This is a genomic window from Nitratireductor sp. GCM10026969 (assembly GCF_042660605.1).
GTDB lineage: Bacteria > Pseudomonadota > Alphaproteobacteria > Rhizobiales > Rhizobiaceae > Chelativorans.
This window is the reverse complement of the sequence record NZ_JBHSUM010000021.1, coordinates 1-45,374: the sequence shown is the minus strand read 5'-3', so window position 1 is coordinate 45,374 and position 45,374 is coordinate 1. Positions and strand designations below refer to the sequence as shown.

General features: G+C 62.8%; 42 protein-coding genes and 2 pseudogenes. 21 read left to right on the top strand and 23 right to left on the bottom strand.

Annotated elements, in window-relative coordinates; genetic code table 11:
• Together ACFP9U_RS07510 and ACFP9U_RS07505 are read right to left on the bottom strand one after the other, a co-directional pair.
• Positions 1-406: FAD-binding oxidoreductase (locus ACFP9U_RS07510; RefSeq protein ID WP_378620232.1), on the bottom strand; the 406-nt coding region annotated here is incomplete at its 3' end.
• A 19-nt stretch (positions 407-425) separates the two neighbouring features.
• Complete coding sequence (locus ACFP9U_RS07505) at positions 426-986, bottom strand: hypothetical protein (protein WP_378620230.1); 561 nt, start codon at positions 984-986, stop codon at positions 426-428.
• Positions 987-1,181: 195 nt separating this feature from the next.
• Between ACFP9U_RS07505 and ACFP9U_RS07500 the strand changes: the two genes are divergently transcribed.
• The gene (locus ACFP9U_RS07500; RefSeq protein ID WP_378620229.1) at positions 1,182-1,820 is read left to right on the top strand and encodes a TetR/AcrR family transcriptional regulator; all 639 of its coding nucleotides are present in this window, start codon (positions 1,182-1,184) and stop codon (positions 1,818-1,820) included.
• A 33-nt stretch (positions 1,821-1,853) separates the two neighbouring features.
• On the opposite strand, the gene ACFP9U_RS07495 is transcribed toward ACFP9U_RS07500, so the two are convergent.
• The 3 genes from ACFP9U_RS07495 to ACFP9U_RS07485 are packed head-to-tail and all read right to left on the bottom strand — an operon-like array spanning position 1,854 to position 3,329.
• Positions 1,854-2,327 carry a YybH family protein gene (locus tag ACFP9U_RS07495; protein ID WP_378620227.1) on the bottom strand — a complete coding sequence of 158 codons (474 nt, stop codon included), beginning with the start codon at positions 2,325-2,327 and terminating at the stop codon, positions 1,854-1,856.
• Positions 2,272-2,451 carry a hypothetical protein gene (locus ACFP9U_RS07490; RefSeq protein ID WP_378620226.1) on the bottom strand — a complete coding sequence of 60 codons (180 nt, stop codon included), beginning with the start codon at positions 2,449-2,451 and terminating at the stop codon, positions 2,272-2,274. Before ACFP9U_RS07490 ends, ACFP9U_RS07495 begins: the two co-directional genes overlap by 56 nt.
• Positions 2,452-2,498: 47 nt before the next feature.
• Entirely contained in the window at positions 2,499-3,329 is an 831-nt protein-coding gene (locus ACFP9U_RS07485; protein ID WP_378620224.1) for a class I SAM-dependent methyltransferase, read from the bottom strand.
• A 163-nt stretch (positions 3,330-3,492) separates the two neighbouring features.
• Here ACFP9U_RS07485 and ACFP9U_RS07480 point away from each other — a divergent pair, with 163 nt between their 5' ends.
• The 3 genes from ACFP9U_RS07480 to ACFP9U_RS07470 all read left to right on the top strand — a co-directional run bounded on the left by ACFP9U_RS07480 (position 3,493) and on the right by ACFP9U_RS07470 (position 8,399).
• Positions 3,493-4,203 (top strand): winged helix-turn-helix transcriptional regulator, encoded by a 711-nt coding sequence (locus tag ACFP9U_RS07480; RefSeq protein ID WP_378620223.1) that lies wholly within the window; start codon positions 3,493-3,495, stop codon positions 4,201-4,203.
• 1,096 nt (positions 4,204-5,299) lie between these two features.
• Positions 5,300-7,258 carry a S9 family peptidase gene (locus tag ACFP9U_RS07475; RefSeq protein WP_378620220.1) on the top strand — a complete coding sequence of 653 codons (1,959 nt, stop codon included), beginning with the start codon at positions 5,300-5,302 and terminating at the stop codon, positions 7,256-7,258.
• A gap of 148 nt (positions 7,259-7,406) precedes the next feature.
• A complete protein-coding gene (locus ACFP9U_RS07470; protein WP_378620219.1) occupies positions 7,407-8,399 on the top strand; it encodes a sugar-binding transcriptional regulator in 993 nt (330 codons plus the stop codon).
• Between the two features lie 6 nt (positions 8,400-8,405).
• Here the strand turns inward: ACFP9U_RS07470 and mtnA are convergent, their stop codons facing one another.
• Both mtnA and mtnK read right to left on the bottom strand, forming a co-directional pair.
• Positions 8,406-9,506 carry an S-methyl-5-thioribose-1-phosphate isomerase gene (gene mtnA / locus ACFP9U_RS07465; protein ID WP_378620217.1) on the bottom strand — a complete coding sequence of 367 codons (1,101 nt, stop codon included), beginning with the start codon at positions 9,504-9,506 and terminating at the stop codon, positions 8,406-8,408.
• Positions 9,503-10,789: an S-methyl-5-thioribose kinase gene (gene mtnK / locus ACFP9U_RS07460; RefSeq protein ID WP_378620216.1), complete on the bottom strand. Its 1,287-nt coding sequence runs from the start codon at positions 10,787-10,789 to the stop codon at positions 9,503-9,505. Before mtnK ends, mtnA begins: the two co-directional genes overlap by 4 nt.
• Positions 10,790-11,021: 232 nt before the next feature.
• On the opposite strand from mtnK, the gene ACFP9U_RS07455 reads away from it, so the two are divergent.
• From ACFP9U_RS07455 to ACFP9U_RS07430, 6 genes are all read left to right on the top strand, one after another.
• A complete protein-coding gene (locus ACFP9U_RS07455; protein WP_378620214.1) occupies positions 11,022-11,801 on the top strand; it encodes an ATP-binding cassette domain-containing protein in 780 nt (259 codons plus the stop codon).
• A gap of 39 nt (positions 11,802-11,840) precedes the next feature.
• Entirely contained in the window at positions 11,841-12,845 is a 1,005-nt protein-coding gene (locus tag ACFP9U_RS07450; protein ID WP_378620213.1) for an ABC transporter permease, read from the top strand.
• A gap of 53 nt (positions 12,846-12,898) precedes the next feature.
• A complete protein-coding gene (locus ACFP9U_RS07445; protein ID WP_378620211.1) occupies positions 12,899-14,062 on the top strand; it encodes a substrate-binding domain-containing protein in 1,164 nt (387 codons plus the stop codon).
• Positions 14,063-14,226: 164 nt separating this feature from the next.
• Entirely contained in the window at positions 14,227-14,994 is a 768-nt protein-coding gene (locus ACFP9U_RS07440) for an ATP-binding cassette domain-containing protein (RefSeq protein WP_322452922.1), read from the top strand.
• On the top strand, positions 14,991-15,989 hold the full coding sequence (locus tag ACFP9U_RS07435) for an ABC transporter permease (protein WP_378620209.1): 999 nt from the start codon (positions 14,991-14,993) through the stop codon (positions 15,987-15,989). Before ACFP9U_RS07440 ends, ACFP9U_RS07435 begins: the two co-directional genes overlap by 4 nt.
• A 42-nt stretch (positions 15,990-16,031) precedes the next feature.
• Positions 16,032-17,048 (top strand): sugar ABC transporter substrate-binding protein, encoded by a 1,017-nt coding sequence (locus ACFP9U_RS07430; protein WP_378620208.1) that lies wholly within the window; start codon positions 16,032-16,034, stop codon positions 17,046-17,048.
• 483 nt (positions 17,049-17,531) lie between these two features.
• Here ACFP9U_RS07430 and ACFP9U_RS07425 read toward each other — a convergent pair whose 3' ends face one another.
• From ACFP9U_RS07425 to ACFP9U_RS07415, 3 genes are all read right to left on the bottom strand, one after another.
• On the bottom strand, positions 17,532-18,524 hold the full coding sequence (locus tag ACFP9U_RS07425) for a GntR family transcriptional regulator (protein ID WP_378620206.1): 993 nt from the start codon (positions 18,522-18,524) through the stop codon (positions 17,532-17,534).
• Between the two features lie 101 nt (positions 18,525-18,625).
• Positions 18,626-20,617 (bottom strand): TRAP transporter permease, encoded by a 1,992-nt coding sequence (locus tag ACFP9U_RS07420; RefSeq protein ID WP_378620204.1) that lies wholly within the window; start codon positions 20,615-20,617, stop codon positions 18,626-18,628.
• Between the two features lie 82 nt (positions 20,618-20,699).
• The gene (locus tag ACFP9U_RS07415) at positions 20,700-21,656 is read right to left on the bottom strand and encodes a TAXI family TRAP transporter solute-binding subunit (protein ID WP_378620236.1); all 957 of its coding nucleotides are present in this window, start codon (positions 21,654-21,656) and stop codon (positions 20,700-20,702) included.
• A gap of 105 nt (positions 21,657-21,761) precedes the next feature.
• Between ACFP9U_RS07415 and ACFP9U_RS07410 the strand changes: the two genes are divergently transcribed.
• Both ACFP9U_RS07410 and ACFP9U_RS07405 read left to right on the top strand, forming a co-directional pair.
• Positions 21,762-22,517 carry an SDR family NAD(P)-dependent oxidoreductase gene (locus ACFP9U_RS07410; RefSeq protein WP_378620203.1) on the top strand — a complete coding sequence of 252 codons (756 nt, stop codon included), beginning with the start codon at positions 21,762-21,764 and terminating at the stop codon, positions 22,515-22,517.
• 119 nt (positions 22,518-22,636) lie between these two features.
• Positions 22,637-23,313: pseudogene (locus tag ACFP9U_RS07405) on the top strand (altronate dehydratase); the annotation flags it as partial.
• Positions 23,314-23,334: 21 nt separating this feature from the next.
• Here the strand turns inward: ACFP9U_RS07405 and ACFP9U_RS07400 are convergent.
• The 6 genes from ACFP9U_RS07400 to tkt all read right to left on the bottom strand — a co-directional run bounded on the left by ACFP9U_RS07400 (position 23,335) and on the right by tkt (position 31,175).
• Complete coding sequence (locus tag ACFP9U_RS07400; protein WP_378620201.1) at positions 23,335-24,417, bottom strand: ABC transporter ATP-binding protein; 1,083 nt, start codon at positions 24,415-24,417, stop codon at positions 23,335-23,337.
• 28 nt (positions 24,418-24,445) lie between these two features.
• Entirely contained in the window at positions 24,446-25,288 is an 843-nt protein-coding gene (locus tag ACFP9U_RS07395; RefSeq protein WP_378620199.1) for a carbohydrate ABC transporter permease, read from the bottom strand.
• The gene (locus ACFP9U_RS07390) at positions 25,278-26,168 is read right to left on the bottom strand and encodes a carbohydrate ABC transporter permease (RefSeq protein ID WP_378620234.1); all 891 of its coding nucleotides are present in this window, start codon (positions 26,166-26,168) and stop codon (positions 25,278-25,280) included. The genes ACFP9U_RS07395 and ACFP9U_RS07390 overlap by 11 nt, the downstream gene beginning before the upstream one ends.
• A gap of 71 nt (positions 26,169-26,239) precedes the next feature.
• Positions 26,240-27,511, bottom strand: a complete 1,272-nt coding sequence (locus tag ACFP9U_RS07385) for an ABC transporter substrate-binding protein (protein WP_378620198.1) — start codon at positions 27,509-27,511, stop codon at positions 26,240-26,242.
• A gap of 39 nt (positions 27,512-27,550) precedes the next feature.
• Positions 27,551-29,146, bottom strand: coding sequence for an FGGY-family carbohydrate kinase (locus tag ACFP9U_RS07380; RefSeq protein ID WP_378620196.1), 1,596 nt, complete (start codon positions 29,144-29,146; stop codon positions 27,551-27,553).
• Position 29,147: 1 nt separating this feature from the next.
• A complete protein-coding gene (tkt, locus tag ACFP9U_RS07375; protein WP_378620195.1) occupies positions 29,148-31,175 on the bottom strand; it encodes a transketolase in 2,028 nt (675 codons plus the stop codon).
• Between the two features lie 194 nt (positions 31,176-31,369).
• Here tkt and ACFP9U_RS07370 point away from each other — a divergent pair, with 194 nt between their 5' ends.
• Entirely contained in the window at positions 31,370-32,557 is a 1,188-nt protein-coding gene (locus tag ACFP9U_RS07370; protein ID WP_378620193.1) for an ROK family transcriptional regulator, read from the top strand.
• 281 nt (positions 32,558-32,838) lie between these two features.
• On the opposite strand, the gene ACFP9U_RS07365 is transcribed toward ACFP9U_RS07370, so the two are convergent.
• A complete protein-coding gene (locus ACFP9U_RS07365; RefSeq protein ID WP_378620192.1) occupies positions 32,839-32,979 on the bottom strand; it encodes a hypothetical protein in 141 nt (46 codons plus the stop codon).
• Between the two features lie 371 nt (positions 32,980-33,350).
• Here ACFP9U_RS07365 and ACFP9U_RS07360 point away from each other — a divergent pair, with 371 nt between their 5' ends.
• Positions 33,351-34,979 (top strand): sulfatase-like hydrolase/transferase, encoded by a 1,629-nt coding sequence (locus ACFP9U_RS07360; RefSeq protein ID WP_378620190.1) that lies wholly within the window; start codon positions 33,351-33,353, stop codon positions 34,977-34,979.
• A 17-nt stretch (positions 34,980-34,996) separates the two neighbouring features.
• Here ACFP9U_RS07360 and ACFP9U_RS07355 read toward each other — a convergent pair whose 3' ends face one another.
• The 4 genes from ACFP9U_RS07355 to ACFP9U_RS07340 form a co-directional block, all read right to left on the bottom strand.
• A complete protein-coding gene (locus tag ACFP9U_RS07355; protein WP_378620188.1) occupies positions 34,997-36,166 on the bottom strand; it encodes an MFS transporter in 1,170 nt (389 codons plus the stop codon).
• Positions 36,167-36,297: 131 nt separating this feature from the next.
• Positions 36,298-36,501 carry a hypothetical protein gene (locus ACFP9U_RS07350; RefSeq protein WP_322452346.1) on the bottom strand — a complete coding sequence of 68 codons (204 nt, stop codon included), beginning with the start codon at positions 36,499-36,501 and terminating at the stop codon, positions 36,298-36,300.
• Between the two features lie 298 nt (positions 36,502-36,799).
• Positions 36,800-37,153, bottom strand: a complete 354-nt coding sequence (locus tag ACFP9U_RS07345) for a hypothetical protein (RefSeq protein ID WP_378620186.1) — start codon at positions 37,151-37,153, stop codon at positions 36,800-36,802.
• 256 nt (positions 37,154-37,409) lie between these two features.
• Positions 37,410-38,591 (bottom strand): MFS transporter, encoded by a 1,182-nt coding sequence (locus ACFP9U_RS07340; RefSeq protein ID WP_378620185.1) that lies wholly within the window; start codon positions 38,589-38,591, stop codon positions 37,410-37,412.
• A gap of 117 nt (positions 38,592-38,708) precedes the next feature.
• Here ACFP9U_RS07340 and ACFP9U_RS07335 point away from each other — a divergent pair, with 117 nt between their 5' ends.
• Complete coding sequence (locus tag ACFP9U_RS07335) at positions 38,709-39,377, top strand: TetR/AcrR family transcriptional regulator (RefSeq protein ID WP_378620183.1); 669 nt, start codon at positions 38,709-38,711, stop codon at positions 39,375-39,377.
• Positions 39,378-39,534: 157 nt separating this feature from the next.
• Here ACFP9U_RS07335 and ACFP9U_RS07330 read toward each other — a convergent pair whose 3' ends face one another.
• Positions 39,535-39,777: a hypothetical protein gene (locus tag ACFP9U_RS07330; RefSeq protein WP_378620182.1), complete on the bottom strand. Its 243-nt coding sequence runs from the start codon at positions 39,775-39,777 to the stop codon at positions 39,535-39,537.
• A gap of 890 nt (positions 39,778-40,667) precedes the next feature.
• On the opposite strand from ACFP9U_RS07330, the gene ACFP9U_RS07325 reads away from it, so the two are divergent.
• The 6 genes and pseudogenes from ACFP9U_RS07325 (at position 40,668) to ACFP9U_RS07300 (ending at position 43,224) form a co-directional block, all read left to right on the top strand.
• A complete protein-coding gene (locus ACFP9U_RS07325; RefSeq protein ID WP_378620180.1) occupies positions 40,668-40,997 on the top strand; it encodes a hypothetical protein in 330 nt (109 codons plus the stop codon).
• Positions 40,997-41,272: a hypothetical protein gene (locus tag ACFP9U_RS07320; RefSeq protein WP_378620179.1), complete on the top strand. Its 276-nt coding sequence runs from the start codon at positions 40,997-40,999 to the stop codon at positions 41,270-41,272. The genes ACFP9U_RS07325 and ACFP9U_RS07320 overlap by 1 nt, the downstream gene beginning before the upstream one ends.
• A gap of 58 nt (positions 41,273-41,330) precedes the next feature.
• Complete coding sequence (locus ACFP9U_RS07315) at positions 41,331-41,576, top strand: hypothetical protein (protein ID WP_378620177.1); 246 nt, start codon at positions 41,331-41,333, stop codon at positions 41,574-41,576.
• Between the two features lie 39 nt (positions 41,577-41,615).
• A pseudogene (locus tag ACFP9U_RS07310) lies at positions 41,616-41,921 on the top strand (TCP-1/cpn60 chaperonin family protein); the annotation flags it as partial.
• A 239-nt stretch (positions 41,922-42,160) separates the two neighbouring features.
• A complete protein-coding gene (locus ACFP9U_RS07305) occupies positions 42,161-42,463 on the top strand; it encodes a hypothetical protein (RefSeq protein ID WP_378620176.1) in 303 nt (100 codons plus the stop codon).
• The gene (locus ACFP9U_RS07300) at positions 42,460-43,224 is read left to right on the top strand and encodes an ADP-ribosylglycohydrolase family protein (protein ID WP_378620174.1); all 765 of its coding nucleotides are present in this window, start codon (positions 42,460-42,462) and stop codon (positions 43,222-43,224) included. The genes ACFP9U_RS07305 and ACFP9U_RS07300 overlap by 4 nt, the downstream gene beginning before the upstream one ends.
• Before the next feature lie 4 nt (positions 43,225-43,228).
• Here the strand turns inward: ACFP9U_RS07300 and ACFP9U_RS07295 are convergent, their stop codons facing one another.
• A complete protein-coding gene (locus ACFP9U_RS07295; protein WP_378620173.1) occupies positions 43,229-45,304 on the bottom strand; it encodes a HelD family protein in 2,076 nt (691 codons plus the stop codon).
• Positions 45,305-45,374: the final 70 nt, after the last annotated feature.

Below are 45,374 nucleotides of genomic sequence, written 5' to 3'. Positions count from 1 at the left end.
CGGCGAGGCCATGCGGTTGGGTCGCGGCGTCGACGTCCGCCCATGTGGCGCCACCGCCGGCACACGCCAGATGCGCCTCGGGATCGACCGTCACGTTGTTCATGCGCGACAGGTCGATCATCAGCCCGCCGTTGCAGGTCGCGGTGCCGGCGACGTTGTGCCCGCCACCCCTGACCGCAACGAGCACGTCGTTTTCGGCGGCGAAACGAACGGCCGCCGCAACATCACGGGCCGACATGCAGCGTGCGATGAGCGCTGGCTGCTTTTCCACGGTGCCGTTCCAGACCGTCGCGGCATGATTGAAGCCGTCGTCGCCCGGGCGCAGCAACGCGCCGCCGAAGTTCGGGGAAAGCGCGGCCACGCCGTCGCGCCCGATGCGCTCAGCGTTGTCGTAGCCGCTTTTCAATGCATCCGTGTGCATCGTCTCATCCTCCATTGGCTTGGTTTTGGGGAATGCGGAAGCGGGCCTTCACCCCGCCATGAGCGTGGAAGCCCAGGAAGGTCTGGCGGATCGCCCCGGAAACTTCCGAATAGTCGCCGGCCGCGCCCGTGATCGGGCGCCAGTAGGGCTCGCCGACATCGGCATATTCCGGGCCCTGGGAAACCAGCAGGCCGCGGCCGTCGTCGAAATCGTAGACCTGCCGGCTGATCAGCCACACGCCCTGCTCGGTATGGGCGCCGTCGGCGACGAACCAGCCGTCGCAGGTCCACGTGCCCAGCACCTTGTCGGGAAAGGCCGGATCGCCGTTCTCCTTCACGCCGTCGGCGTCGTCGAGCGTGCCGGCGGGGTAGATATAGCCGCGGGTCACGAAGGGATTGCCATAGGCGGGCATGCCGTCGTCGTGCACACGGCTGTCGGAGAAGGCGAAGCGGGTGTGGTCCTCGGCCACGTCGAAGCGCATGACGGGGCTGTCCATGGACCCGGCGAATGCCGGGCCGGCGCATAGGCTGACAAGCGCCGCGACAGTCGATAGGCTGTGTCCCACGATCGTCTCCTCGTTTCACGTCCGCAAACAAGGGGCGAACGTGCTACGATTGCCGCAACGTCTCCAGTGGACTTGCAGTGCAGTTCGAGGGAGCGCGAATTGCCTAGCGAAAATAGCTGGATAGGCGATATCGTTACAGGGTGCGCGCGGCGTTGGACGTCGACGGCGCCGTCAACTGGACTCAAGGTGCAGTAGATGGAGCAGTCAGACAGGCTCTCCGGCAGCGAGATGCGCGAAAGGCTACTGGAAATCGCGGAAGGAGCCGTGCTGGCCAAGGGCTTCGGCGCGACCTCGATCGAGGAACTGATTGCGGAGGCCGGCATCACGAAGAACGGCTTCTTCTACCATTTCCGGGATAAGAACGCACTCGCACTGGCTCTGCTCAAGCGTTACATGGAACGCGACGAGGCGCTGCTCGACGCCGTCTTTTCGCGCGGGCGCGAGTTGTCGGACGACCCGCTGCAAGCCTTTCTGATCGGTCTCAAGCTGCTGGCCGAAAAGATGGCCGATCTGCCGCAGGACTTTCCAGGCTGTCTGGTCGCCACCTTCTGCTATCAGGAGCGGCTCTTTGATCGCGACGTTCACGCGTTGAATCATGAGATCGTGCTCAAATGGCGTGCGCGGTTCCGCAGGAGCCTGGATGCGATCGCCGCCGAATACACGCCCGCCGAAGCCGTCGATCTCAACGCTCTTGCCGACATGGTCTCGACCGTCATCGAGGGCGGACTGGTGCTGGGCCGCGCGACGGGCAGCACGAAGATCCTGCCCGAGCAGATCATGTTGACCCGCAACTACATCAAGCTGCTTTTTGCGACGCCAGCAAGCGGTGGCTGACGACAAACCGCGTCCGGATAAACGCCTGAACCCTCACGTGTCGGCCGGACCGCGGGGCGGATGCGCGCGGTTGACGAGCTGGCGCCAGATGCGCCAATCGCCTTCCGCGTCCTGACGCAAGATGTTGACGTAAGAGCCGTGCTGCCGGACGGCGCCCTCCCTCTCCCCGAGGGGCTCGACCTCAAGCCGGTAGCTCGCCTGGACATAGACAGCCTCGCCGAGCATTTCGGCTCCCTCGATCTCGACGGAGAAGTCGGTTAGCCTGACGCCGCCATCCGCTCCGAGCAGCCGGGCCAGAGCGCCACGGATCGCATCGCGCCCCTCCACGGGCGGGGCATCCGGCAGCAACTGAACAGCCTCCTGGTGATAGAGTCGCGCAACGGCATCCCAATCCCCAGCGAGCGCACGCTCCACATAGGCTTCGGGGATCGTCGCGATCTGCTGCCGTATCTCAGCCGGAACGTTTCCGCCGGCACGGCCCGAAAAGGCGCCCGTCGGGGAAGGCATGGCGCTCCGTCAGGGGCTCGGCGGCGATCGGCTCCGGTTCCTCGGCGGATGCCGTCGGGGCAAAAGTCAGCATGGTGCCGGCAAAGAATGCGGTGGCCAGCGAAAAGATTGATGTGTGCTTCATGGTCGGCTCCCTTGGGTTGACGATTTCTGTGGCGTTGCCCGACCCGCTCAGCGGCGGGTTCCCGCGGCAACGAGGTAGTCGCGCGGCACGCAGACCCCGAGGTCGGTGGCGAAGCCGTCGTGAAATGCCACGAAGTCCCGCTCGAGCGCGCGGCGATCACCTTCGTCCAGCTTGCCGGTCAGGGTGCGCAGCGGGCCGTAGCCTTCGACGAAAGTCCGCCAGGCGGCCTCGCCGTCCGGTTCGCGATAGAAGGAGGTGGCGTGCTCGAAGGCGAGATCGAAATGCCCGCCCAGCAGTTCCTTCACACGCTCGGGCCTGCCCCATTCGAAGGGCGAGGGCGGTGGCGTGCCGGCTGGCTGCGGCATGTAGGCCTTCATGATCTTGAACATTTCGAAGACGTTGCCGTTTGGCGTCCATATGGCCAGCGCGATCCGCCCGCCGGGCTTACACACGCGGGCGATCTCGGCGGCGGCATCCTCGGGGCGCTGGACGAACATGATGCCGAAGCTCGAGACGACCGCGTCGAACGACGCGTCGGCATAGGGAAGAGCCTCCGCGTCGCCCAGTTCGAAGGCGATGTCGAGATTGTGTGCACCGGCCAGTTCGTCGGCCGTGGCCAGCATATCGGGTGCGAAGTCGACGCCCGTTACCTTGAAGCCGCGCTCGGCCAGCCGCCGCGCGGCCCAGCCGGTTCCCGTCGCCACGTCGAGAATGTGGCCGCCCCGGGGCGGGGTCAGGCGGTTGGTGCAGTGCTCGATGGCATCCAGTATGCCGCGGCTGATCTCGTCATAGGCACCGCCGGCGCTGGACCAGGTGGCGGAAGGTGTCGCGTTGTGGCTGCGGATGGCACCTTCGCGATGTTCGGTTGCAAGTGTCATTCATCTCCTCCATTGACAGCGGCCCTCAGGACACGAGAACCTGTTTCATGCAGAGAACTTCACCGATCGCTCGTCCCGATTTCCAGTTCACAAAGTGAACCCTCGGGCGGGTGTCGCGTTCGTACAGCCCGGGAAAGCTCCGGAGCAGCCGGGAGAGGATCCGATGACCGAGGACGGTGGATACGGCCAGTTCTGCCCTGTCGCCAAGGCCGCCGAGATCCTTGCGACACGCTGGACGCTGCTCATCCTGCGCGAAATGATCTGCGGCAGTTCGCGCTTTAATGAAATCCATCGCGGCGTGCCGCTGATGCCGCGCGCGCTGCTTTCGAAACGCTTGAAGGAATTGCAGGCGGCAGGCGTGTTGGAACAGAATCCGCCAGACGGTACGAGGAGCGGGGGTTATCGACTGACCGCCGCCGGGGAGGAGCTTCGCCCGATCATCATCTCGATGGGCATCTGGGGCCAGCGCTGGGTGGAAAGCGCCGCGGACGGCCCGGACTGGGATGCCGGCGTTCTCATGTGGGACATGCATCGCCGGATCGACACCAGTCTTCTCGGCGATGGGCGAACGGTCCTCCAGTTCGAGTATGGCGACGCGCCGGAGGAAATGCGCCTGTGGTGGCTGCTGATCGAGACCGGCAACGTCGACCTGTGCGTGTCGGACCCCGGCTTCGCTGTTGATCTCTATGTCCTGGCCGATGTTCAGACGATGGCGCGGATCTGGATCGGCAAGGACTCGCTGGCACGGGCCGTGGACGAGGAAGACATTGTCTTGCACGGCGATGCCGACATGCGCCGCAAGTTCAGCCGGGTGCTGCAGCTGTCGCCCATCGTCGAGGCGAGCAAGCAGTCCTCGCGCCTTCAACCTTTCTGAAGGCCAGGGGCAATGCGAGTTGCGACGGTTTTCGCTAACATAGTCGTATGCCTGCAGTTTGCACTGCCACTGCTTCACCGTGTTTGCATCGGCGCGCTTATCCAGCGGGCGCGCCGGCTGTCGCTTCGCTGAATTTCGTCTCTACCGGGACGTCGCTGCGCAGTGTCCGAAGAACGACGCAGCATTGCTCGGCGGCTGAAGTAAGCTTGCTGATCTGCGCCGCGTCGACGCCTTCATCGGCCTCGACGCGTACGTCGACAGGCAGGCGGCGAGCGCCGCGCACAGCATGTCGCCGGGATTGGGTCGAGATCGAGATGGGTGAACCAGTTTGCCACCCTGACCAGGGGCGGTCCCTTGCCGGATTCGGCAAACGCGACGCGTACGCCGTCCGCCGACGTACAAAATCGAATGCGTTGCTTCATATGCGCATTCTATAGGGGGCGGGTGCCTTAAGAAAGCCGCGCGACTCCTTGCCGACCGTTCCATGAACGCCACCTGAGCATTGACAGTGTTCCGCGATACACGAGACCTTGTGACGGAAGGGGGCCTGCCGATTGTGCGCGGCACCATCCAGTTCACGAAATGGACCGGAGATCCAGGCGGCGATTGCAGGAAATGGAGGCCAGCGATGTCGATCTGTGCATGTTCGAACCTGGCTTCGACGTAGACCTCTATGTCCAGACCGACGTCCGGACGATGGCGAATATTTGCACTTATCCAGTCGGAGGGAGGGTGGGGAAGTTTCGTGTCGGATCGAGAGAACGCAAAGCCAGCCCGGTCGACAGGTTTCAAGCCGAAGCGATCTGGCCATTGGACTGAGTGGTTCGGAACCGGATTTCTCGTGGTCACCGGCATAGCGTGCTAGAATGGCAATGGCCTCAGCCGCGGCGGCCGGGGTTTCGGCACACCTTTAAATCCGCCATCGAAATGTCGTGGGCATGGCGCAGGTGCACTCGATACGGTCGCGCAGAATCTTCCCGATGGCTTTCCGCAGAGAATCCATGAAAGCGTCAGAGTTGCCGCAACTCCACGGGTCATGGCGCTTGACGTGTGGCCGAACAGGCGAACGGATAGCCAGATGCGAAAGGAAACAGCTATGCCGACAAGCACACAGAAGACCGCGTCCTACGGCTCCTGGAAGTCGCCGATCACCTCCGACCTTATCGTTGAGCAAGCTGTCGGCCTTACAGAAGTTCGGCTCGACCAGGGTGTCGTCTACTGGCTGGAGGGGCGTCCGCAGGAGCGAGGGCGCTCTGTGGTTGTGCTTCCCGGCGCTGCGGGCGGAGGCGCCGTCGATGTCACGCCCGCGTCGTTCAATGTCCGAACGCGGGTCCACGAATATGGAGGCGGCGCCTGGACCGTGGAGGATGGGGTGCTGTACTTTTCCAACTTTGCCGACGGTCGGTTGTATCTGGACAGCGGCGGTGCCGGGCCGCGGCCGCTGACGCCCGATCCCTCCGGGCAGAGAGGCCGCTGGCATTTTGCCGACGGGATCATCGACAAGAGTCGAAGCCGTTGGATCGGCGTGCGCGAAGACCACACGCGCGAGGGCGAACCGGTCAACACGATCGTCGCCGTGGATTTGAAGGGTTCCGGCGCCGAGGCGGGAAGCGTCCTGGCGGAAGGAAACGACTTTTGTTCCTCCCCGCGCCTTTCTCCGGACGGACGCCGGCTTATCTGGCTTGCATGGGACCATCCGAACATGCCGTGGAACGGCACCACCCTCTATCTCGCCGAACTGGACGAGGCCGGCACCATCGCCGGTGAGCCCGAGATCATCGCAGGCGGCCCGGAGGAATCCGTTTTCCAGCCCGAGTGGACCCCGGACGGCAACGCCGTCACGTTCGTGTCCGACCGCTCCGGCTGGTGGAACCTGCACCGCTTCGAGCTTGCAACGCGAGCCTCGCGGCCGATCGTGCCGATGGCGGCCGAGTTCGGGCAGCCGCAATGGGTCTTCGGAATGTCGACATATGCATTTGCCGGACCCGACAGGATCGTCTGCACCTATTCGGAAGCGGGGCTCGGGAGACTTGCCGTGGTCGACCTTGCGACAGGCATGTTGCGAACGCTCGATACACCGTTTACGCGCTTCGCCTCGGTCCGCGCCGACGGCGGACGGGTCGTGGCCGTCGCAGGAGCACCTTCTCATCCACTGAGCGTCGTCGAGTTCGATCTGGACACCGACCAATACCGGATTCTTAAGAAGGCGACGGATATCCTCGACCAAGCGGAGCCGGGTATTGCCGGCTATCTAACCTCGGTCGAGACGATCGAATTTCCCACGACCGGCGGGAACACCGCGTTCGGTCTCTACTATCGGCCGCACAATCCCGATTTTGCGGGCCCCGCGGACGAAAAGCCGCCGCTTCTCGTCAAGTGCCACGGTGGCCCGACGTCGGCGGCGTCCAGCACGCTCAATCTCGGCATCCAATATTGGACGAGCCGCGGCATTGCCGTTCTCGACGTAAACTATGGCGGAAGCACGGGCTTCGGCCGCGCCTACCGTGAGCGCCTCCACCGCAGTTGGGGCGTCGTCGACGTCGACGACTGTGTGAACGGGGCCAGGTTCCTGATTGCGCAGGGGCTGGTCGATCCGAAGCGCATCGTGATCAGCGGCGGCAGCGCCGGCGGCTATACGACCCTCGCTGCCCTGACGTTTCGCGATTTCTTTGCCGGCGGGGCCAGTCACTACGGCGTAAGCGATGCGTCGGCGCTGGCGCGGGACACGCACAAGTTCGAATCGCGCTACCTCGACTGGCTGATCGGGCCTTATCCCGAGGAAGAGGCGCTCTATCGTGAACGATCGCCACTGTTGCATGCCGAGCGTCTGACCAGGCCCGTGATTTTCTTCCAGGGCGAGGAGGATGCCATCGTCCCGCCGAACCAGACCGAAGCCATGGTTGCCACGCTCCGGCAGAGCGGCACACCCGTCGGTTACATCCTCTTTTCCGGCGAGCAGCACGGTTTTCGCCAGGCCGGCAACATCAAGCGAGCCCTCGACGCCGAGCTTTACTTCTACGCGATCGAGGTCTTTGGGACAGGCTTGAGGTTTTAGTCGGCAATGCCTGCGCTCCGGCGGATGGCCACACCGCCGCCGGTCTGGACAGGCGCTGACACCAAGCCTATCGCAAAGACTGGCCAGAGCCTGTATTGGCTTGCTTTGACAAATGTCACTATAGTCTGTCAATTTTCGGGAAGGCGAGATGGCAGGGATGATCAGGCGACGGCCGGCAGGGCAGACCAGCGGCGAAGACATCGTCGTTGAAGCCGCGTGGCTGTATTATCACGATGGTTTGAACCAGACAGAGGTGGCCGAGAAGCTCGGCGTGTCGCGGGCAACAGTCGTCAATTATCTTCAGGAGGCGCGCGAGAAGGGCTTCATCCGGACGACACTTTCGCATGACGTGTTCCTGGGGCATCGGCACGGTATCGAACTGCAATCGCGGTTCGCGCTCGAAGCTGCCTATATTCTGCCCGACGCTGATGACGGCGACGGCGAGGCCTTTTCCCGGGTCGCGCGCGGGGCCGCAAACTGGCTGCCGACCCTGCTGGCCCCGGGCGACGTCATCGGCGTTGCATGGGGGCAGACTGTCTATGCTATGGCCGACGCGGTCGAGCGGTCCCGGATGCCCGATCTGACGATCGTGCAGCTCGTCGGCTCGATGGCGACGCCCTACGGGTTCACCGCAGAGCTCTGCTCGGCTCTGCTGGCGCGCCGGCTCGGCGCCAACTGCATAAATCTGCATGCTCCGGCGATTCTTTCGGACCCAGAGCTTGCGGCGCGGCTGCGTGCCGAGCCGATCCTGTCCGCCCAGCTCGAAGCGCTCGGGCGTTGCAACAAGGTGGTCTTTGCCGCCGGCTCCTGCCGGGAAGACAGCCACATCGTCTCGAGCGGCGTCGCAAGCCTCGGCGATCTTGCCGCTTACCGCCGCGCGGGAGCACGCGGGGTCCTGTGCGGCCGGTTCGTGGATAGCGGTGGGCGGCCGGTCCGCGGTCCGCTGGACGAGCGCATGATCGGGATCGAGCTCGAGCGCATGAACGGATACGAGATGGCGATGCTCGTCTCCGTGGGCGAGGAAAAGGTGGAGCCGATGCTTTCGGTGCTGCGCGGCGGATACGTCACACATCTGGTAACGGACGTCGCCACCGCATCCGCGATCCTGCAGCTTGATGACGACAGCGGAGGGCAGCCCTGAGAGGGCTCAATCGCCACGCGAGGCCCGCTCCGGGAACAGCGCGGAAAGCCCCTGGGCCGAGGCCTCAGCAACACCACGTTCGGTGATGAGGCCGGAGACGAGGTGCGCCGGGGTCACGTCGAAAGCCGGGTTACCGGAGGGTGTGGCCGGGGGCGTCACCCGTACGCGCACGATCTCTCCCTTTTCGTCGGTTCCCCAGACCTGCTCGACTTCCTCGCCAGGCCGCTCCTCGATCGGTATCTCGGAAACGCCGTCCCGGACCCGCCAGTCGATGGTCGGCGAGGGCAGCGCGACATAGAAGGGCACGTCATGCGCGTGCGCTGCGAGGGCCTTCAGATAGGTGCCGATCTTGTTGCACACATCGCCGGTCGCGGTCGTGCGGTCCGTTCCGGTCAACACCATGTCGACCTGGCCGCGCTGAATGAGGTGGCCGCCGGCATTGTCGACGACATAGGTGTGCGGGACGCCCTGTCCGGCCATCTCCCAGGCGGTCAGGGCGCCCTGATTGCGCGGCCGAGTCTCGTCGACCCAGACATGCACCTCTATTCCCTTGGCCGCCGCCTGGAAGATCGGTGACGTGGCCGTGCCCCAGTCGACCGTCGCCAGCCATCCGGCATTGCAATGGGTGAGGATGTTGACGGCGCCGCCATTCTTCGCTGCTGCCATCCTCTCGATGACATCGAAGCCGTTCACGCCGATATTGCGATTGATCTCGACGTCCTCGTCGCAGATCTCCCGAGCGCGTTGCCAGGCGGCCTCGGCACGCTTGCCCGGGTCGAGCCGTTCGAGAAGATGGGCCATGTCGTCGATCGCCCAGCGCAGGTTGACCGCGGTCGGCCGCGTTTCATGCAGAACGCGCCAGGTCTCCCTGATCGCATCGTTCGAAGCGTCCTTCTGCATGTGAAGTGCCATTCCGTAGGCGGCAGTGGCCCCGATCAGCGGGGCGCCGCGCACCCACATATCACGTATCGCCACCGCCGCCTCCTCGCGGCTGGTCAGGCGGGCAACGCGAAAATCGTGCGGCAGCCAGCGCTGATCTATGATCTCGACGGTCGCGCCGTCCGCGGCCGGCCAGATCGAGCGGTAGTGAACACCTTCCACTTTCATGTCACGGCCTCCGTTTCCATTGCGCGGGCGAGGGCGCAAATCTCGTTCATCGTACGCAGTGCCCCTCGGTTGACGACGAGCTGACGACCGAGCCGCAACGCACGCTCTTCGCAACCGGCGCGCAGGTCCTCGTCGGTGATTTCCTCCAACTCCGCTATATGGGCTAGGCCGAGGATGCGCCGATGCATCTCGACACCAGCGAAGCCGAGCGTGTCACGCCAGATCGCGGCGAGCCTTTGCGACAATGCTGCCTCGGCCGCGAGCGCATGCCCCTGATCCTCGAACAATGTGCGCTGGTAGAGGATGCCGGTGCGTTCCGTGCGCCAGAGGCGCGAGAATTCCGATTCGAACACGGACCAGACCTCGCATGCCTGGTCGAGGATCCATTCTCGATAGGTGTCCCGCTCGCCGGCTTGCGCCTCATGGCCGCGCTGGCCGAAATAGGCCATGAGCAGATTGCCGATCAGCATTCCCACGTCGAAACCGATCGGTCCGTAGACGGCGAATTCGGGATCGATCACCCGGACGTCATCTCGGGAGACCATGACCGAGCCACTGTGGAGATCACCGTGCAGCAGAGTCTCGGCATTGCTGCAGAATGCGGACTTCAGATGCTGGGCCTCGATCTTGAGCGCATGGTCGGCACGCAGCTCGGCCACGACTCCATCGAGCTGCGGGGTGGTGTGGCGGTTCATCTCCACCTCGAAATAGGGGTCGGAAAAGACCAGGTTCTCGGTGATGTCGCACAGTTCGATATTGCCGGCGAACAGGGCGAGGTCGGCCTTTCGCGTCGCGGTATCCATGCTGAGATCCGAGCCGCGGAACAGGGTCCGCGCCATGAACAGGCCGAGCGCCTCCGACAGCCGCGCCACACGGTCACCCGCTATGAAACTGCGCCGCAAAATGATGTGTCGGCTCAGATACTCCATCGCGATACAGGCTTGTTTTTCGTCGAAATGGACGACTTCGGGCACGCGGCCCGGATCCCGGTCGGCCTGTCGCACAAGGGCATGATACTCGAAGAAGGCACGCTTGAGCGGCAGCGGCCAGCTCTCCCCGACCAGGCGCACATAGGGCAGGGCCTGCTTGACCACGAGGCTTCCCGCCCGCCCCTCGACAATGAAGACGAGGTTGAGATTGCCGTCTCCGACCTCGCGGCAGCGCCAGGCCGAACGGTCCGCCCCGAGCCGGGCGGCGATAGCTTCCACCCCGGACAGGCGCTCGGCAAGCGTGTCCACGCTCAAGGGCTTGTACGCGGGATCGATGGCAGCAGTCCTGTTCATCTGCACACCTTTCTGTTCTTCATGCCATGGCTCGGCGAGTCCCGCCGACTCCGGCTTTCCGCATCGTTTCAAGCATAAGAATGAGCCGTTGTGGCACTTGTCAATATGAATTGACTTTTGTCTTTCGTGAGTCCTATGCTCGACTATCCTTTCGGGAGGAGCATGACGGCGCCGTGCCGGGTGGAGGTTCGGGTTATCCCGAATCCGGATCGGCGCATCAGAGGGAGGAAACATGGAAAGTGGCAGGCGCGCGGTCCTGACGCTGCGCGGAGTCTCGAAGTCGTTCGGCGGCTTGCGAGCCGTCATCGACGTCGATCTCGACCTCTACGAAGGCGAGGTGTTGGCAATCGTCGGGGACAATGGCGCCGGCAAATCGACATTGATCAAGATCCTGACGGGGGTCCACCGGGCCGACAGTGGCGAGATAAGAATCGACGGCGAGAAAGCGGAGATCACCAGCCGTCGCGATTCCATCGATGCCGGGATCGAGGCGGTCTATCAGAATCTCGGCCTGGTCAACTCGCTACCCGCGCCGGCCAACGTTTTCCTCGGACAAGAGCCCGTCTGGCGTGTGATGGGCGTGCCGTTCATCGACAACCGCACCATGCGCCGGGAAACCGAGCGGATCTTGCGCGAGCGGGTCGGGATCGTGCTGGAGAACCTGGACGACCCGGTCCACAACTATTCGGGCGGTCAGCGTCAGGCTGTGGCGATCGCGCGGGCCATCTTCAATACGGAATTGCGTGTCCTGGTACTCGACGAGCCGACGGCCGCCCTCGGGCCGCAGGAGACGCGAAAGACGCTGGAACTGATCCGCGGCATCAAGGAACGCGGCATCGCGGTCATCCTGATCTCGCACAATCTGGAGAACGTCTTCTCCGTGGCCGATCGCGTGCAGGTGATGCGCGGCGGACGGTCCGCCGGGGTTGTCGAGGTCGCCAAGTCGACCCGCAAGGAGGTCCTCGGCTTGATCGTGGGATCGGAAGACGTGGCAGCCGACGCCTATGCGTGAGCCGGCGGCAAGACGAATGTGCAGAAGGACTGAATCTCAATGACGTCGATGATGACGATCGAGCAACCGTCCCGAAAGGGCGAACTGCCGCTGATCGAGCGCTACATCAACATTCTCGGCCCGCTGGTGATGATCCTTCTGGTGTGTCTCGTGATGGTGGTCGTGGAGCCCCGCTTCTTCGGCGTCACCAACGTGATGATCATCCTTCAAGATGCGGCCATCTACATGGTGCTCGGCATGGCGATGACGATCGTGATTTCCGGGCGGGGAATCGACCTGTCGATCGGGGCCGTGGCGGCACTCGCGGGCGTGGTGATGGCGATGTTGATCAAGGATTATGGCTGGGGAGCGTACATGGCCATGCTCGCCGCAATCACGATTGGGATCGTCTGCGGACTCGCCAACGGGCTGGTGATCACGAAATTGAACGTGCCGGACCTCATTGCGACGCTGGCTATGGACCAGGTCTATCGCGGCATCGCGCTCGTGCTAGCGGCAGGTGCGGTCCTCGCGCGCTTTCCGGAGCCGATTCCTCTCCTCGGCCGCGGCCGCCTCTTTGACGTTGTCCCGACCGCCGCCATCATCGGTGTGATCACGCTGGCGATCGGCTATGTCATCTATCACTACACCCATCTCGGCCGCTATGCCGTGGCCATCGGCGGCAACCGTGAGGCGGCCATCCTGACAGGCATCAATATCAACCGCCACAAAATCTACCACTATATGTTGATGGGTGGTGCAGCCGCTTTCGCGGGCATTCTTCTCACCGGACGACTAAATGCCATTCAGGCCACTGCCGGGCACGGCTTTGCCCTGCACACCATTGCCGCCGTGGTGGTCGGCGGCACGGTGCTGTTCGGCGGCCGCGGTACGATGGTCGGCACGCTTGTCGGCGTCCTGCTCCTGTCGATGGTCACGAACGCGCTCGTGCTCTTGCGCTTCCAGTTCTTCTGGCAGTTGGTCGCCTCGGGCCTGATCATCATCGTCTCGATCGGCTTCTACTCTTATCTGCAGCGACGCAGGACCGACAGGGCGGAAGAATAGCAGCCGGTGAGTGTCGGAACCGGTCACCGGTTCTCATTGCAAGGGAGGAAGAAATGAATTCAACGCGACATTCTTGGAACGGAAGGTCGTTCACGAAGCTTGCCGCGGCGTCTGTTCTGACGCTCGGCATGGCGACGGGCGTTTCCGCGCAGACTCTGCCGCTGACACCGCTCGACGACGACGACGAGCGCGATTTCTGGTGGTACCATCAGGTTCAGGACGATGCGGTTCTGGAAGCCATGCAGGAAGTGGTTGCCGGCCCGGCCGAAAGGACCACCGCTGAACCGGACGGGCCCATCTCCATTGCCGTGATCTATCCCAGCCAGGACGTTTCCGATTTCTGGCTGCGCGCCTATCTGGCCATGGAAGCCCGCTTTGAGGAATTGGGCATCGAAACCGACTCCACGCAGTTCGCCTCGGGCATGGGCGACCATCAGCTCCAGGCCACCTACACCGAACAGGTTATGCAGGAGGACTATGACTACGTCATCTTCGGTCCGACGGAACTCTCCCTTCAGCAGGAGAACATCAAAGACCTGATCGATGCCGGACAGAAGGTCATCGTGCTCAACTACGACACGGTTGTGCAGGCCTGGGGCGACGATCAGCCGATGATGTATGCCACCTTCTCGCATCTGGCTGGTGCGCTGAACATGTGCGAGTGGGTCCTCGAGAATCTCGGCACCGAGGGGACTTTTGCAATGATCCGCGGCACCCCCGGCTCGCTCGACGATCAGCGTTCCGGCGGCTTTGCAAATTGCCTGGCGGAAAACTCGGACTGGCAAATGGCCTATGAGCACTATGGCAATTTCCTCCGCGAAGGCGGCTTTGACGGTGCTCAGCAAATCCTTTCCGCCTACCCGGAGGTCACGCTGCTGCACAATGCCAATACCGCCATGGCGATGGGTGCGGTCTCTGCCGTGCAGGCCAGCGGCGCCGGCGATCGCGTCAAGGTAACGGCCTGGGGTGGCACCGGCGACGAGCTCGAGGCACTCCGGCTCGGCGAATTGGCCGCGACGCCGATGCGCATGGGCGATGATGTGGGCATTGCCATGGCTGAGGCGATCCGCGCCGACCTGGAGGGGCGGACGGACGACATCCCCCTCGTTTTTCTCGGCCGCATCACGATCGTGTCGGCGGACTCCGGTGCCGACACGATCGACGCTATGGAGGAGGAAGCGTTTCGCTATACCGGCACCGGCACCCTCGAACGCTGATCTCACCCACTGTGAAGCGATGACGGCTCTGCCGCCATCGCTTCAGACAGCCTTTCACACGACCAGACGGCTCGATCATGTAACCGGGGCGGTGTCGGGGGTTGCGCAGCAGCGTTAGTCATTCTTTGTTCCGGCTCAGGTCGGCGAAGGATCGGGAGGAGGAAATGCAGACTGAAACACCGCTGCTTGAAGTCATCGATCTCGAGAAGCGCTTCGGTGGCGTGCGTGCTCTGCAGGGCGTGTCGCTGACCATTGCGGAGGGCGAGTCGCTGGCGCTGGTCGGTGACAACGGCGCCGGCAAATCGACCCTCGTGAAAGCGATCGCCGGCGTTCAGCCGGCCGACACCGGCCAGATAAGGCTTGGTGGTCGCGACGTCTCGATCCGTTCGCCGAAGGACGCGGGCGCGCTCGGCATCGAGGTGGTCTATCAGGATCTTGCCTTGGCGAATTCGCTGGATGTTGCGGCGAATGTCTTCCTGGGCGACGAGCCGGTCCGGTTCCGGATGGGGTGGTTCTCCGTTCCTGATGTGAGGAAGATGGCGACGGAGACCGCTGCGACGCTCCAGCGGCTGCGCATCAACATCCCCGAGCCGCGCCGTCCGGTGGCCAATCTCTCCGGCGGTCAACGGCAGGCAGTCGCGATCGGTCGTTCCATACGCAAGGGCAATCGTGAACTGCTCGTCCTCGACGAGCCGACGGCGGCCCTCGGTGTCGAGGAGGTGCGCAAGGTGCTGGCCCTGATCCAGACCCTGCGCGAGCAGGGACAGACGATGATCATCATCTCGCACGATCTCGAGCATGTCTTCAGCGTGTCCGATCGGATAGCCGTGATGCGCCAGGGGCGCATCGTTGCGACGCGGCGGACGAAGGAGGTGACCAAGACCGATATCGTCCGGCTGATTGTCGGCGATCTCGAAGGAGCTACAGAATGAACGAGCGCATCAATTCGGTCGAGACCGCTCCCTCGCGGGCAACCCTCTCCCTCGATCGCCTGCGCACCGCGCCTTTCCTGAACGTGGCCGTCGCCATCGTCGTCATCTACGTAATCCTGACGGCGATCACCGGCGAAACATTCAACACCGTAAACAATCAGATCACCATAATGCGCGCGGCCTCGGTCTTCCTGATTCTCGCGGTCGGCCAGACGCTGGTGATGACGACGGGCGGCATCGACATATCCACCGGCTCCATGATCGGTGTTGTCGGCGCAATCGTCGGATCGGGCCTCGAGACGGGGATGCTGGACCCGGTCCTGGCAATCCCGGTCGCCATCGTGGTCGGCGCCGCGCTCGGCGCTTTCAATGGCTTCAACATAACGGTGCTTGGCGTGCCGCCTCTTCTGGCGACGCTGGGCACGTTCGTCGCCTACCGTGGCTTTACCCAATACTATATGGGCGTCAATCTGGTCACGGACCTGCCGAATATCGTCACGGCGGTCGGCCGCGCCTGGGTCCTCGGGCTTCCGCTCGCGGTCTGGGTCGCGCTTCTGGTAACGCTGGCCGGCTGGTTCGTCCTCCAGAAAACGCTCTATGGCCGCTACATCACGGCGATCGGTTCCAATCCGAAGGCGGCGGAGGCGACCCGCATCAACGTCAGGGCGATCACCGCATCGACCTATGTCATACAGGGTGCGCTTGCCGGCCTTGCGGCGCTGGTGCTGATGGGACGGCTGAACTCCGCCTCCGCAGCGATGGGGGAGGGCATTGAACTCCACGTGATCGCTGCTGTCGTGCTGGGCGGCACCTATCTGTTCGGCGGACGCTCGACCATGATCGGCACCCTGCTCGGGGTCTATGTCATCGGAATGTTGGAGAACGGGCTCATTCAGACGGGCGCCGGCTTCTTCGTCCAGCGGATGATCCTCGGACTGCTCATCATCGCGGCCGTGGCGCTGCAGCTGCAACAGCGGAGATCGGGACCGGTGTGAAGCCGGCCCGGGGGGAAGGAAAGTCAAAAGGGAGTAGTGGACATGAAGCGACTGACAACACTTCTGGCCGCAGCGACGCTGAGCGTGGCGGCAAGCGCGGGGATGGCCCAGGACGGGCCGCTTCGCATCGGGTTCGTCTCTCACCAGCACGACATCACAGATCTGTTCGGCCAGCTTGAGATCGGCTTCCGTGACCGGCTGGACGCGGAGGGCATCGAATACGAGATGTTCCAGGCAGCGCCGAGCGCCTCGAACCGTCACGACGAGATGCTGAATATCCTCGAGAACATGGCCAATCTTAATCTCGACTACATGGTGTTCGGTCCGACCAGTCTCGACCAGAATACCCAGGGCCTGGTCGAGGTCGCCAATGCCGGAACCAAGCTTTTGATGGTCGATTACGAGCCGGAGGAGGGCGCGAGCTTCCCCTTCGAGGACGCCGTGCTCAACTGGTCCGTCTACAATCACGGTGAGATGGGCGAGCAGACCGGCCGCTGGATCGCCGAGCACTTCAAGGCGCAGGACAAGGACAACGCCGACGTCATCATGATCTGGGGGCCGGTTGCCTCCGAGATCAGCCAGGCACGCGGCAACGGTGTTCTCAAGGGAATGGAGGAGACAGAGGGCTTCACGGCGAACGTGATCTACGAGGGCTATGGCAATTTCCAGCGCGAGCTGGCCTATAACGAGGTCGAGCGTGCTCTCATCGCCTATCCGCAGGTGGAGGTCATCGTGGCCATGAATTCGGTCATGGCGCTCGGCAGCATGTCCGCGCTCGAGGCCGACGGCAGGCTCGACGACGTCGTCGTCACCGGTATGGGGGGGCAGCCCGACGAACTGGAGATGGTCGCGCGGGGCAAGATCGGCGTCGCAGTCTTTCGCGATCCGCGCAGCATGGGCGCAAATTCCGCCGAGGCTCTGATCATGGACATGCAGGGCAAGACCTCTGAGATCCCGCGCGTCCTCTACACCGATCTGCGCGTGCTCGACTCGGTCGAGAGCATCCGCACCTATGTGCCGAAGGAGATGCTCGACATCGACGCCAAGCTGGCCGAGTAGCGGCAAGCCCATTCGGGTGCGGCGCTTCACCGCCGCTTTGGTGAAGAGGCGGCGGTGGTGGTGCAATGGACGGTCACGTTCGAGAGAAAGGCTCGGTCGACAATCTTTGCGCAGGGCGCTTGCAGATGAGGAACGTGCAATCGGCTCTTCCACCCTCATCGCGCATGAACAGGGGCGCGCGGTAGACGTGCCGGTCGCTGCCGAACGGCGAAGTCCTTGCAGGGCGATGCCATCATATTGTCGATTTCATCGCAGTCCTTCACAGGCATGCGAAGAGATCGTCGGCCGCCGAGACCTCGGATATCGCCGAAGTTATGGCTTTCTGCGCCGCGGTGAAGCTTGGCCGACGAGCAGTTCTCCAGTGCTCGTTGCCCCAGTGTGTGCGAAAGCCCATCGGCGCGGATACTTCAAATTCTTTATGGGCGACGTGAGAGGCAAGCAGATGCAATGCGGCAAACTACAACTTCGGACAGGAACTGAGGTTCAGGCCAAAGGTGCCAAATAGGGCTTCTGCCTCAGGGGAACATATTCGTTCATATAGGCTAGGCGGTCCAAGGCACGCTCGATTGAAATGTCCATGTGTTCGGACATCTTTTGCCGTGCAGATTGCAGGTCGCCATCCAACAGGCGATCGACGATCTCAAGATGCTCTCCCGGAAACGGATCCCGGCCGAATTTGGATCGGGTCGCGCGGTAAACATTCACATTGGTGAAAAGGAGCGCATGGAAATGGTGCAGTGTCTCGCGCAGTAGATCGTTGCGCGCGTATGAAAGCAGATCCACGTGCAACTGTCGTTCCAACCGGTCGAATTCCGCCGCGGGCAGAAGCTCCTGGTGCTCCAGCGCTGCAAGCAATCCACGCCGCATCTCATGGAGAAAGTCGCGCGGGGCTTTTTCGGCCGCCTGCACCAGAGCCTCGGGTTCAAGCAACTTACGCATCTCGTAAAGATTGACCACACGCATCTCGTCGAGCTTTGGGAGATGCCATCGGTGCCCCGGTTCCTTCCGCAAAACGCCGCGATGTTCCAACCTTGCCAGCACTTCGCGCGCGACCGTCCGGCTGACGCCGAAATACCGGGCTAGCTCGGTTTCGATCATCCGCCAATCACCGTACGCGGCGTGTATGACGGTCGCTTCGGCCACCTCATGGTAGATCGCCTCCCAGCTTGCCGTCGCTTCTACGAACGGGGGGCGGGAAGGTTCCTGCCCGCCTGAAGCGGCCTTCGACCGTGGATGGTTTCGATTCACGGCCACCGTCATGCCCTTGGCATTGCGGTCGAGAAGACCTTCGCCTTCGAGCCTGCGGAAAGCGTTACGCACGGGCCCGCGGCTGACGCCGAACCGTTCCGCCACACTTTGCTCAGTCAGATGGTCGCCTGGGGAAAACCGGCCGGCGTAGATTTCGTCCGTCAGCAACCGTTGAATCTGCTCGTGCAGGCGCGGTGCCCGACCCGGTCGTCCGATGGTTTCCGTCATGCTTCAAAGGCCTCGGGCAGATCATCACCAACGTTCTTCGACATGCAACTGGCTCATAGCACAGTCTGTGCAACAGGATAAAAGATCACCACAGGTGACGCTCATACTGCACTCTTCCGCGCCGCAACCCGGACACCAAGATACTCGAACATGAAAATGCCGAGAACCATCGCCGCCGCCATCACATTGGCCCACACTGCCGGATGCATGATGAGTACGATGCTTACCACCAAAACGGACAGCTTCGGGATCGTGAGAGCGCGGAAAAGATAGCGCTCGCCAAGCCCCGCCATACACACCACCGTAAGCAAACCGCCGCCCAGCGCCGCGATTAGGCGCAGCGGTTCGGCCTCCTGCCACAGCACCAGAGAGGGCCAATAGACGAATATGAAGGGTACGATATATGCCGCCATTCCCAGCCGCATGGCCGTGAAGCCGGATTTCATCACCGAGGCATTGGCAATTCCCGCGCCCACATAGGCGGCAAGCGCCACAGGCGGGGTTATCGACGATACGCCACCCCAGTAGTAGCAGAAAAGATGGGCGACAAGCGGCGGAACACCCATTTCGACCAGGCTGGGCGCGACCAGCGTGGCGGTGATGATGTACACGGACGTGGTCGGCAGCCCGAAACTGAGAAAGAGCGAGGCCGCCGCGGCGAGCAGGAGCGCCGGCAAAAGCGAGCCGTCCGCAAGGCCGATAATCGACTGGGTGAAGATCAGGCCCACCCCGGACAGCGCCACCGCGCCGACGATGAAACCGACGGCAGCGCAAGCGATCGCCGTCGAGATCGTGTTGCGGGCGCCGAGCACCATCGCATCCGCGATATCCGCCAACCCCATGCGGGTATGAGAGCGGAGCGCGCTGATGACCACGACGCCGATCGTGGAGAAGAAGGCGGAGAAGAGCGCCGTAAAGCCCATCATCAGCATGCCGATCAGCAGGAAGATCGGCAGCACCAGATGGCCGTGAGACAGGATCACGCCCTTGACGCGCGGCAGGCGGTCCCGCGCAATGCCTTCCATGCCGAGCTTGCGCGCCCGCAGGTGAACCTGGAGGTAGACGGCCCCGTAATAGAGGGCGGCGGGCAGAATCGCCCCGAGCGCCACCTGGGAATACGGCATCTGCAGGTATTCGGCCATGATGAAGGCCGAGGCACCCATGATCGGCGGCAGGAACTGTCCGCCGCAGGAGGCCACCGCTTCCACGGCGGCGGCAAAATACCCCTTGAAGCCCAAGCGCTTCATCAGCGGGATCGTGAAGACACCCGTGGATGCGACATTGGCGGCCGAGGACCCCTGGATCATGCCCATCATGCCGCTGGCGATGATGCCCACCTTGGCCGGGCCGCCGGGGCTGTGTCCCGCCGCCGCGAAGGCGAGGTTGGTGAAGAAACTCGTCGTGCCCGACTTCTGAAGGAAAGCGCCGAAGAGCACGAAAAGATAGACATATGTCGCCGAGACGCCGATGGCGACACCGAAGACGCCCTCGGTCGACATGTACATCTGCCTGATGACACGCTCGAAGCCGAAACCGCCATGGCCCATGACGCCGGGCATCCACGGCCCTACAAAGAGATAGCCCACGAACAGGGCGGAAAGCACGACCAGGAACATGCCCATGGTCCGGCGGGCCGCCTCCAGCACCACGATGCAGAAGATCGTACCCATCACGATATCTGTCTGCGTGGGAAATCCCCCGCGCATAACGATATCCAGGTAGTTCCAGGCCAGATAGCCGGACGAGACGCTTCCCGCGAGAGCGAAGGCTATGTCGAGAAGGCGGGGATTACCCGCCTTCTCGCTGCGGAGCGTGGGATAAAGGAGAAAGCCGAGAAACAGCATGAACGCCAGGTGGACGGGCCGCTGCTCCATTGCCGGCAGCGGCCGGTAGCCCGCCGTGTAGAAGTGGAACACAGACGACAGGATGGCGACGACGAAGAAGAGTTTCGACCAGAGGCCTGTCAGTTCCCGCGTTTCGGAGGGGGCCTCACGCGCGCCCTGGATCGCATCGAGGTCGATGATCCCCTCACCCTCCAGATCGGGGCGCGTCCATTCCTCTGGTTTACGGCTTTTACGGTCTTCTCGGGCCATGGCGCGGTTCCGGCATGTGTTGATGCAAGACCGGGGCGGCCGGCATGGCCGCCCCGAAGAGATGCGTCACAGGCACGACACCTTACATCACGCCTTTCTCGCGGTAGTAGCGCTCGGCCCCCGGATGCAGGGGGAAAGGCAGACCGTCCATGGCATTTTCAAGGGTCATGTACTCCGCCAGCGGATGCACCTTGATAAGCTCATCCTTGTTTTCGAACATCGCTTTCGTCAGCTCATAGACCTGATCTTCGCTCATGCCCGAATGAGTCGCGAAGGTGATCGGCGAAGCGAAGGTTTCGATTCCCTCATCGCCGAAGGGATTTGCGGACGCTGGCAACGTATAGGCATAGTCCAGGCTGTCGGCCGTCATCGCTTCGATGACGTCCTCATCGATGTCCAACGCACGCGCCATGCCGGTGTCAGCCACCTGCTGGATCGAGGCGGACCCTGGCGCATCCGGCCAGACCATGGCGTCGATCTGACGGTTGCGGACCTGATCGATAGCCGACTGGTGAACCGTGAACTCCGGATGGATGTCCTCATAGGTCCATCCGAAATGCTCCATAATGCTGCGCCACCAGGTTTCGCCGGCACCGCCCTGCGTTCCGACCGAAACCCGCTTGCCCTCGAGATCCCGCATGGATTGGATGTCTTCATCGATCGCGATGAACCATTGCGGATTGGGATAGACCGTCGCGATGGCACGCAGCCCCTGGTAGCGTCCCTCCGGGCGATCAGCGAACCGGCCCGTGTTGGTGTAGGCCTGCTGGCCGATACTGCCGGTGAGATAAGCCAGTTCGACCTCCTGATCCGCCAACAGATCGAGATTTTCCACCGAGCCGCCCGTCGCCTGGATCGAAGCCTGCGTGTTTTCCAGTTCATCATTGTAGATTGAAGCAAGCCCACCGCCCAGACGATAGTAGTTGCCCCCCGAGCCGGCAGTTGCAATCCGCACGAACTCTTGGGCACTGGCGACCTGCGGCGCCATTCCGGCCGCCAACGCAGCTGCAACACCGGTTGCAAACAGTCTCTTGAGCATGATGGTTTCCTCCCAAATTGCGTACTTGCCTAACAATTGTTAAGTGTATACATGCTACAAAAATGAGACAAGGGATTTCTCACCCGGAATTCGAAGCGAGGGAAAATGAACGGATTGGAAGGTAAGACCGCATTGGTCATTGGCGGGTCCAGCGGAATTGGATTTGCATTGGCACAGGGGTTGGCGGACTCGGGGGTTGGCATCACGATCGCCGCACGTACGAGGGAGAAGGTCGAAACCGCGGCCGAGGCGCTCAAGCGATTGGATCCGCAAGCTCTCGGGCTGGTGGCGGACGTTACGAAACGCGAGGCGATCGAGCACCTTGGCACGACCGTGACCGAGCGTCGCGGCGTACCCGATATCCTGATCAACTGCCAGGGCACCACGGTCATTCGTCCCGCGGTCGAGATCGCGGAGGAGGACTACGACCGGGTGATGGACACCAATCTGCGCAGCGTCTTCTTCTGCTGCACGATCCTGGGGGCAGCGATGCTCGAACGCCGGAGCGGCGCAATCATCAACATCGCCTCCCTGGCGGCACATCGCGGATGGCCCAGTGCGTCGGTCTACTCGATGAGCAAACACGGAATCCTCGGTCTCACGCGCACGCTGGCCGCGGAGTGGGCGCAGCAGGGCGTTCGCGTGAACTCCATATCGCCGGGTTTTTTCCTCACGGAACTCAACCGCGACAAGATGTCGGAGGCGCGCAAACGTTCAGCTCTGATGCGCACGCCGAGCAACCGCTTCGGCGAGGTCGAGGAGTTGGTGGGGGCCGCGCGATATCTGGCCTCCGACACGGCCGGTTTCGTCACGGGGACCGATATCGCGGTGGATGGCGGATATCTGGCCGGCGGCATATGAGCCAATGCAGCCGGGGAGCTTTTCGATGTCGAACCCGTTCATCCTGTCCGAACGCGACAGCGTTGCGATACTGACCAGCCGCGCGGCGGCCGAAACCCGCCCCCTGGGCGAAGGGTGAGGCGAATCCGGCGCTCGGGCTTGCCTCGGACCGGTTGGCTGGCCTGGGAGCAAGTCCCGTGCTGGCCGAAACACCGGAAGTCTAGGCCCCGAACAGCTGCTGCTGCAACGCGCGGCAAGCGGAGCCGTGGCGGAAAAACTGGTGGAGCGCATTCGCTGGTGGGAGAACTACACGGCCATGCACGGCGGCTCGATGGACAACAATCCCAGTTCCGGCAACAAGGCGGGCGGCCTCACCACGATTCTGGAAAAGTCATTTGGGGCTGTCGCCAAGGGCTGGTCCACACCCCTTGTCGACGTGATCGATTACGCGGTACCCGTCACACGGGCGGGGCTCAACTTCATGGATTCGCCGGGCTACGATCCGGTATCCGTAACAGGACAGATTGCGGGCGGATGCCAGATTGTCTGCTTCACCACCGGCCGGGGCTCAGCATTCGGGTCGAAACCCGCGCCGACCATCAAGCTAGCATCCAACAGCGGCCTTTATCGGCGGATGCCCGACGATATGGACATCGATTGCGGCGCGGTCATCTCAGCCGGCGCTACCCTCTCCGATAAAGCGGACGAAATTCTGGACATGATTCTGGCCGTCGCCTCGAGCCGAACCACAAAGAGCGGAACGCTCGGGCTTGGCGACAATGAATTCGTGCCCTGGCAGGTGGGTGCGGTGATGTAACCGCAGAACTTCCTGACTTCGTCAACCGCAAGTGGGCGAAGGCTTGTTGATCCGCCGCCCGCTTTCGGAATCGAAAAGATGCATGCTCGCGAAATCGGGCATGAGGCCGACCCGTTCTCCCACCTTCAGGGGCAACCTGTTCCTATAAAGAACCGTCACCATCTGATGGCCCGTATCGATGTTGGCGATGGTCTCGCCGCCCATGGGCTCGATGACCTCGACCGTCCCGCCGATCCCTTCCCCTTCCTCGATGATCGAAACGGCATCGGGCCGAAAACCGCAGATTACGTTTTCGGGAAGGGGTTCCCGGCGCAAGTGCGCGGGCCTCGCAAACCTGGTTCCCAGGATCGACAGGCCGTCCTGGTCGACGACGCCGGGCAGGAGGTTCATGGCGGGCGAACCGATGAAGCCAGCGACGAACAGGTTGGCCGGGGCGTCGTAGACGTCGATGGGATTGCCGAACTGCTGGACGACGCCCTCGCGCATCACGACGATCCTGTCGCCCATCGTCATCGCCTCGACCTGGTCGTGGGTGACATAGATCGATGTCGCCTCGAGGCGCCGGTGCAGCGCCTTGATCTGCGCGCGCATTTCCACGCGCAGCTTGGCGTCGAGATTGGACAAGGGCTCGTCGAACAGAAAGACCGCCGGATTGCGCACGATGGCGCGGCCCATGGCCACGCGCTGGCGCTGGCCGCCGGAAAGCTGGCGCGGATAGCGCTCGAGCAGGGGCGTCAGCTCCAGAAGCTCGGCCGCCTCGGCCACCCGGCGCGCGGTCTCCGCCTTCGGCGCCTTGCGCAGCTTGAGGGCGAACTCGATGTTCTGGCGCACCGTCTTGTGGGGATAGAGCGCGTAGTTCTGGAAGACCATGGCGATGTCCCGGTTCTTGGCGGCGACCGTGTTCACCACCCGTTCGCCGATCCTGAGCTCGCCAGCCGTGATCGGCTCCAGCCCGGCGATCATGCGCAAAAGCGTCGATTTTCCGCAGCCGGACGGCCCGACCAGCACGACGAACTCGCCGTCCTCGATCGCCAGGTCCAGGCGCGGGATCACCTCGACCGCTCCGTAGTGCTTGTTGACTCCGGTCAGGGTCACCGATGCCATATACGAACTCCCTGGATGCGGCCTTCGATCATTTCACGGCGCCGCTGGTCAAACCGTTCACGATCTGGCGCTCGAAGACGAGATAGAGCACCAGGATCGGAATGATCGTCGTGATCGTGAATGCGTTGATGAGCGACCAGTCCTGGATGCCCATGCTGTCGCGCAACAGGAACAGCTGGTAGGGCAGCGTTCGCATTTCCGAGGATGTGGTGAAAGCCAGGACGAAGGGAAACTCGTTCCAGGCCTCGCGCAGCGAAAGAATGCCGGCGGTCACCATGCCCGGCAGCGAGATCGGCACCACCACCTTCCAGATGCGCTGCCATAGCGATGCGCCGTCGATGGCCGCTGCCTCCTCCAGCTCGCGCGGCACCGCGCGGAAGAAGCCCATCAGGATCCACGTCGACATGGGCACGGCGGTCGCGCAATAGGTGACGATCAGGACGGTGTAGGTGTCGAGCAGATTGAGCCGCTCGACGAGATAGTAGAGCGGAATGATGAGGCTGGCACGCGGCAGGATGCGCGGCACCAGGATGAACAGCAGGAGCACGTGCCGCCATGCGAAGGCATAGCGCGCGAAACCATAGGCGGCCAGAACGGAGACGAAGAGCGCGACGGCGGTCGATGTGATCGCCAGAAACAGGCTGTTCCACAGATAGGTGGGAAAGCCGTCGGAGGTGATGACGCGCGCATAGTTGTCGAGCGTCGGATCCTCGGGAATGAGACCGCTGGTGTAAAGGGTCAGCGGCGTCTTCAGCGAGGCCGAGAAGGACCAGACGATCGGCAGCACCGCCCACAGGGTGAGGAGAATGAGGGCGACCCAGACCACGATACGGGTCGTCAGGGTACCCGTCCGTAAGGTGCTACCGGTCATGGTCTGGACGTCCTGCTGCGCGGAGGAAGATGGCGCTCAAGGTGATGTTGATGGCAAGGATCACGATCATCACCGCCGCGCCGGTCGAGTAGTTCAGGTCGCGGAAGGCGAGCTGGTACATGTAGACCGCCAGCACCTCCGTCGAGCGTCCCGGGCCGCCGCCGGTCAGCGGCAGGATGATGTCGAACATGTTGAAGCTGGCGAAGCTGAGCCACATCAGGGAAAGCGACAGCATGGGCATGATAGACGGGATGGTGACATGCAGGAACTTTTGCCACGCATTGGCGCCGTCGATCTCGGCGGCGTCGTAAAGCTCGGGATCGACGGTCTGCAGTCCCGCCAGGAGAATGAGGGTGGCGAACGGCGCGATGAACCAGATGTTGGCCATGATGACGACGATCAGCGCACGGTCCGGGTCGGCCAGCCACGAGACGGTCGAAAGGCCCAGCATATCCATCAGTTGCGTGGCCACGGCGTTGTCGCCGGTGAAGAGAAAGCGCCACATGACGGCGGCGGCGACGCCGGAGACGAGATAGGGGATCAGCGCGATCGCCCGGAAGATGCTGCGGCCCACGCTGGTGTGATTGAGGACCAGCGCGTGCATCATCGACATCGTAATGCCGATGACGATCGTCGCGCCGACGAAGATGAGTGAGACGGTCAGCGAATTGCGGAAACCGGGGGAGCGGAAGAGCGCAATATAGTTGGCAAGGCCGACGAAGGGCTCGCCCGGCTCCCACACCTCGACGCGGTAGAACGACATGACGGTACCGCTCACCACGGCGTAGCCGAGCACCCCGGCGACCAGCGCGATCGCCGGCAGCAGGAGCATGTAAGGGGTCAAGGTCTCGAGCCAGCGCTCCCTGGCGGCGGCAAGCATGTTCGCCACGCACGTCCTCCCTTCGCGTCACCGGGACCGGCGGTACGGCCGGCCCCGGCAGACGGCTCGTCTCAGCCGTTGACGAGTTCGTCGATCCGCGCCTGTTTTTCGGCGGCGAGTTCGGCGGCATCGCGGTCCGGATTCTGCAACGCCTCCTGCATGGCGTCGAGCAGGATCTGATAGATCTGGCTCTGGCGCGGATGCGTGGGCAGCGGCGCCAGTTCGGCAAAGGCCGGTGCGAACTGCGACGCCCACGGCTTGGCGGCGTTGTACTCTTCCGATTCGAAGACCGAGAGAACCGTGCCGGGCTGATAGCGCATGGACACCTCGGCAACGTTGTCGGCATCGGCGAGATATCGCAGCACCTTCAGCACCGCCTCGTCGTTTTCACCGTTCTCGGTCACCAGGAAGGGCCAGCCGAGCGTCATGGTCCGCCCCTCGTCTTCGCCGCCCGGCCGCACCGGAGGCGCCGAACCGTTCCACTCCTCGCCCCAGGTGAGCGTCTCCTGGATGGTCGGATAAATGTTGTCGCCGATCATCGCCTGCGCGGCGTCACCATTGATGAAGGACGCACGCATGGCGCCCGAATCCCAGGCCAGGACATCCTGCGAGGTCAGCTCCTCGCGCACCAGCGTCTGGTAGAAGGAAAGCAAATAGTGTCCTGCCTCGGAATCGAGTTGCGGTACGCCGTTCTCAAACTGCCCGCCCATGGCCATGAAGATGGACAGGAACCAGACGGGATCGTGCGCGCGGCTTCCCACGACGGCAAAGCCGACACGGCCTTCGTCCTTCACAGCGCGCGCGAAATCGAGGACATCATCCCAGGTCTCCGGCACGTCGAGGCCGGCTTCCTCCAGCCAGTCGGCACGGTAGGTGTACCAGAACGGACCGGCGAACAGCGTCACGCCGTAGGTGGTGCCGTCGAGGGACGCCATGTCCCAGGCTGTCTGGGAGAGATCGTTGTAGGAATCGGGATCCTCGTCCTGCCACCTTTCCAGCAGCGGGCCGATATCGCGCACCGCGCCCTGGGCGACCAGCGGAGCCAGGCCGTCCGCCGGCGTCTGCACGATGTCGGGTGCGCGCCCCGCCCGGGCTGCGCGCAGCGTGTCGGCCACCGACTGCTCAAGTGGGATGACGTCTGTGGTCACCCGGATGTCGGGGTTCTCGGCATGGAAAGTCTCGAAGGCATCGGCGGGTATGAAGTTCTCCCGCCCGAACCAGACGGTGATCTCCGTCACATCCTGGGCGAGCGCGGGTTGCAATGCGCCGAATGCAACGCCGGCGGCGAGAACGGCCCCCGCCGCAGCGGCGCCGGAACGTCTTGAATACCGAAAGCCAGTCATGTCTTCTCCTCCTTTCGCGGTGTTCCGCGTTTGCGGTGGCTAGGCCACCGACCTCCTCCCTGCAGACTGTTTTCCTGCAGATGCCTCGACCTCGGCCAGGTCGTGCATGACGTCGCGCACGACGCGTGTCTCGGCGAGCGCGCGGTATCCGGAATAAAGCTTCGCATAGACCTCGGTGTTGCCGTCAACGGGGCTTACCCGGCGGAAGCTGCGCGCGCCGAAGCGCTCTGCTCCATCAGCGAAACCCGCAACGACCCCTCCTGCCACGGCACCGTGGATGGCGGCGCCGACGGCCGTGGCGTTGTCGATTTCCGGGACGCGGATTTCCTTGCCCAGGACGTCGGCGAGAATCTGCACGAGCAGGGGATTGCTGGCCGCCAGCCCGCTCGTCACGATCATTTCCTCGACGGGCAGTCCGCCCGCCTCGAACAATTCGACCACCGACCTTGCACCGAAGCAGAGCGCTTCCATGAGCGCGCGATAGATCTGCGCCGCCGTCGTGTGCGTGTCGAGTCCCACGAGCAGACCGCTGAGCTTGGTATCGGCGAGCGGCACGCGATTGCCGCTCCACCAGTCGAGGGCGACAAGGCGCCCCGCACCGGGCGCCAGCTCCGCCGCCTCGGCATTGTAGGCCGCGAAGCTGTCGGACAGTTCCGCCCCGCGCGGGAAGGTGCGGGCAAACCAGGCCAGCGTATCGCCGAAGCCGGCCTGGCCGGCCTCATAGCACCAGAAGCCGGCGACGGAGGCGTCCTTCGCCACCCCTTCGATGCCGGGCGGCAGCGGTTTGAAGGCAGAAGAAAGATGCAGGTAAACCGCTGAGGTGCCGAGCGCGGCGACCAGGCAGCCGTCGCGCACGCCACCCACGGCCGGCAGCACCGCATGGGAATCGATCACCGCCACGGCCACTGTGCACGGCCCCTCGATGCCGGTGTCCGCGCGCCAGGCGGCATCCAGCCTGCCGGCCGATGTGCCGATGGGAAACGGCGCGCTCAGCCGCGCTTCCAGCCCGTCGACAGCATCGGTGGGATAGCCCTCGCGCGCATCGTACTGCGCCTTATAGGCAGCGAAGGCCAGGCTGCGCCGCTCCTGGCCGGTCAATTGCCACACGACCCAGTCACCGGCTTCGATGAAGCGGTCGGTCTGCGCCCAAAGGTCGGGCGCCTCCCGCGCCAGTTCGGCCGCCTTGGCCAGAAGCCACTCGCCGGAAACCTTGCCGCCGAAATTCGTCAGGAAATCACCGCCGCGCGCGTTGATCGCATCGGCGAAGTGCTGTGCGGACGCATGCTTCCAGAGTTTCACATAGGCGTGGCCGGAATCGGGATGCGTTTGCGAGAGCGCCCGCCCGTCGGCGTGGGCCGGCATCGGCGAACTCGCCGTGAAGTCGATCCCGATCGACTCGATATGCTTGCCCGTGCCGAGCACCGTGAGGATCTCCCTCGCGGCCACGAGATAATCGCTCGCGTCCTGCAGCGCCCAGCCGCGCGGCAGTTCCGCCCCGTCGCGCATGCGCGTCATGACGCCGTTCGGATAGTCGACCGTATGACTCGCCACCTGCGCGCCGGTCTCGGCGTCGATCAGCACGCCGCGGGCCGATTCCGTGCCATAGTCGAGGCCGATGAGATATCGTCCTGCCATATCAGCGCCCCGCTCGCTCTGCCGAAACCAGCCGCCGCGCGGCATCCGCGACCGCTTCCTCGGTAATTCCGAAATGGGCGAACAGATCATCGGGCGGCGCGGAGTCGCCGAAGCGGTCGAGACCGACCGCCGCGCCCTCAAGGCCGATATATTTGCGCCAGTAGTCGGTCGCGCCCGCTTCCACGGAGACCCGCGGCACGCCGGCGGGCAGCACCGCCGCCCTGTAGGCGGTATCCTGCCGGTCGAAAACGGCGGTCGAGGGGATGGAGACCACGCGCGCGCCGATATCCTCGCTTTCCAGCTGCTTCGCCGCCGCCACGGCAAGTGCCACCTCCGAGCCCGTGGCCAGAATGACGACGCGCAGCGGAGCAGTCTCCCGGCGCAGCACGTAGCCGCCGCAGCGCACCGATTCGCGCGTGGCCTGGTCACGCGGCTGACAGGGCAGGGCCTGGCGGCTCAAGACGATGGCGGTCGGCATGTTGCTATTGCGCAGCGCCTGCTCCCACGCCGCCACGGTCTCCACCCCGTCGCAGGGGCGCCAGACGTCGAGATTGGGCGTGAGCCGCAAGGAAGCGAGTTGCTCCACCGGCTGGTGCGTGGGGCCGTCCTGCCCAAGGGCGATGGAATCGTGCGTGAGGATGTAGATAGCGCCCAGTTCCATCAAGGCGGCCATGCGGATGGCGTTCTTGGCATAGTCGGAGAACACGAGATAGGTGCCGCCGAACGGGCGGAAGCCGCCATGGGCCAGAAGCCCGTTCATGATGGCCGCCATGGCGAACTCGCGCACGCCGTAATAAATGTAGTCGCCGCCCCGTCCGGCGGTCATCGGCACGTGGTCCCACCACAGGGTCTGCGTCGATCCCGTCAGGTCGGCCGAGCCGCCGATCAGCTCCGGAACGGAGGGCGAGAGCGCGGCCATGACGCCGTGGCTGGCCTTGCGCGTCGCTACACTCTCTCCCGCCTCGGCAGCCCCCTCGAGCAAGCCGCGGCACAGGTCGTCGAAGTCTTCGAGAAGCGCACCGCTCATGCGGCGTTCGAACTCCGCCGCAAGGTCCGGATAAGCGGCGCGATAGGCGGCGAACCGTTCGTTCCACTCCGCTTCGAGTGCCGCACCCGACCCGCGCCTGTCCCATTGCGCCGCCGCTTCGGGAGGAACGGCGAACGCCTCGTGCGGCCAGCCCATCGCGGCCTTCGCGGCGGTGATCTCCTCTGCACCCAGCGGCGCGCCGTGGCTGTCGTGACTGCCGGCCTTGCTCGGAGCGCCCCTGCCGATGGTGGTCCGGCAGCAAATCAGGCTCGGACGCGCGGTCTCGCGCTTGGCATCCGCAATGGCGCGGGAAACGGCAGACATGTCGTGCCCGTCGACCTCTTCGACCACATGCCAGTCATAGGCGGCGAAGCGCTGGCGTGTGTCGTCGGTGAACCAGCCGCCAACCGGACCGTCGATGGAAATTCCGTTGTCGTCGTAAAGGACGATCAGCTTGCCGAGGCCGAGCGTGCCGGCAAGCGAGCAGGCTTCGTGGGAGATCCCTTCCATCAGGCAGCCATCGCCGACAAAGGCATAGGTGAAGTGGTCGACGACGGTATGGCCGGGCCGATTGAACCCGTGGGCGAGGTTGCGCTCCGCAATCGCCATGCCGACCGCGTTCGCCAGCCCCTGGCCGAGCGGTCCCGTCGTCGTCTCGACGCCAGGCGCACATCTCCGCTCGGGGTGACCGGGCGTGCGGCTTCCGAGAGAACGGAACGCCTTGAGATCGTCCATGTCGACATCGTAGCCCGTCAGATGCAGCACACTGTAAAGAAGCATCGAGCCGTGCCCGTTGCTGAGCACAAAGCGGTCGCGGTCGGGCCAGTCCGGATTGGCGGGATTGAAGCGCAGGTGGTCCAGCCAAAGCGCGGCGGCGATTTCCGCCATGCCCATAGGCATGCCCGGGTGGCCCGATTTGGCGTTCTCCACCGCGTCCATCGCAAGGGCACGCACGACATCCCCCACACTCGACATCGACATGCTGGCTGAACTTTTCATCATACAGGAAAACCATCCCCTGCGCGCGCCTGCAGGGCGCACATAAACAATCTATTTTCGTTTTCTGCTCAAATATTCAAACTTTCTGATCGTATGTCAATCCAGTTAAGTGTATTTTTTTACGTAATAGCCCGTCTTTATGGCTGGCTGGTTTGAGGGTACGAATGATCCGTCGTGGTGAAAGGGACAGAGCGTGCATGGAAAAGGCTGATCTTCAGAACCTGGGCGAAATCCTGAGTCCGATCGCACTCGGCCAAGCCTCCTCGCGTTCGGACCTGCAACTGGTTACCGGATTGTCTCGCGTGACGGTGACGCAACGTCTCAATTTGCTGCTTGATGCCGGCCTCGTCATCGAGACGACCGGAACCATACCAAGCGGAGGGCGTCCGAGCCGGATGCTCGCCCTGAACCCGAAATCGGGCTTCATGCTGGTGGGCGACATCGGCGAAAGTTTCGTTCACCTGGCCGCCGTAGACCTCGACCGCATAGTCATCGATGAGTCGACGCTCACCTATTCGACCACGATGCCGCCGCAGCACGTTCTCGCCATGATCTGTGAAGAATTCAAGCGCCTGGCGTCGGCCGCGAGTGGCAACGGCGTTGCTCTAGGCGCTTGCCTGAGTCTTCCCACCCCGGTCGACTACGAGCGTGGTCGGGTCGTGGGTCCGTCCGTTTTGCCCGGTTGGGACGACCTGAACATCATCGAAGAGCTCCAGCGCGAACTCGGCGTTCCCTCCCTCGTGGAAAACGACGTCAACCTCATGACCATCTATGAATACCGCCAGAACTACGGCGAGATCGACGATCTGTTCTTCATCAAGGCGGGCACAGGTATCGGCAGCGGCATCATCGCCGATGGACGCCTGTTCCGTGGCGCGCAGGGAGCGGCGGGTGATATCGGCCATATTCAATTCATCGATGAAAAGGCTCCCTTGTGCAGGTGCGGCAAACCGGGTTGCGTCGAGGCGCGGGCCGGCGGCTGGGCAATCGCCCGGGACCTCACCGCGGTGGGGCTGGAGGCGGAGAACGCAAGAGATGTCCTGAAGCATCTGCGTGCCGGCAAACCGGAGGCGATCATGCTGATCCGCAACGCCGGCCGCACCATTGGCGAGGTGATCTCCGACGTGGTCAGCATTCTCAACCCGCGGGTCATCGTCGTCGGCGGCACGCTGGCCCAGGCCGGAGAACTCCTCGTCTCCGGCATTCGCGAGTTGGTCTATCAGCGCTGTCTCCCCCTCGCCACGCGGGAACTGGAGATCGTGGTATCCGCGCAGTTTGCCGAGCGCGCGCTCTTCGGCGCGGCCTATCTCCTGTTCGAAAACATCTTCTCGGGACCGGGGCACCTGGACTTCATCGCGCGTACCTGCCGCCCTCGCGACGCGTGAGGAACGATGGTGTGCCGTATTGCAGGTCGGCACGGGCCGCCATCAAACCGAAACCTATCGGCTGCATCGGACCGCAGACGAGCAGTAGGCGGCAGCAAGGCACCACGCTTTCAGGTGCGGGTCTTATCACATGGCCGTCAGAACGGTTCACGAGGAAGTTTGCGCCTTCCAGGCGAGATAGACCGCTTGCCGGGCTTCACGATCCTTGATCATCGGGAGCACCACGACCGAGATGGTGCGACGCTGCAAAATTCCAGTCTTGATGTTTCGCGGATCCCTGATCAGGTGCAGGTCATGACGACAATGCCTACGCCGAATTGCTGCAGAAGTTCCGGCCGCGGCTCGAGCAGGAGCTGGCCGAAATCGATCGTCTGAGCACCGACAACGCGAATTGGAGTGCTCCCGTGGAACTGGACCAGCAAAGCGTCTCTTGCCTCCAGGGACGGAGGACAGCAATGCTCCCGTAGCAAATGGAGCAAGCAGAGCAGCAATTGCTGCACGATTGATAGCAGGGCTGGGGTCGAAGCTTGTTGGCCAAAACGACCAGCGATGATCCTTACAGCCGAAGTTCCTGGCATTCCTCCGCTACCCAATGCATTGATTGGCCGCCACAGTCTTTGGCGTCCATTGGCGGTTAACTCCGTTGCGGTGTTTCGATTGCGCTTCCACGTCAAATGTCGCACTTGGCGACATGATGGGGCGCAACGTCACAAGGTTCAGTGGTATCTTTCTACATCAGCCGGCCAAATGGCTTCGCCTGGCAACACACCCCGCCGCCGTCGCGGGAGTATCCATGGCTGGCGCTCTGCTCCTTTTTGAGCTGGAGAACAACACGCTGTCTCTCCCCTTTGCGGGCGCGCTCGTTGCCACCTTGGCAAGTGCGATCTTTGCGGTATCGCACCGGCTCGCCTTTTCAGTCTATTCCGCTTGGGCCTTGACCGGAACGATCAGTGTGGCTTCCGCAATCAAGTTCACGATGAAGGGGTTCTCGCTGCACTTCTACGATCTGGTGGTGATCGTCGGCGACCCGGATATGTACCGTTTCATCTTCTCGTACTATCTGCACCTCGCCCTGCCGGTCGTATTGCTCGCGTTTGCAGCTATGATCTTGCTGTACCTGGTCTACCGAGTGGAACGCCCCCGTTCCGTATCTCGTTCCGCAGCTGCAATGCTCCTCGTGGCCGTAACAATCCTCCTACCGGCAACATACCCCGCCGAGGCCTATGCGCAGCATCGCTACTTCTACTACCTGCAAGGACGACACACGTCAGCATTCTTCGTGTCCCTGCTCGACGTTGTGAACGTGTTCGGGCAAGGCGAGTTGGAAACGCGGCTGGCATCCACACCGCCTGCCGAGCCGTTCCCGGATACGGTAGCGTGCGGTTCGGATAGCCAGCCAGATGTCTATGTCATCCTGGAGGAGAGCCACGCCGATCCGGCGATCTTTCCCCAGATCGGAAATGGCGATGCCATCGCACGAGACATGGAAGCCAATGCCGGCCGGTTTTATCCGCTCCAGGTGGAAACCTTTGGCGGCGGCACCTGGATCAGTAACCTCTCTATGATGACGGGACTTTCAGGCGCGGATTTCGGATGGCGTAGCCCCTATCTCACAATTTCGCTTGAAGGGCACGTAGCCGGAGCGTTGCCGGAGGTTTTTTCCCGCTGCGGCTATCGAACCGCTGCCATCCTTCCGTTCAATTACACCTTCGTCAACGAAGGATCGTTCTTGTCTTCCATAGGATTTGAGACGATTCTCGACATGGAGCGGATCGATGCACCCGGCCATCATTTGCGGGACAGCTTCTATCTCGATGCCGCCGAAACATTCATCGCCGAGCACCGGGCAACGGACGGGCGCCCCCTGTTCCTGCTCGTCCAGACAATGTTCGCGCATTCACCTTACAACCAACGGCTCGAGCCGGAAGTGAACGTTACCGGCGAACCGCTCCACGCCGACCCCGAAATTGCCGAATACCTGCGGCGCATGGTCATCGCCAATCGGGACCTTGGAGCATTCAAGGACAGGAGACGATCCGAGGAGGGTCAATATCCATACGTGCTTTTAGCTTATGGAGATCACCAGGTGTTCGCCACCAAGCCGCTGGTGGACCAGTTGGAGGGTGCGGGCTCGCTCGCACGATTGGACTCGCTCGCCTATCGTACGTTCTACGCCTTCAGCGGAGCGATGGCTGCGGAAGCTGGCTCGGACGATCCTGTCGATATCGCCTTTCTCGGCGCCCTCCTCCTCCGCGCCGTAGGCATTGAAGGTTCTCCGATGTTTGCAGACCTTGCTCGATTGAACCGCCTGTGCGGTGGCGCGTTTCGGGCGTGCCCGCACCGCTCTGAAATAGACCGCCATCTTAAGCGCCGGATCGAGAGTGGCTTTCTTGTGCTCGATCCAAGCCAGCCCGACACGTGATCATCTTCTAGTCGCAATCAGCCATGAGCGATCCGGTGCAGGCGCGGCACGAATAGCCAGAGCCAGAGTGAGGAAACCAGGGCGTAGGCCGCCAGGGCGACGTACTGTGCCTCTATGCGTATCCCGAAGTCGAGCAGCAGGCCGATCAGTCCAGGCGCCAATGCCGACGCGAAGACCTGGCCGGCAAAGGCAACCGACCGGATGGCGCCGAGATGGCGTGTTCCGAACAACTCCGCCCAAAGGGCACCCAACAGGGTGGATGCGCTGCCGTTGGTCAGTGCGCCCAGGAGCATGAAGACTGGCACGGCATAGGGGGACGTCGAGAACGCCAGGACGAGGATGCCGCAGGTCATCGGCAGGAGGAACAGCGGCAGGAAGCTGCGCGCTGCAAACCGGTCGACCAGCCATCCCGTCAGAAGCGCCGTGCAGACGCTGGTGATTGCGTAAACAGGAAACCAGCCCGCGAACCAGGCGAGGCTCCAGCCCTTCGCCTCGACCAGATAGGCCTGGTGAAAGAATATGCCCGTCATGACAAAAGACGGGACGACGATGCCGGAGACGACTGCGAAGAACTCCGGCGTGCGCAACACCTCCGCCCTGGTCCATTGGCGCCGCACGCCCGATGTTTCGCCTGACGGAATCTCGACAGCGCCCAGCTGTGGCTCGGCGCGCAAGAAGAACAGGACGAGCGGAATGGAGACGAGCACGAGGGTTGCCGCGGCGATCGTCCAGACCTCGCGCCAGCCAAACGCCGCCATCAACGTCACCGCCGCAAACGGCATGACGGCCTCGCTGGCGGGAAAGCCGAGCACGGCAAGCGACATCATGCGCCCGCGCCTGCGGAGATACCACCGGCCGACCCCGGTCATCGCGAGATGACCCATCGATCCCTGGCCGAAAAGCCTCAATCCAAACAGGATCGGCAGTAGCATCCACGCCGCGGCAACGCTCGACATCGCCAGGCACATGGCCGCGAGGCCGAGGATCGCAAGAACGGCCAGGAGGCGGATCGGGAAAACGTCGGCAACCTTGCCGCCCCACATCATCACGGCGGCACTTGTGATTGTGCCGGCCGCGTAAAGGCTGCCGAAGCCGCCATCGCTCAATCCTAACTCGCTCTTGATCTGCGGTGCGAAGATGGCAATGAAATAGGTCTGGCCGAAAGCCGACGACATGGTCATCAGCATGGCCCCAATCACCAAGCCTGTCGGCGCAGGCGGGGTCTTTTGCATCCAGTATTCGCTTTCCGGTTTTGGCTAACGCTGATGGGCAGGCTGATCTTCTGACGCTTCAGGTGGTAAATCGTGGCGCTGACCACTCACTCACCGTCGCTGTCGACCGGCTTGACCAGATCCGAAAATTCGTTGCGGAGGATTTCCTCGTCACGCTTCTCAACCACATTGATGAACACGTCACCGCGATATTTTTCGACCCAATGATGGCCGGAACCGTATCTGCGCAGATAACTTCCGATCTGGCGAACGGCAGCCTGTCCAGCATCGCGGTCCAGAAGGAATTTCATAGCCTCGCCTCGTTCCTCGGAGCCTCGGCCGAGAAGGGCCGCACCTTGGAGTAATTGCCAGGAGGATCCGCTCCCGGCGATGGCCGTGCGTTCGGCATCGGTGAATGCCTTCAGATCGGCCTTGCCTTCGGCGGAGATTCACCGGCATTTTCCGTAGTGAGAATTTTTCAGCAGGATATCGACGCCTATCCCTGGCAATCAGGACATCGAATCATGGGCCGACTTGCCGGTATCCGGATGGGGAATGATGGCCAAGGTCCGGCGGGACCGATAGCCTGCTGGAACAGGTTGCCGCAGTTCAGAGACGGCATTCATCATATGCCTCCTCCGGTGCAACCAAAAGGTCATGAAACTGGCTGCGGATCATCACCGCATCTTCCGCAAATGCCAGATCGATCCACCAATCACCGTCGACCAAATGGGCCGAGCCCGTGCCCTGGCCGAAGGCGCTGACATAGCGCAGAAGCGAATCGACGGTCTCCTTGCGCGTATTCGGCAAAAAGCGGACCTTCGACACCTGCCGCGCGGGAGCGCGAACTGGTTCACATTGCCTGTCCCGCTGACCGATTGGGACCGGCCCGGATCCGTAGACATTGACCGTCGAGCCGGAAATGGCCGAAGTGGGGCGAGACTTGGTATTATGCTTCTTCAAATGGTTCTCTCCTGTTGATCGGGGAGAATCCGAACGCGTTCGCCGCCCGGCAAAGCCACGGCTTCGACCGCTCAGGCGGCAAGGACCACGAGCGCCGATCCGGCAAATCCGGATTGGCTCACCGGGGCCATGCCAGGCGCGAAACGCCCTGTGCCGACCTGTCCGGTGTCTCCGGTCCCTGCATGAATACAAGGGGGATGCGAGACAGATAAGCCATCCCTCGGTGCAGTTCAACCGGCAGCGTGGCCGGGAGAGACTATTTGGCCTCGCTACCGGCCACAGCAGGCGCCGCCCGCCCCTTCGGGGCGCGCACGGCGAGGAGCGCGAACAGGATCAAGCAGGCAGCGACGGCGATGACAAGATAACCCGTTATGATGGCGGTGGCCGCCATCAGCGGCCCAACAACAAGCGGTGAGGCAAACTGGCCGATAAACATCAATGTACTTGAGGCGCCGGTCGCCCTGCCAAGCAGAGACTCGGGAACCAGATCGGCAATCACAATGGAAAGCGTGGAAAATGCGATGCCGTTGCCGATGCCGAGGAAGAAGGTTGCCGTAGCAAGAACCAGCGGGTTCTCGACCGTACCGAGAACAGCGAAAGCGGCCACCCAGCAAAGCGACGACATTCGGAGCAAGGCCACATAGGAGGCTCGCGCCCGCAGCCAGCCATAGAAGAGGCCGGTGAGACTCGCAGAACCGGCCATGGCAACCATGTAGTAGGAGACGGCAATCGGCGCGGTTATGCCGAGTTCCGCCAGCCGCTGCGGCAGGAAGACAGCCACGCTGTACATCATGACGGCCAGCGCGAACATGAAGGCGTAGACGCCGAGGAGGGCTGGCCGCTTCACGAGCGCACCGACACCACTTTCGCTCGGCGCGCTGGAGGTCCTCTGCGTCTCTGGCACGAGGATGATTGCGGCAACTCCGATCGGGATCGCGATCATGTAGATGCCGAAGACAGCCTGCCACGAGATGAGCGTCGCCAGCACGCCGGCGACAAAAGGGAAGATCAATCCGCCAATGCTCGTTGCCGCCGTGCGCCAGCCCATCACCCGGTCGCGCACCGGACCTTGGAAGAGCGAGAGCATGGCCACCGATGTTGCGGCGAACAGCAGCGCAGTTCCAACCCCGAAGACGAAGCGGCTGCCGATCAGCACGGGATAGGAGCTGATGAACATGCCGGCGCCGCCGGCGATCCCGTAGACGAGTAGCCCCGCCACCATCGGCCCGCGCACGCCCCAGCGGTCGACCATCCAGCCGGCAATGGGGCTTGTGACGGCGATCGCCAGGCCATGGGCGGTGATGATCAGCCCCGCAGCGGTTCCGCTGACCCCAAGGTCCGTGCGGATCGCCTCCAGCACGGGCACGATGGTTGCGCCCGCCATCACGCCGAGGGTAGAGGCGGCCAGCAAGACGATCAGGGCTGGGAAATGGGGCAACAAGCTTCTCCTGCTCACAGATCAGGCAAAATATGCTCCTAAGCAGACTTTGGCAATGAGTGGCATATTGCAATTTGAGACGATTGCGACTGCGAGCCACCGTGCTAGTCTCGCCCTATGAAACTTGAAGACAAATGTGCTCGACCGTTGCCGCTGCGCGAGCGGAAGAAGCAGCGAACGCAGCGCGCGCTGGCCGATGCTGCGCTTGATATCTTCTCCGAACGGGGCTTCGAGGCGACGACGCTCGACGACATCGTCGATGCCGTCGAGGTCTCCAAGCGAACCTTCTTCCGCTACTATGCGTCCAAGGAGGATGTAGCGCTTGCCGCCGAAACCGAACTGTGGAGCGCCTATATCGAACGGCTGAAGGAACAGGCGTTCCGCGGATCTATGCTGCGGACGCTGCGGGAGGTGCTTACCGAGACCCTACAAGCTATGGACGAGGACTGGGACATGCGCTTCATCCGCACGCGCGCAGTTGCGGCGCATGCCAGGAGTTCAGTACTTTATGATCACAGCGAGCTGACTTCGCTGCGCGCCCAAAGACGGTTGGTCGAGGTTCTGGAATACAAGATCGGCATTGATGGCCGCGAGGACGTACGTCTCAGGATGCTCGGCGAGTTCGCGCTCGCCGCTTGGCGATGCGGAGCCAAGAACTGGGTGGCCGGTCGCGGCAAAGGCGGCCGAGGCGAGCGCGGACATGGCGGTCGCGAGACGCTCATCTGCAGGGTCGAGGAGGCGTTCGATGCGATCCCCGCAAGCCTTGAACTTTCGGCTCCCGGGTGATCAGAAATCCTGGGCTTAGTGGGTTTATGCGGTTCCCATACCGCTGCCGTCAGTCGGTCACATTTGATTGTCGCTCAATCTCTTCGATTCCTACCCTCCCGCGGTGCTGCTGCAGGACGCAATGCGAATTGAGGTGCACTAAAATTTGGACAAGAGATCAGGTGCGCTCTTCGACAAGAGCGATGGCATCAAGGACTTCATCGCGGAGCTTGAAGGAAGGCTCCTCCGGCTCTCGTTCCGAATCAAGGTGGGCCACCACCAGCATCGGAGACAGCTTGCCGAGCGTGTCTTCCTTCGGCGGTGCAAAGCCAAGCGACTTCGAAAGGCTTCGACAAACCGCGACATAATCTGAGGCGGTCTTCTCGGTGTCCCCGCCGAGGCGATGCGCAAGCGTCCACATCGATGTGATGGCCTTCGGCTGACGGCTGTGCGCCGTGAGCAACTCACGGGCCCGCTTCTGCAGTCTCGGCGCAAGAGAGTTGATCGCGTCGGCAAATTCGCGCGGGCGCGGTACACCCGCACTGCGCTCGCGGCAAGACGTTCCGACCGCTCATCCAGGACACGTTTCAAGGAATCAATCGCCATCTCGACACTTTCGGCCTCAGCAGTCTCCACGATCTTGCGGCCGCTGAACGCGACGGCTTTACAACTACCGCCCTGGACGCCAGCGACGATACGAAACATGCCATGGTCGAGATCGGCTCTGCGCTCCGCGGGTGGCGGCGATTTGCGGGTGGGTTTCTCCGTCATTCTTTCTCCGTAGTGGCCAGCCAGAGGCCGCCATGCGCACGGAGGGTTCCGCAGCGTTCCCGCTCGCCGCACGAGCGGTCGCCACACCCTCCGACCGATGGCCCGCAACCAGCTGGAGCTTTTGCGGCACCGCTTTCAGAAGCGGCAGATTCCCATCGACAGGGGCTGGCGTGTCGAGTTGGAAAAAGGCATCGCGCCGGGCGCGCGATCACGTCAGCTACTGCTGGGCGTCAATAGCAAGTTCGTCGGCGCCTTTGTAGCGAAAACTTCATGTCGTTGGCCGGCCACAGTCTCAGGTTGGGCCTCTTGAATGAAAAATCCATTCCGGCCCTACAAAAGGAATCGGCGAGACGCTATGTTGGCGTCGTCCCCCAAAATCCTTGTGGGCCAGAAACCGACACTGGAACGACATTGAGCAGCGCTAACAGCCTGCCGGTCGGCACCCAGTCTGCATTCTGTCAAGGATGCATCGCGGTTCCGGCCAGTCCTCGACCCGCGGTCGGGAAGTTCCAGCTGTCCAGCGACTGGAGCAGACGGAGTATGACAGAACTTTCGGGCAGCATCGGCGACGGGACCCTCGCGCCTGCGGCGGAGGCCCAGAATCCGGAGCGCTTTGCATATGTCGTTCGCCTTCGACCAGACCTTGATATCCCCGAGGTCGTGCGTCTCATCGATTATGTCCATGCATTTGGGACCGGAGATGCAAGAGGACATGCCGTGGATGGTGGCTGGTCGCTGCGCCTGACGGAACTGTCAGACCTTCGGCTGCTTGCGACCTATGTCCCTGAATTGATCGAGAGCCATGAAGCGGCGGCCGCCCTGCCTGCAGCCGCATCCCATCCGTTCCGACAGGAACGTGGGAGGCCTTGATGCTGGAAGACGATCCCGGTGCCATTGGAAACGCCCTCCAAAACTATATCCGCCGCAAATGGAGACTACCTGAGTACTGGACGGTGGAGGGTGCGAAAAATATCGCGCTCGCCAACGAGCTCAAGGAGCGGGTCGATCTGCTCGGCATCGACGACAAGCTGCTTCTGGAAACCGAGCCGGGTCTCGTTCTGGACCGGCTCCGGGGACTGGAGATGGAGGCGGTCAGCGAAGACCTTGGCGTTGACGGCACCGGCATCGTTCCGCCCAAACGTTAGGCAGGATGTTGCCGAGTAAAGCCGCGCATCTGCCGGAAAAGGAGCTTGGAAAGTGGAAATGCCCCTCAAGGACACCGTCAAACTCGGTGCGATCGCCAGGAGGATTCATCCGGAGGGCACTGGTGAAGACCGTGTGGAGGTCCGCTGGGAACGGCATGTTGAAGACATGCCGGAAGTGTCGGCCAAGGTCGAGCGCGTATCAGGTCTTCTGCCTTGGACACACTCGGTGGAATTCGAACACAACGGGGAGCAGGAGCGCTGGTTGCTCCGCCATTTCTTCCCCGTGACACAGCTTCCCGAGTGAAGCCTCGCGGCAACCGAGCGGCGAGCTTGCAGACGTTAGAAGGAGGTGCAGATGGCTGGCAAAGAGATCAGGTTCGATGTGGATGCACGCGAGCGAATGCCGCACGGCATCAACAAGATCCTCGAGAACAGTGACGTCAAGAACGGTTGCAACGCCCAGACCGGCGAGTACGGCGACATGATCGCCTTCGGCATCGTCGACCCGATGAAGGTCGTGCGCACGGCGCTCCAGGACGCCGCGTCCGTGGCCGGCCTGCTGGTCACCACCGAGGCCATGATCGCCGAGCTGCCGAAGGAAGAGGCGGCGCCTTCTGAGGCAGCGCCGGCCGGCGGCATGGGGCTTTAGTGTCGGCAATGAGAGCCCTTGCCGGAAGGACGCTGCCCTGGTTGGCATTCCTTATCGCGGTGCTGGTGATCGGATTCATGATCTTGGAGCCGGTCATCGGGCTACTCCCGGGAAACGGCTGACCTAAGCGTGCAAGTGCTGCTTTCGCAAGGCGCGGCACGCACTAGTTTCCATGGGACTGTTCCCGGGCCAAAAGGCGCTCGGAAAATGTGGGCTGCCGACGTGTTGGAGGCGAAATCATGATCGCTGTGAAGCAAACCGGCCATTCGGATCCGTTCACGTTCGATGTCGTGATCCGCGAATCCGGCAGTGAAACGCACCACCGGGTGACCATGTCGCGCGCGGATTACGACCGGCTCACGAATGGCGCCTGCCTGCCGGACCACTGCGTGGAAGCCGCCTTTCGCTTCCTGCTGGATCGCGAGCCGAAGGAAGCCATTCTCTCGAGCTTCGATATCACCGTGATCGCGCGCTATTTCCCCGAGTTCGAGGCAAAGCTTCCCCAGTACATCGTGGCAGTCCCGACGGGAGGCGGGTCATGATCGGCGCCATCGCCGGCGACATCATCGGATCACGTTTCGAGGGCCATCCGGCACCGCCCGCCGGTTTCGAGCTGTTCCATTCCCACTGCCGCTTCACCGACGACACGGTGTGCAGCCTGACCGTCGCCGATGCGATCCTGCGCCGGGCGGACTTCGCCTCGACGCTGCCCGCCTTCGTGCGCCGGCATCCTGATGCGGGCTATGGCGGCATGTTCATCAACTGGGCGTTTGCGGACGACGCACCCGCTTACGGCAGCTGGGGAAACGGTGCGCCGATGCGGGTTGCCGCGGTCGGCTGGCTTGCTCCGACCGAAGCCGATGCGGATCAGCTTGCCGCCGCACAGGCAGCCGTCAGCCACGATCATCCCGAGGCCATCAAGGCCGCACAAGCCGTAGCGAGGACGATCCTCGCACTTCGCCGGGGCAAGACCATCGGGGAAGTTCGCGCCTGGATCACAGAAGCCTATGACTACAATCTGCGCCCCGAGATCGTGCTCAAGCGCGGCGGCTTCGATGTGAGCGCGGCGGGCACTGTTCCACCTGCGCTTACCGCAGCGTTCGAAGCCAAGGATTGGGAAGATGCCGTACGGATCTCGATTGGCCTTGGCGGCGACACCGACACCCTTGCCTGTATCGCCGGAGCGGTCGCGGAGGCGATCCATGGCGTGCCACACGATATTGCCATCCGGGCACGCGAACATTTGACGGAAGATCTGCGCCAGGTGCTCGACCGATTCGAGCAGCGGCGCACCGTCGACTGATAAGTCAGGCCATGGCCTCCGCCGGCAGGAGAGGCGACGGCTCCCCCGCGAAGAGCACGGTCAGTCGGTGCATCGCACGTGTGCAGGCCACGTAGAGAAGGTTGCGATCCATGTCCGTGCCGTAGTTCTGCACGCCAGCATCCGGGACGATCACGCGGTCGAACTCCAACCCCTTCGCCAGATGCGCCGTGCAAACGATGATGCCGGTCGAAAAACCGCTGCTCCCCGCGTCGAGCAGCCGTGTTTCGACGCCTTTTTCCGTCAGTTGCCGATGCAGCTTCTCGGCTTGTCTCTGCGTCTTTGCGATGATCGCCAGGCTGTGGTGGGTCGAGGCTTGAAAATCCTCGACCTCGGCGAGAATACGTTCGGCGACTTCAGCCTGCCGCGCATAGCCTATGACCTGTGGCGGCTCTCCGTGCCGCTCGATGGGCACGAGTTCCTCGTTGGGCGAAATGCCGAGGGCAAAGCGCATGATCTCCCAGCTCGAGCGATAGCTCTTGGTAAGCTTCACCGGTGCTGCGGCTTTGAGCACGCGCTGGATCTGCTCGGCATTCGAGCCGCCATACGGGTTCACGGACTGTGTGGCGTCGCCCAGGATTGTCTTCCGGCAGGGGAAAAGCCTTCCGAGCACCGCGTATTGAACCGGCGAATAGTCCTGCATTTCGTCAATGAGCAGATGTTTGACCTCATTGCGCAGGTTCTCGACACCCTCCAGCCGCATCTTGAGATGGATGAGCGGGAAAACGTCGGAGTATTCGAGCTTTCCTCCCGCCGGCTTGAAGAGCTCGGGTCGGCCCATCCACTCGAACAGTCCCTTGTAGGCCGCGCGCAGGCTCGTGCGCTTGACCATGCCGCGGACGGCCTCTCGCAACTCACGGCGCTGTCTGGTGTCAAGCTCGTGCTTGTAGTGGAGAAAGATCTTGTACTCGGTCGTGCGCACCACCTCGGCGATGCGCTCCGTGACCGGCAGGCCGCGATGCTTCTGCCAGGTCTCCTCGAAATGCCAGTCCGGCACGATGCGCCCGATGCCAGCCCGCCACTCGACGGGTGTGAAAGAGTTGGCCTCCAGATGATCGATATAGGCATCGATCTGTTTCAAAAAGTCCAGCGACGCCTTGGCAGCAATCCGCTCTCTCAACGCCGCGTCCTTCCCTTCGAGTAGTTGTGACGTCTGCTCGAAGAAGGTCTGGAAGCGGTACTTGCCCTGAAGCAGCTCATCGGCAAGCGTCTCCATGCCGATCTCGCTCACCTGTTCCTCGCCGAGCTCGGGCAGGACGTTGCCGATATAGTCGGCAAAGACACGGTTGGGCGAGATGATCAGGATGTCCTTCGAACTCAGCGTGTCCTTGAAGCGGTAGAGAAGGAAGGCGATGCGGTGGAGCGCGATGGAGGTCTTGCCGGAGCCGGCAACCCCCTGGATAATGAGCGTGTCGGCCTCCGCGTTGCGGATGATGGCGTTCTGGTCGCGCTGGATGGTCGCGACGATGTTCTTCATGCCCTCGTCGGACGAGCGGCTGAGCTCCTGCTGCAGCACGTCGTCGACGATGTTCACGCCGGATTCCAGCATGAACTCCATCCGCCCTTCGCGGATGCGGAACTGGCGCTTCAGCTCCAGCCGGCCCTCCACCGCACCCGAGGGCGCCTGGTACTGGGCGGGACCGATCTCATAGTCGTAGAACAGGGACGAGACCGGCGCACGCCAGTCGTAGACCAGGGTCTTGCCCGATGCTTCGTCACGGAAATCATGGACGCCGACATAGATCGGTTGGGCCACGCCGCTTCCATCCCGGCCTCGCGCGAAATCGAAACGCCCGAAATAGGGTGAGTTGCGGAGCTTCTGAAGCTTCTGCCTTTGAGACTTCAGCACCTCGGCCGAGCGCATGGTTTGTTCGATGGACTGCCTGAGCGCCACCTTGTCGATGTGGTCCATGTCGCGGCGCGCTTCCCACATGTAATCCTTGTTCGCCTGAATGTCCTTTGCGTAGGCGTCGAGGCGCACACCGATCTCCTGCAGGTTTTCGCGGATGCGTACCTGACAATCTTCGAGGCGGGCCTGTTCTTCCATTTCGACGGTGTTCATGCGTTCTTCTTGCTTTCGATTGCTTTCTCAGGCGGCGAGACGGTCGGCAGAGGAGCCAGCGATCTTGAAA

Excerpts from the sequence above, each read along its gene's own strand:
- ACFP9U_RS07315 (WP_378620177.1), top strand. The coding sequence starts at position 41,331 with ATGCCCCTCAAGGACACCGTCAAACTCGGTGCGATCGCCAGGAGGATT.
- ACFP9U_RS07395 (WP_378620199.1), bottom strand. The coding sequence starts at position 25,288 with ATGACCGGTAGCACCTTACGGACGGGTACCCTGACGACCCGTATCGTG.
- ACFP9U_RS07385 (WP_378620198.1), bottom strand. The coding sequence starts at position 27,511 with ATGACTGGCTTTCGGTATTCAAGACGTTCCGGCGCCGCTGCGGCGGGG.
- ACFP9U_RS07380 (WP_378620196.1), bottom strand. The coding sequence starts at position 29,146 with ATGGCAGGACGATATCTCATCGGCCTCGACTATGGCACGGAATCGGCC.
- ACFP9U_RS07430 (WP_378620208.1), top strand. The coding sequence starts at position 16,032 with ATGAAGCGACTGACAACACTTCTGGCCGCAGCGACGCTGAGCGTGGCG.
- ACFP9U_RS07440 (WP_322452922.1), top strand. The coding sequence starts at position 14,227 with ATGCAGACTGAAACACCGCTGCTTGAAGTCATCGATCTCGAGAAGCGC.
- ACFP9U_RS07470 (WP_378620219.1), top strand. The coding sequence starts at position 7,407 with ATGGCAGGGATGATCAGGCGACGGCCGGCAGGGCAGACCAGCGGCGAA.
- ACFP9U_RS07305 (WP_378620176.1), top strand. The coding sequence starts at position 42,161 with ATGATCGCTGTGAAGCAAACCGGCCATTCGGATCCGTTCACGTTCGAT.
- ACFP9U_RS07300 (WP_378620174.1), top strand. The coding sequence starts at position 42,460 with ATGATCGGCGCCATCGCCGGCGACATCATCGGATCACGTTTCGAGGGC.
- ACFP9U_RS07410 (WP_378620203.1), top strand. The coding sequence starts at position 21,762 with ATGAACGGATTGGAAGGTAAGACCGCATTGGTCATTGGCGGGTCCAGC.
- mtnK (WP_378620216.1), bottom strand. The coding sequence starts at position 10,789 with ATGAACAGGACTGCTGCCATCGATCCCGCGTACAAGCCCTTGAGCGTG.
- ACFP9U_RS07495 (WP_378620227.1), bottom strand. The coding sequence starts at position 2,327 with ATGCCTTCCCCGACGGGCGCCTTTTCGGGCCGTGCCGGCGGAAACGTT.
- ACFP9U_RS07420 (WP_378620204.1), bottom strand. The coding sequence starts at position 20,617 with ATGGCCCGAGAAGACCGTAAAAGCCGTAAACCAGAGGAATGGACGCGC.
- ACFP9U_RS07500 (WP_378620229.1), top strand. The coding sequence starts at position 1,182 with ATGGAGCAGTCAGACAGGCTCTCCGGCAGCGAGATGCGCGAAAGGCTA.
- tkt (WP_378620195.1), bottom strand. The coding sequence starts at position 31,175 with ATGATGAAAAGTTCAGCCAGCATGTCGATGTCGAGTGTGGGGGATGTC.
- ACFP9U_RS07390 (WP_378620234.1), bottom strand. The coding sequence starts at position 26,168 with ATGCTTGCCGCCGCCAGGGAGCGCTGGCTCGAGACCTTGACCCCTTAC.
- ACFP9U_RS07425 (WP_378620206.1), bottom strand. The coding sequence starts at position 18,524 with ATGACGGAAACCATCGGACGACCGGGTCGGGCACCGCGCCTGCACGAG.
- ACFP9U_RS07325 (WP_378620180.1), top strand. The coding sequence starts at position 40,668 with ATGACAGAACTTTCGGGCAGCATCGGCGACGGGACCCTCGCGCCTGCG.
- mtnA (WP_378620217.1), bottom strand. The coding sequence starts at position 9,506 with ATGAAAGTGGAAGGTGTTCACTACCGCTCGATCTGGCCGGCCGCGGAC.
- ACFP9U_RS07295 (WP_378620173.1), bottom strand. The coding sequence starts at position 45,304 with ATGAACACCGTCGAAATGGAAGAACAGGCCCGCCTCGAAGATTGTCAG.
- ACFP9U_RS07475 (WP_378620220.1), top strand. The coding sequence starts at position 5,300 with ATGCCGACAAGCACACAGAAGACCGCGTCCTACGGCTCCTGGAAGTCG.
- ACFP9U_RS07400 (WP_378620201.1), bottom strand. The coding sequence starts at position 24,417 with ATGGCATCGGTGACCCTGACCGGAGTCAACAAGCACTACGGAGCGGTC.
- ACFP9U_RS07320 (WP_378620179.1), top strand. The coding sequence starts at position 40,997 with ATGCTGGAAGACGATCCCGGTGCCATTGGAAACGCCCTCCAAAACTAT.
- ACFP9U_RS07360 (WP_378620190.1), top strand. The coding sequence starts at position 33,351 with ATGGCTGGCGCTCTGCTCCTTTTTGAGCTGGAGAACAACACGCTGTCT.
- ACFP9U_RS07485 (WP_378620224.1), bottom strand. The coding sequence starts at position 3,329 with ATGACACTTGCAACCGAACATCGCGAAGGTGCCATCCGCAGCCACAAC.
- ACFP9U_RS07330 (WP_378620182.1), bottom strand. The coding sequence starts at position 39,777 with ATGTGGACGCTTGCGCATCGCCTCGGCGGGGACACCGAGAAGACCGCC.
- ACFP9U_RS07335 (WP_378620183.1), top strand. The coding sequence starts at position 38,709 with ATGAAACTTGAAGACAAATGTGCTCGACCGTTGCCGCTGCGCGAGCGG.
- ACFP9U_RS07355 (WP_378620188.1), bottom strand. The coding sequence starts at position 36,166 with ATGCTGATGACCATGTCGTCGGCTTTCGGCCAGACCTATTTCATTGCC.
- ACFP9U_RS07480 (WP_378620223.1), top strand. The coding sequence starts at position 3,493 with ATGACCGAGGACGGTGGATACGGCCAGTTCTGCCCTGTCGCCAAGGCC.
- ACFP9U_RS07455 (WP_378620214.1), top strand. The coding sequence starts at position 11,022 with ATGGAAAGTGGCAGGCGCGCGGTCCTGACGCTGCGCGGAGTCTCGAAG.
- ACFP9U_RS07450 (WP_378620213.1), top strand. The coding sequence starts at position 11,841 with ATGACGTCGATGATGACGATCGAGCAACCGTCCCGAAAGGGCGAACTG.
- ACFP9U_RS07415 (WP_378620236.1), bottom strand. The coding sequence starts at position 21,656 with ATGCTCAAGAGACTGTTTGCAACCGGTGTTGCAGCTGCGTTGGCGGCC.
- ACFP9U_RS07370 (WP_378620193.1), top strand. The coding sequence starts at position 31,370 with ATGGAAAAGGCTGATCTTCAGAACCTGGGCGAAATCCTGAGTCCGATC.
- ACFP9U_RS07490 (WP_378620226.1), bottom strand. The coding sequence starts at position 2,451 with ATGAAGCACACATCAATCTTTTCGCTGGCCACCGCATTCTTTGCCGGC.
- ACFP9U_RS07350 (WP_322452346.1), bottom strand. The coding sequence starts at position 36,501 with ATGAAATTCCTTCTGGACCGCGATGCTGGACAGGCTGCCGTTCGCCAG.
- ACFP9U_RS07435 (WP_378620209.1), top strand. The coding sequence starts at position 14,991 with ATGAACGAGCGCATCAATTCGGTCGAGACCGCTCCCTCGCGGGCAACC.
- ACFP9U_RS07445 (WP_378620211.1), top strand. The coding sequence starts at position 12,899 with ATGAATTCAACGCGACATTCTTGGAACGGAAGGTCGTTCACGAAGCTT.